Annotated in this window: 60 protein-coding genes, 1 pseudogene and 1 other annotated feature (2 of these 62 only partly in view); of the genes and pseudogenes, 10 read left to right on the forward strand and 51 right to left on the reverse strand. The window is 43.0% G+C overall.

All coding sequences use genetic code 11. The features are described 5' to 3' along the window. From V6D41_RS02015 to V6D41_RS02035, 5 genes are all read right to left on the reverse strand, one after another. On the reverse strand, positions 1-148 hold the 5' portion of the coding sequence (locus V6D41_RS02015) for a phosphate ABC transporter substrate-binding protein (protein ID WP_087990729.1). The gene continues 755 nt to the left of window position 1, outside the view; only the first 148 of its 903 coding nucleotides appear in the window; it begins with the start codon at positions 146-148; its stop codon lies off the left edge, out of view. Positions 149-301: 153 nt separating this feature from the next. Continuing rightward, on the reverse strand, positions 302-2,443 hold the full coding sequence (pbpA, locus tag V6D41_RS02020; protein ID WP_333517134.1) for a penicillin-binding protein 2A: 2,142 nt from the start codon (positions 2,441-2,443) through the stop codon (positions 302-304). A 113-nt stretch (positions 2,444-2,556) separates the two neighbouring features. Continuing rightward, positions 2,557-3,849, reverse strand: a complete 1,293-nt coding sequence (locus V6D41_RS02025) for an MFS transporter (protein ID WP_148962070.1) — start codon at positions 3,847-3,849, stop codon at positions 2,557-2,559. A gap of 107 nt (positions 3,850-3,956) precedes the next feature. Continuing rightward, the gene (sodA, locus tag V6D41_RS02030) at positions 3,957-4,565 is read right to left on the reverse strand and encodes a superoxide dismutase SodA (RefSeq protein WP_087990732.1); all 609 of its coding nucleotides are present in this window, start codon (positions 4,563-4,565) and stop codon (positions 3,957-3,959) included. 181 nt (positions 4,566-4,746) lie between these two features. Continuing rightward, entirely contained in the window at positions 4,747-5,229 is a 483-nt protein-coding gene (locus tag V6D41_RS02035) for a DUF456 domain-containing protein (protein ID WP_148962072.1), read from the reverse strand. A 109-nt stretch (positions 5,230-5,338) separates the two neighbouring features. Here V6D41_RS02035 and V6D41_RS02040 point away from each other — a divergent pair, with 109 nt between their 5' ends. The 3 genes from V6D41_RS02040 to ispG all read left to right on the forward strand — a co-directional run bounded on the left by V6D41_RS02040 (position 5,339) and on the right by ispG (position 7,749). Beyond that, the gene (locus V6D41_RS02040; RefSeq protein ID WP_148962073.1) at positions 5,339-6,100 is read left to right on the forward strand and encodes a DUF1189 domain-containing protein; all 762 of its coding nucleotides are present in this window, start codon (positions 5,339-5,341) and stop codon (positions 6,098-6,100) included. Between the two features lie 94 nt (positions 6,101-6,194). Then, positions 6,195-6,494 (forward strand): LysM peptidoglycan-binding domain-containing protein, encoded by a 300-nt coding sequence (locus V6D41_RS02045; RefSeq protein ID WP_333517135.1) that lies wholly within the window; start codon positions 6,195-6,197, stop codon positions 6,492-6,494. A 121-nt stretch (positions 6,495-6,615) separates the two neighbouring features. Next, positions 6,616-7,749, forward strand: coding sequence for a flavodoxin-dependent (E)-4-hydroxy-3-methylbut-2-enyl-diphosphate synthase (ispG, locus tag V6D41_RS02050; protein WP_148962075.1), 1,134 nt, complete (start codon positions 6,616-6,618; stop codon positions 7,747-7,749). A 24-nt stretch (positions 7,750-7,773) separates the two neighbouring features. Here the strand turns inward: ispG and V6D41_RS02055 are convergent, their stop codons facing one another. After that, positions 7,774-8,160: a hypothetical protein gene (locus tag V6D41_RS02055; protein ID WP_087990737.1), complete on the reverse strand. Its 387-nt coding sequence runs from the start codon at positions 8,158-8,160 to the stop codon at positions 7,774-7,776. A 132-nt stretch (positions 8,161-8,292) separates the two neighbouring features. Here V6D41_RS02055 and V6D41_RS02060 point away from each other — a divergent pair, with 132 nt between their 5' ends. Further along, the gene (locus V6D41_RS02060; protein WP_087990738.1) at positions 8,293-8,874 is read left to right on the forward strand and encodes a hypothetical protein; all 582 of its coding nucleotides are present in this window, start codon (positions 8,293-8,295) and stop codon (positions 8,872-8,874) included. Positions 8,875-8,911: 37 nt separating this feature from the next. On the opposite strand, the gene zur is transcribed toward V6D41_RS02060, so the two are convergent. Together zur and V6D41_RS02070 are read right to left on the reverse strand one after the other, a co-directional pair. Then, positions 8,912-9,349 carry a zinc uptake transcriptional repressor Zur gene (zur, locus tag V6D41_RS02065; protein ID WP_087990739.1) on the reverse strand — a complete coding sequence of 146 codons (438 nt, stop codon included), beginning with the start codon at positions 9,347-9,349 and terminating at the stop codon, positions 8,912-8,914. Between the two features lie 132 nt (positions 9,350-9,481). After that, positions 9,482-10,363, reverse strand: coding sequence for a YitT family protein (locus V6D41_RS02070; protein ID WP_087990740.1), 882 nt, complete (start codon positions 10,361-10,363; stop codon positions 9,482-9,484). Between the two features lie 115 nt (positions 10,364-10,478). Between V6D41_RS02070 and V6D41_RS02075 the strand changes: the two genes are divergently transcribed. Further along, on the forward strand, positions 10,479-10,733 hold the full coding sequence (locus V6D41_RS02075) for a DUF2624 domain-containing protein (protein ID WP_010330680.1): 255 nt from the start codon (positions 10,479-10,481) through the stop codon (positions 10,731-10,733). Between the two features lie 26 nt (positions 10,734-10,759). Here V6D41_RS02075 and V6D41_RS02080 read toward each other — a convergent pair whose 3' ends face one another. Together V6D41_RS02080 and cshB are read right to left on the reverse strand one after the other, a co-directional pair. Further along, the gene (locus tag V6D41_RS02080) at positions 10,760-11,653 is read right to left on the reverse strand and encodes a deoxyribonuclease IV (protein WP_148962077.1); all 894 of its coding nucleotides are present in this window, start codon (positions 11,651-11,653) and stop codon (positions 10,760-10,762) included. 9 nt (positions 11,654-11,662) lie between these two features. Further along, positions 11,663-12,979, reverse strand: coding sequence for a DEAD-box ATP-dependent RNA helicase CshB (gene cshB / locus V6D41_RS02085; RefSeq protein WP_333517136.1), 1,317 nt, complete (start codon positions 12,977-12,979; stop codon positions 11,663-11,665). Positions 12,980-13,147: 168 nt separating this feature from the next. Here cshB and vrrA point away from each other — a divergent pair, with 168 nt between their 5' ends. Further along, positions 13,148-13,870, forward strand: coding sequence for a VrrA/YqfQ family protein (vrrA, locus tag V6D41_RS02090; protein ID WP_148962079.1), 723 nt, complete (start codon positions 13,148-13,150; stop codon positions 13,868-13,870). A gap of 122 nt (positions 13,871-13,992) precedes the next feature. Continuing rightward, positions 13,993-14,937: a 4-hydroxy-3-methylbut-2-enyl diphosphate reductase gene (locus V6D41_RS02095; protein WP_333517137.1), complete on the forward strand. Its 945-nt coding sequence runs from the start codon at positions 13,993-13,995 to the stop codon at positions 14,935-14,937. Between the two features lie 23 nt (positions 14,938-14,960). Here V6D41_RS02095 and V6D41_RS02100 read toward each other — a convergent pair whose 3' ends face one another. From V6D41_RS02100 to rpsU, 25 genes are all read right to left on the reverse strand, one after another. After that, positions 14,961-16,082 carry a Nif3-like dinuclear metal center hexameric protein gene (locus V6D41_RS02100; protein ID WP_333517138.1) on the reverse strand — a complete coding sequence of 374 codons (1,122 nt, stop codon included), beginning with the start codon at positions 16,080-16,082 and terminating at the stop codon, positions 14,961-14,963. After that, a complete protein-coding gene (locus V6D41_RS02105; protein ID WP_333517420.1) occupies positions 16,075-16,725 on the reverse strand; it encodes a tRNA (adenine(22)-N(1))-methyltransferase TrmK in 651 nt (216 codons plus the stop codon). The genes V6D41_RS02100 and V6D41_RS02105 overlap by 8 nt, the downstream gene beginning before the upstream one ends. A 254-nt stretch (positions 16,726-16,979) precedes the next feature. Beyond that, positions 16,980-17,342: a cytochrome c550 gene (gene cccA, locus V6D41_RS02110; RefSeq protein ID WP_333517139.1), complete on the reverse strand. Its 363-nt coding sequence runs from the start codon at positions 17,340-17,342 to the stop codon at positions 16,980-16,982. Between the two features lie 328 nt (positions 17,343-17,670). Further along, positions 17,671-18,786 (reverse strand): RNA polymerase sigma factor RpoD, encoded by a 1,116-nt coding sequence (rpoD, locus tag V6D41_RS02115; protein ID WP_003226225.1) that lies wholly within the window; start codon positions 18,784-18,786, stop codon positions 17,671-17,673. Positions 18,787-18,985: 199 nt separating this feature from the next. Then, entirely contained in the window at positions 18,986-20,797 is a 1,812-nt protein-coding gene (gene dnaG, locus V6D41_RS02120; protein WP_333517140.1) for a DNA primase, read from the reverse strand. 33 nt (positions 20,798-20,830) lie between these two features. After that, entirely contained in the window at positions 20,831-21,325 is a 495-nt protein-coding gene (locus tag V6D41_RS02125; protein WP_087990748.1) for a YaiI/YqxD family protein, read from the reverse strand. A 255-nt stretch (positions 21,326-21,580) separates the two neighbouring features. Next, on the reverse strand, positions 21,581-22,393 hold the full coding sequence (locus tag V6D41_RS02130; RefSeq protein ID WP_148962082.1) for a pyruvate, water dikinase regulatory protein: 813 nt from the start codon (positions 22,391-22,393) through the stop codon (positions 21,581-21,583). 25 nt (positions 22,394-22,418) lie between these two features. Then, on the reverse strand, positions 22,419-23,057 hold the full coding sequence (ccpN, locus tag V6D41_RS02135) for a transcriptional regulator CcpN (RefSeq protein WP_162102381.1): 639 nt from the start codon (positions 23,055-23,057) through the stop codon (positions 22,419-22,421). Positions 23,058-23,190: 133 nt separating this feature from the next. After that, complete coding sequence (glyS, locus tag V6D41_RS02140) at positions 23,191-25,230, reverse strand: glycine--tRNA ligase subunit beta (protein ID WP_333517141.1); 2,040 nt, start codon at positions 25,228-25,230, stop codon at positions 23,191-23,193. Further along, positions 25,223-26,110, reverse strand: coding sequence for a glycine--tRNA ligase subunit alpha (glyQ, locus tag V6D41_RS02145; RefSeq protein WP_087990751.1), 888 nt, complete (start codon positions 26,108-26,110; stop codon positions 25,223-25,225). The genes glyS and glyQ overlap by 8 nt, the downstream gene beginning before the upstream one ends. An 87-nt stretch (positions 26,111-26,197) precedes the next feature. Next, positions 26,198-26,374 (reverse strand) — a binding site (T-box leader). A gap of 39 nt (positions 26,375-26,413) precedes the next feature. After that, entirely contained in the window at positions 26,414-27,181 is a 768-nt protein-coding gene (recO, locus tag V6D41_RS02150; RefSeq protein WP_087990752.1) for a DNA repair protein RecO, read from the reverse strand. A gap of 36 nt (positions 27,182-27,217) precedes the next feature. Then, entirely contained in the window at positions 27,218-27,361 is a 144-nt protein-coding gene (locus tag V6D41_RS02155; protein ID WP_087990753.1) for a YqzL family protein, read from the reverse strand. Between the two features lie 143 nt (positions 27,362-27,504). Further along, positions 27,505-28,410, reverse strand: a complete 906-nt coding sequence (era, locus tag V6D41_RS02160) for a GTPase Era (protein ID WP_087990754.1) — start codon at positions 28,408-28,410, stop codon at positions 27,505-27,507. After that, positions 28,391-28,801: a cytidine deaminase gene (locus tag V6D41_RS02165; RefSeq protein ID WP_148962084.1), complete on the reverse strand. Its 411-nt coding sequence runs from the start codon at positions 28,799-28,801 to the stop codon at positions 28,391-28,393. The genes era and V6D41_RS02165 overlap by 20 nt, the downstream gene beginning before the upstream one ends. 121 nt (positions 28,802-28,922) lie before the next feature. Then, a complete protein-coding gene (locus tag V6D41_RS02170) occupies positions 28,923-29,294 on the reverse strand; it encodes a diacylglycerol kinase family protein (protein ID WP_087990755.1) in 372 nt (123 codons plus the stop codon). Then, entirely contained in the window at positions 29,275-29,748 is a 474-nt protein-coding gene (gene ybeY / locus V6D41_RS02175) for an rRNA maturation RNase YbeY (RefSeq protein ID WP_148962085.1), read from the reverse strand. Before ybeY ends, V6D41_RS02170 begins: the two co-directional genes overlap by 20 nt. After that, positions 29,749-31,884, reverse strand: a complete 2,136-nt coding sequence (pgpH, locus tag V6D41_RS02180) for a cyclic-di-AMP phosphodiesterase PgpH (RefSeq protein WP_333517142.1) — start codon at positions 31,882-31,884, stop codon at positions 29,749-29,751. A gap of 78 nt (positions 31,885-31,962) precedes the next feature. Then, complete coding sequence (locus tag V6D41_RS02185; RefSeq protein ID WP_333517143.1) at positions 31,963-32,922, reverse strand: PhoH family protein; 960 nt, start codon at positions 32,920-32,922, stop codon at positions 31,963-31,965. Then, on the reverse strand, positions 32,919-34,115 hold the full coding sequence (gene yqfD, locus V6D41_RS02190; RefSeq protein WP_333517144.1) for a sporulation protein YqfD: 1,197 nt from the start codon (positions 34,113-34,115) through the stop codon (positions 32,919-32,921). Before yqfD ends, V6D41_RS02185 begins: the two co-directional genes overlap by 4 nt. A gap of 18 nt (positions 34,116-34,133) precedes the next feature. Then, on the reverse strand, positions 34,134-34,415 hold the full coding sequence (gene yqfC / locus V6D41_RS02195) for a sporulation protein YqfC (RefSeq protein WP_003237082.1): 282 nt from the start codon (positions 34,413-34,415) through the stop codon (positions 34,134-34,136). A 56-nt stretch (positions 34,416-34,471) separates the two neighbouring features. Beyond that, positions 34,472-34,888, reverse strand: a complete 417-nt coding sequence (locus V6D41_RS02200) for a hypothetical protein (protein ID WP_148962088.1) — start codon at positions 34,886-34,888, stop codon at positions 34,472-34,474. A 24-nt stretch (positions 34,889-34,912) separates the two neighbouring features. Continuing rightward, positions 34,913-35,908 (reverse strand): flotillin-like protein FloA, encoded by a 996-nt coding sequence (floA, locus tag V6D41_RS02205; protein WP_087990761.1) that lies wholly within the window; start codon positions 35,906-35,908, stop codon positions 34,913-34,915. A gap of 21 nt (positions 35,909-35,929) precedes the next feature. Continuing rightward, positions 35,930-37,243 carry an NfeD family protein gene (locus tag V6D41_RS02210; RefSeq protein WP_333517145.1) on the reverse strand — a complete coding sequence of 438 codons (1,314 nt, stop codon included), beginning with the start codon at positions 37,241-37,243 and terminating at the stop codon, positions 35,930-35,932. Positions 37,244-37,373: 130 nt separating this feature from the next. Beyond that, positions 37,374-37,820, reverse strand: coding sequence for a GatB/YqeY domain-containing protein (locus tag V6D41_RS02215; RefSeq protein ID WP_148962090.1), 447 nt, complete (start codon positions 37,818-37,820; stop codon positions 37,374-37,376). Positions 37,821-37,834: 14 nt separating this feature from the next. Then, positions 37,835-38,008 (reverse strand): 30S ribosomal protein S21, encoded by a 174-nt coding sequence (gene rpsU / locus V6D41_RS02220; RefSeq protein ID WP_003152957.1) that lies wholly within the window; start codon positions 38,006-38,008, stop codon positions 37,835-37,837. 172 nt (positions 38,009-38,180) lie between these two features. On the opposite strand from rpsU, the gene V6D41_RS02225 reads away from it, so the two are divergent. Next, positions 38,181-39,104 carry a Na/Pi symporter gene (locus V6D41_RS02225; RefSeq protein WP_333517421.1) on the forward strand — a complete coding sequence of 308 codons (924 nt, stop codon included), beginning with the start codon at positions 38,181-38,183 and terminating at the stop codon, positions 39,102-39,104. A gap of 35 nt (positions 39,105-39,139) precedes the next feature. On the opposite strand, the gene mtaB is transcribed toward V6D41_RS02225, so the two are convergent. The 12 genes from mtaB to gpr all read right to left on the reverse strand — a co-directional run bounded on the left by mtaB (position 39,140) and on the right by gpr (position 53,077). Beyond that, positions 39,140-40,495, reverse strand: coding sequence for a tRNA (N(6)-L-threonylcarbamoyladenosine(37)-C(2))-methylthiotransferase MtaB (gene mtaB, locus V6D41_RS02230; protein WP_333517146.1), 1,356 nt, complete (start codon positions 40,493-40,495; stop codon positions 39,140-39,142). After that, the gene (locus V6D41_RS02235) at positions 40,495-41,265 is read right to left on the reverse strand and encodes a 16S rRNA (uracil(1498)-N(3))-methyltransferase (protein ID WP_333517147.1); all 771 of its coding nucleotides are present in this window, start codon (positions 41,263-41,265) and stop codon (positions 40,495-40,497) included. Before V6D41_RS02235 ends, mtaB begins: the two co-directional genes overlap by 1 nt. Positions 41,266-41,287: 22 nt before the next feature. Beyond that, on the reverse strand, positions 41,288-42,223 hold the full coding sequence (prmA, locus tag V6D41_RS02240; protein WP_148962093.1) for a 50S ribosomal protein L11 methyltransferase: 936 nt from the start codon (positions 42,221-42,223) through the stop codon (positions 41,288-41,290). A 24-nt stretch (positions 42,224-42,247) separates the two neighbouring features. Next, positions 42,248-43,375 (reverse strand): molecular chaperone DnaJ, encoded by a 1,128-nt coding sequence (dnaJ, locus tag V6D41_RS02245; RefSeq protein ID WP_333517148.1) that lies wholly within the window; start codon positions 43,373-43,375, stop codon positions 42,248-42,250. Between the two features lie 200 nt (positions 43,376-43,575). Beyond that, positions 43,576-45,411 (reverse strand): molecular chaperone DnaK, encoded by a 1,836-nt coding sequence (gene dnaK, locus V6D41_RS02250; RefSeq protein ID WP_333517149.1) that lies wholly within the window; start codon positions 45,409-45,411, stop codon positions 43,576-43,578. Positions 45,412-45,434: 23 nt separating this feature from the next. Beyond that, complete coding sequence (gene grpE / locus V6D41_RS02255; RefSeq protein ID WP_333517150.1) at positions 45,435-45,998, reverse strand: nucleotide exchange factor GrpE; 564 nt, start codon at positions 45,996-45,998, stop codon at positions 45,435-45,437. Positions 45,999-46,069: 71 nt separating this feature from the next. Further along, a complete protein-coding gene (gene hrcA, locus V6D41_RS02260) occupies positions 46,070-47,101 on the reverse strand; it encodes a heat-inducible transcriptional repressor HrcA (RefSeq protein ID WP_148962096.1) in 1,032 nt (343 codons plus the stop codon). A gap of 80 nt (positions 47,102-47,181) precedes the next feature. Then, positions 47,182-48,321 (reverse strand): radical SAM family heme chaperone HemW, encoded by a 1,140-nt coding sequence (gene hemW, locus V6D41_RS02265; RefSeq protein WP_333517151.1) that lies wholly within the window; start codon positions 48,319-48,321, stop codon positions 47,182-47,184. Positions 48,322-48,377: 56 nt separating this feature from the next. Beyond that, positions 48,378-50,213 carry a translation elongation factor 4 gene (gene lepA / locus V6D41_RS02270; protein ID WP_087990772.1) on the reverse strand — a complete coding sequence of 612 codons (1,836 nt, stop codon included), beginning with the start codon at positions 50,211-50,213 and terminating at the stop codon, positions 48,378-48,380. A gap of 133 nt (positions 50,214-50,346) precedes the next feature. Continuing rightward, the gene (locus V6D41_RS02275; RefSeq protein ID WP_087990773.1) at positions 50,347-50,685 is read right to left on the reverse strand and encodes a YqxA family protein; all 339 of its coding nucleotides are present in this window, start codon (positions 50,683-50,685) and stop codon (positions 50,347-50,349) included. A 17-nt stretch (positions 50,686-50,702) separates the two neighbouring features. Beyond that, positions 50,703-51,908, reverse strand: coding sequence for a spore autolysin SpoIIP (gene spoIIP / locus V6D41_RS02280; protein ID WP_087990774.1), 1,206 nt, complete (start codon positions 51,906-51,908; stop codon positions 50,703-50,705). Between the two features lie 62 nt (positions 51,909-51,970). Beyond that, the gene (gene gpr / locus V6D41_RS02285) at positions 51,971-53,077 is read right to left on the reverse strand and encodes a GPR endopeptidase (RefSeq protein ID WP_333517152.1); all 1,107 of its coding nucleotides are present in this window, start codon (positions 53,075-53,077) and stop codon (positions 51,971-51,973) included. Between the two features lie 203 nt (positions 53,078-53,280). Here gpr and rpsT point away from each other — a divergent pair, with 203 nt between their 5' ends. After that, entirely contained in the window at positions 53,281-53,547 is a 267-nt protein-coding gene (gene rpsT, locus V6D41_RS02290) for a 30S ribosomal protein S20 (RefSeq protein ID WP_003229989.1), read from the forward strand. Between the two features lie 14 nt (positions 53,548-53,561). On the opposite strand, the gene holA is transcribed toward rpsT, so the two are convergent. After that, on the reverse strand, positions 53,562-54,605 hold the full coding sequence (holA, locus tag V6D41_RS02295) for a DNA polymerase III subunit delta (RefSeq protein WP_333517153.1): 1,044 nt from the start codon (positions 54,603-54,605) through the stop codon (positions 53,562-53,564). Positions 54,606-54,644: 39 nt separating this feature from the next. Further along, positions 54,645-54,794, reverse strand: coding sequence for a hypothetical protein (locus V6D41_RS02300; protein ID WP_202327128.1), 150 nt, complete (start codon positions 54,792-54,794; stop codon positions 54,645-54,647). Between the two features lie 40 nt (positions 54,795-54,834). Between V6D41_RS02300 and V6D41_RS02305 the strand changes: the two genes are divergently transcribed. Then, positions 54,835-54,969, forward strand: a complete 135-nt coding sequence (locus V6D41_RS02305) for a YqzM family protein (protein ID WP_003229983.1) — start codon at positions 54,835-54,837, stop codon at positions 54,967-54,969. Positions 54,970-55,009: 40 nt separating this feature from the next. Here V6D41_RS02305 and V6D41_RS02310 read toward each other — a convergent pair. Both V6D41_RS02310 and V6D41_RS02315 read right to left on the reverse strand, forming a co-directional pair. Beyond that, positions 55,010-57,339: pseudogene (locus V6D41_RS02310) on the reverse strand (DNA internalization-related competence protein ComEC/Rec2). A 3-nt stretch (positions 57,340-57,342) separates the two neighbouring features. Continuing rightward, on the reverse strand, positions 57,343-57,671 hold the 3' portion of the coding sequence (locus tag V6D41_RS02315) for a ComE operon protein 2 (RefSeq protein WP_003237106.1). Its footprint extends 241 nt past the window's final position; 329 of the gene's 570 nt are visible here — the last part of the coding sequence; its start codon lies off the right edge, out of view; the stop codon is at positions 57,343-57,345.

Consider the following 57,671-nt stretch of genomic DNA (forward strand, 5'->3'; position numbering starts at 1 on the left):
CAGAAATGGTTAAAGATCCTGATGCCTTTTCTTCTCCTTTTGCAGAATCGCTATTCGATTTTTCACTTTCTCCTGCATTTCCGCATGCAGCTGCAATCATCATAAAAGCAGCCATTAGAAGCATAAGCACCCATTTGTTTTTTTTCATTTCCTGAATTCCCCCTGCATATAATGTGTAATTTGTCCTACACGTATAGAATAAAGGTTCTGTGTAAAAAGGGTTTGAATCAAATGTTAAGGTTTTGTAAATCAATGCGTTTTTTTGTATAAAAAAACGCCCACATCATGTGAGCGTTGCATTTTAGTCATTAGAAGACGTTGCATTTTCTTCGATTTTGTCCTTATTCTTTTGCTGAGTATCTTCTTTGTCCTGCTTCGATTTCAGCTCAAAATATTTATCCAATACTTCTCTGCCGATTTCGTTTGTAATGGTATATTTAGCGCCATAATCAATATAAGCCCAAGGTACTACAACAGAGATCGCAATCTCAGGATTATCGGCCGGCGCATAAGCGACAAGTGTCGTATTATAAGCCGCTGTTCCTGTTTTTGATTTATCAGGCCCATCATAGAAAGACTGCGCTGTTCCTGTTTTACCGGCAGGCTGATAGGAAGCTGAAGCAAATTGGGTCGCGGCTGTCCCTTTTGTCATCACCCGTCTGAACCCGGCCTGTACCTCTTTAATGTACTCGCTTTTCATATCTATTTTATTCAGCACTTCAGGCTGAACGGATTGTACAACTGCTCCGATCCCTTTTTCAGCATTGGGTTCTCTGACTTCTTTGACAAGCTGAGGCTTCAAGCGATAGCCTCCGTTTGCAATCGTTGATACGTATTGCGCCAGTTCCAGCGGTGTATAAGTATCGTACTGACCGATCGCATAGTCAAGCAAAAATCCCGTCAATCTGTTTGTTCCTTTATAGCCTGTCATTTCATTCGGAAGATCAATTCCAGTTTTGACACCCAATCCAAATTGGCTAAAGTGATTACGGAATGTATCAAAGGCCGCAGTATCAATCGGTAAAGCTTGATGCGGTTTATACTCGCCTTTACCGATTGCGATCGCAGTTTTAAACATAAATACGTTGGAAGACTGTTCTAACGCTCTTTGAATATTAACCGAACCTAAATTCTTCCATGATTTTTTACCATTTTTATCTTGACCGATATATAACGGCTCATCTTGAAAAACCGTATTTAAGTTGATGGCGCCAGTTTGAAGACCCGTTAGTACGGTTGCACCTTTAACAGCTGATCCCATGGCATAGGATGAAGTCATATTTCCTAATGCATAATCATCAAACTTGTATGCTCCATTTTCTAGTTTAATCTGCTTGCCCGCCATTGTCAGCACTTCACCGTTTCTTGGATCCATCATGACAACAAATGCGCGGTCTAACAATTGAGTGCTTGCTCTTGCTTTAGCTGATTTTAAATTCTTCTCAATGATTTTTTCAACTGATTTTTGCAAATCAATATCAATCGTAAGCACGAGATCTTTACCGGCTTTGCCTTCAGAAACGGTTTTCGTTCCCGTGACATTGCCGTTTGAATCTGTAATGTTTTCTACCTTTGCTTTTTGTCCTTGAAGAAGGCTTTCGTATTGGTATTCCAAATAGCTTTTTCCGACCCTGTCATTTCGGCTGTAGCCAAGCGACAGGTAATGCTCGAGCAAATTGGACGGCAATCCTTCATCAGAGCTGGAAACACTTCCGAGCACTGAGCGGAGAAGGTTTTTATATGGATAGTCACGTTCCCAATCGGACGTGACATCAACACCCGGCAGTTCGTCTAAATGTTCACTTACCACTGCCATTTCCTTCGCTGATACATCTTCATTTTTGATATATTGAGGGGTCAATGCGTATCCTGAATCCATCTGTCTTTTGATGGCGAGGATCTGCATGTCTTTATCCGTCAGGTCATTCATCTGCTTATCAGTAATTCGTTTTAGCTGAAGCTGATATAAATCGTTATCGGATAGTTTTTTGTCTTCTGCCTGCTGTCTTTCTTTAGAGGTAATCAGCTTTTTGGCTTCTTTCGGCCTAGTCAAAATCCAATAATCCTTTTTATCCCGTTCTGTTACTTTTTTTGTATCGACTTTAATCATCTCAGACAGCTTTTTTGCGATCTTTAAACGCTGCTCTTGTGAGGTCGATTTAGATCTGGTGTATGTGATTGCGTTTAAAGCCTTATTTGTCACGATGGCATTAAAGTTTCGATCATAAATTTTACCACGCGGCACTGCGGAGCTGACTTCACTTTGTTCCTGCTTATTGGCTTGATTTTTGTAATCATCGCCTTGCACGATCTGCTTGATCCCCAGTTCCACAATGATCCAGGTAAATATAACAAAGGCGGCCAAGAATAAAATATTCAGCCGGATCGGCAGCGACTTCTTTTTCTCTTTATGATTTTGTTTTTTTGGTTTATTTCTCCTCATAACATCACCTTTTTCTATTTACAGAAAGAAAAGACACTCAAGTAAGAGTGCCAGTTTTCATTTTAAAGGTTTTTTCGACTTTTTTCTACAGATAACCCCTTTTTGACAAAAAATTATCTTTCGCCTTTTAAAAGATTCGGTTCAGTGACCCTTTTTTGGCCATCCTCTTCCATGGTTTGATTTTCCTCTTCTTTCTCCTTAAAACGGATATCCTTGACAAAGTAATAAATCAGCGGATGTCCTACACCCAAGATAGCAAGTGACAAAGGAATTCCCACATCTTCTTTGAGAAGAGCCACGATCAGGAGAAAGCCTAAAATGGAGACAATCCTGCCGGCGTTTAAAAACAATTCTCTCAGCACGATATATTCAATCCTTGCTTTTCTGGCATGTCTTGCCCGGCCTATCACATCATATGTAAGTGAAACATATGGCACGAGCAAAAGAGGATAGCCGATGGCAATAAAAACGCCGTACGTCAATAATGTCGCAAAGCTCATATGAAACAGAATCAAAAACAGCGCTCCATACAAAATAAGGCCGCCCAGCAAAATCGATTTTTTTCTGGCCTTTTTCTTAATCAGCCTGGATGCAAAGTAATAGGCAAAGAAAGAAACAGCTGAGTTGACAAGGCCGAATGTGCCGAGGGCCAGTTCGCTGTTTGTCTCAATAAATACAAAAACACTGATTAAAAAAACAAAAATCCCTTCTCTTAAGCCTTGAAAAAAATGCGCATTCGTAATTCTCCGCCAATTCATATTGCTATGGCGCTCTCCAAATACTTTGCTCAGCATAAAACGGCCCTTTGATTCTCTTCGTTTTAAAAAAAAGCTCATCACAACAGCCAATGCAAACAAACTGAGGGAGAGGCTGAAAATCACTGTGTAACCCGTATTATTTTCAAGCCTTGAGATAACAAATCCCGCTACAATCGGGCCGATCATTCCTGCCGAGGAAGACAGAATGCCCATAAATCCGTTGAAAAAGTCTCGCGTATCCGGCTCTGTGATTTCAAAGGTCAGAACGTTAAACGCAAGCCAATAAAAGCCATAGCCCACTCCGAGCACCGCACCGATCAGCACGAGCCGGTTGGCTGCCGTTTCTCCGGCTAAAAGCACACTTGAATAAAAGGCAGCTAAAAAAATGACGCCGAACCTTAAAATGAACACCCTGTCTATTTTTTTGGCTAACCGTCCAGCCAAATAAAAGGTTATCGGCTGCATTGTCACAATGGATAAATTATATATCGCCAAATCAATAAATTTCCCTGACTGCTTCCAAAGATACACATTAACAAATGTATTGGACAGTGCAATTCCCAGTGAGTAAAGCCCGCCAATAGTCAGCAGAAAGAGTAACCCTTTGTTTACGTCTACATCGCCAATCACTTTTTTTAGTTTGCTCATTACTGACTCCCCTTTACTATCCCTTAGTCTGTCTCACTCAAACCGAGATATGTAAAAAGAAGACATAAAAAAAGCAAGGCCCTGTATCGAGGACCTTGCTAGTGTCATTATTTTGCTTCGCTGTATAGACGAGCCACTTCGTCCCAGTTCACAACATTCCAGAACGCTGAAATGTAATCAGGGCGGCGGTTTTGATAGTTAAGGTAGTAAGCATGCTCCCAAACGTCAAGACCTAAGATAGGCGTTTTGCCTTCTGAAAGCGGAGAATCTTGGTTTGGCGTGCTTGTGATTTCAAGTTTGCCGTTGTTAACAACAAGCCATGCCCAGCCAGAACCGAAGCGTCCAGCTGCTGCAGCTGCGAATTGCTCTTTGAATTTGTCAAAGCTTCCAAATACACTGTTGATCTCATCAGCAAGCGCGCCAGTCGGCTCGCCGCCGCCGTTTGGAGATAAAAGTGTCCAGAATAATTTGTGGTTCGCGTGTCCGCCGCCGTTGTTGCGGACTGCAGTGCGGATGTTTTCAGGAACAGAATTAATATCTGCAACCAGCTCTTCAACTGATTTGGTTGCAAGAGCAGTGTTTCCTTCAACCGCTTTGTTTAAATTTGTAACGTATGTGTTGTGGTGTTTCGTATGATGAATAGTCATAGTTTCCTTGTCGATATGCGGTTCTAAAGCATCGTACGCATAAGGTAATTCTGGAAGTTCGTAAGCCATGATAATTCCTCCTTTAATATATATATGTACTGAAATGCCGCTTCACAGCGAGCCTTTCTTCATTCAATGTAACAAAAGTATGCTTTGTAAGCAATGAAAAAGCTCACATCTTGGCTCATTTCAGCGAACATATTTCACTTTAACCGATAATTCGCCCCATTAAACATGCCGTCCTCAATTCTTATAGGACCGTCCATAAAAAATATCCGATCATCAAAAGCTGTATCATGCCCTTTGCAATAACCCCTGTTAAAAAGCCAATGAGTGAGCCGAGACCGATTTTAAACGCTGACTTGACGTCCTTTTGGTGGACGATAAGTTCTGCACAAACAGCCCCGATAAACGGACCTAATATGATCCCCGCAACCGGAATGACAAAAGGCCCGATTAATAAACCGATCGTGCTTCCCCATATGGCGGCTTTGCTTCCGCCGAACCTTTTTACTCCAAGCAGATTAGACACGTAATCCGCGGCGAATAATACTGCGGCAAAAACAGCTTCGACGAGCCAGAACATATAAGAATACGGACTGAATGAAAACAAAAATCCATACAATACAAATCCGGCAACGATAAATATGACACTCGGAATAATGGGATACACCAGCCCAATAAAGGCGATGATAAATACCGCCGCAATCAACAGCCAATACAACATATCCATAGCATTCTTCCTCCCTTTTACATCTGTTTTCTTCATGTCTTCCTTGTATTCACACGCGGGCAACGATACAATAAGCAACATATATTAGTATAGCTAGGAAGTGAAGATAGTGAATATATTTCAGCTTTTCATCAAAAGTACATACTCTCCCCGCGATATCGCAAAAACACGATTTCAAGGAATCGGTAAAGCGATTCTTTATGTATTTTTGCTTTCTGTCCTTTTTGCAATTCCTACCGCTTATTATGTAAGCTCAGGGACCGTAAAATCAATGAACGGCTTTAAAACCGTGTTAAACAAAGATTTCCCTGATTTCACAATTTCAAACGGCAAACTTCAAACGGATGAGAAAAAAGCGACGGAATCACAGGCAAATGGTTTCGTTATCGTATTTGATCCGACGGACGCTTACGGTACCAAGCAAATTGAAGCAAAGCAAAATGCGATCGGCATCCTCCAGAACAAATTTGTTTTGGCCATTGACGGACAGGCTCAGGAAATGCCTTACTCAATGATACCGTCAGAGTTAAAGAAAAAAGATGTCATCGCAGGTTTAAACCAAAATAAAACGATGATCGTAACTGTTCTCTCAGCTCTCATTTTCCTCGTAACAGCCGCAGGAAAATTTATTGAAGTATCATTCTTGGCGCTTATCGGGTTAATCATTAAGAATTCACAAAGAAAGCATCTATCCTACCATCAGCTCTGGAAGCTTTCGGCCTATTCCATCACCCTTTCGACCGTATTCTTTACGATCATGCGCGCATTAGAAGCGGCAGTTCCAAGTGAATTTTTGCTGAACTGGTTTGTCAATATTGTCATCCTGTTTCTCGTGTTAAAAGAGATTCCGTCCAAAAAAGCTGCTGTATAATCCGAGACTGCATTCGCAGTCTCTTTTCTTTTGTCATGGATTAAAACGGACAAGCATACGATGGTATAAAATCTTGTATGCGGGAGGAAAAGCGATGAAGCGTCTCACCTTTGTATGCAGCATTGTTTTTATTCTTTTTATTCTTTTTTATGATCTTAAAATTGGAACAATACCCATTCAGGACCTCCCTGTCTATGAAGCATCAGCAAAAACGGCTGCACAAGGACCAGCGTATAAAACGGTGAAGGTTAAGCCGGGTGACACGGTTATGTCAATTGTCGGATCAGCAGGTTCTCCTGACGACATTGTAAAGGATTTTGAAACACTGAATCCGAATGTAAGGGCCAACGCCATTCAAGCGGGAACAGCGTACAAATTTCCGGTCTACCCTTAATTAACGTTAATTTCTTGTCAGTTTGGCGAAGACACTGTTACAATGTAATTTGTAAAATAAATTCACATAAACCATACTAGAATTGTTACATCTAGAAGCGGCAACTACAATTAAGGAGCGATTGCAAGTGAGTGAAATCACACATCGTACAAAAACGCGTCCCGTCAAAGTGGGACCTTTAACAATAGGCGGCAACAATGAAGTTGTCATCCAAAGCATGACAACAACAAAAACACATGATGTGGAAGCAACGGTTGCGGAAATTAACCGGCTGGCTGAAGCCGGATGCCAGGTCGTTCGGGTAGCATGTCCGGATGAACGGGCGGCAAACGCCATTGCAGATATTAAAAAACGGATTTCCATTCCGCTCGTTGTTGACATCCATTTCGATTATAAGCTTGCGTTAAAAGCCATTGAAGGCGGCGCTGATAAGATCCGAATCAACCCTGGCAACATCGGCCGCCGTGAAAAAGTCGAAGCGGTCGTTAAGGCGGCGAAAGAAAAAGGGATCCCGATCAGAATCGGAGTAAACGCCGGTTCACTTGAAAAACGGATTTTAGAAAAATACGGTTATCCGACAGCCGACGGAATGGTAGAAAGCGCACTTCACCACATTAAAATTCTTGAAGACCTTGACTTTCACGATATTATTGTCAGCATGAAGGCATCTGACGTCAACCTTGCGATCGAGGCTTATGAAAAAGCGTCGAAAGCATTTGATTACCCGCTGCACCTTGGGATCACCGAGTCAGGAACGCTGTTTGCCGGCACAGTTAAGAGCGCAGCAGGACTCGGCGCGATTTTAAGCAAGGGCATCGGAAACACCTTGCGTATTTCATTAAGCGCAGATCCTGTGGAAGAGGTAAAAGTAGCAAGGGAGCTTCTGAAATCTTTCGGCTTAGCCTCCAATGCTGCCACACTCATCTCATGTCCAACTTGCGGCCGTATTGAGATTGACCTCATCAGCATCGCTAACGAAGTGGAAGAGTATATTTCTAAGATAAAAGCGCCGATCAAAGTTGCTGTTCTTGGCTGTGCCGTAAACGGACCGGGTGAAGCTAGAGAAGCCGATATCGGGATCGCCGGCGCACGCGGTGAAGGACTGTTATTCCGGAAAGGAAAAATTGTCCGTAAAGTTCCAGAGGAAACAATGGTAGAGGAACTCAAGAAGGAAATCGACATTCTTGCTGAGGAACACTATGCAAAGCTTGAAGCTGAAAAAGCTAAATCAAAAGAAGAGACACAAAAAGCTTGACGGAAACCCGTCAAGCTTTTTATGTTAAAAAAACGGAATAATAAATATTCCAAGCACTAATGAAACGACACCGATACCCATCGCCCAAGCTCCCAAGCCCTGAGCACCTCTTCTTCTTGCGATATAGCCGACAATAATACCGGCAGCTCCCAATAAAACAGGCAGTACAAACAATGAAATAATGGACAAGGCTAACGCAATATATCCCATTCCCCGTCCTTCATTGACATTGCCGCCGCTGCGGTCATTGTCTCGATCATTGTTGCGATCAGCAGCACGGTAAGGCTCTGCGATTTCTGCAGCCGTTTCCTCAAAAAAACCATCATTGTCGCGGGTAATATTTGTTCCTTCAGAACCATGGTCAACATAGTAGCTGTTGTTGTCACGTTTTTCGTAATCTGCCACCTTCAATTCCCCCTTCTGTTTTATTAAAGGAGCTTTTATAGTTTGAACCATTTTACCCGTTTCATGTTTGCTAAACTTTTCTGGTAATGTTAATTGTTTATGTTACACTTGAAAGGATGAAACTGAAGGAGTGTGGGCATGTTACGCTTAGGAATAGATATTGACGGCACAATCACGGCTCAGGATACATTCGTCCCTTATTTGAACCGCTCGTTTAATCTTTCCATTTCATTAGAAGATATGACGGATTATGATTTGACAAAGCTGTTAAACATTACGCAGGAAGAATTTTGGGATTGGATGAATCAAAATGAAGCGATCATATATAAGGAAGCAATGCTTGCGCAGCACGCAAAACAATCACTTGACCTCCTCAAAGAGGAGCACAAGCTTATTTATATTACAGCGAGGCGAACTCATTTAACTGATATTACCTATGAATGGTTTGACAGACAAAACATTCATTTCGACCATATCGAACTCGTTGGCGGCCATCATAAAGTTGAGGCAGTCAAAAATCATAACATCGACTTGTTTTTCGAGGATCATCACGGAAACGCAATGATGATTGCGAAAGAAGCCGATATACCGGTGATTTTATTCAATTCCCCCTATAACCAGCTTCCAATTGATTCGAACATCATCAGAGTCAGCAACTGGCTGGAAGCCGTTCAATGGATGAACAAAAACAAACATCATTTGATACGTGTCAATAACTGAAAAAGGAGCCCAGGGCTCCTTTTTCTCATATATACAATTACGCAGTCGTGTTTTCTTGATTTTCCGCTGTACAATCAGGGCATGTGCCGTAAATCTCAAATTTATGCCCGCTGACCTCATAGCCATCTAAATCATCATAAAGCTTGTCCATTGGACATGACTCAATTTCCTTTGTTTTGCCGCAGGCAAGACAAATAAAGTGATGGTGATGATGAGTAAACGAACACTTAAATCGGAAGAGCTTTTCACCGGACAGCTCAGTTGTTTCCAAAATACCTAGTTCTTCATACAAAGAAAGGTTTCTGTAGATTGTATCAAAGCTTAAGCCGGGATAATCATCATTTAATGCAGACAGTACGTTTTTAGCGGTAAGATACCTGTCTGAATCAGCAAAAAGCTGCAGCATATCTTCCCGTTTATTTGTATATTTATACCCATTTTCTTTCAGTAGGTTCAACGCTTCTTGTACGTTCATGAAGGGTCCCCCTTTTCACTTTGCTTAAGAACACATGTATGAAAAAGAAAATGGCAGCTGTCTGACCAGCAAGCCATTTTCTTTACCGCAGATAAAATTATACCCATAAAATGAATAAAAGTAAATGAAAGCCTAGTGGATTGCGTTTTTGAATTTCCCGCCTCTCGTTTCATGGGTATTCATAATGGTAATGAAAGCGTTATGATCAACTTCAAACACGATCGTTTTAAGCTTTGTCACTTCCAGTCTAGTGACAACCGCGTAAATCACGTCCTTTTCTTCGTCAGTATATCCGCCTTTTCCCTTCAGCTTGGTTGTTCCTCGACCAAGACGGTGCAAAATCGCGTCGGAAATCTCATCATACTGATCTGACACAATAATGACAGCTTTTGTTTCATCAAGCCCTTGGATCACGGCATCAATGGTTTTCATCGCAATATAATAAGTCATGAAAGAGTACATCGCTTGCTCAGGACCGAACACAAAACCAGCCCAAATGAAAATGAATACATTGATAAGCATAACGAACTCACCTACTGAAAACGGCAGCTTTTTCGTCAGTAAAATCCCGAGAATTTCCGTACCATCCATTGAACCTCCGTTTCGAATAACGAGCCCGACGCCAAAGCCGAGTAAAAGACCGCCGAAAACAGTCGCCAAAATAGGTTGAGTTGTAATGGCTTCTACATGGTGAAGCGAGGATTCAATAACGGCAAGCCCGACAATCCCAATCATCGTAGAGACAAGGAAGGTCTTACCAATATATTTATAACCGAAGATCATAAAAGGAATATTTAAAATGACAACAAATATAGCGAAATTCAAAACGGGAGTTGACATGAAGAGATGGTCTAAAATAAGTGATACACCGATGATTCCGCCATCAATAAAATGATTGGGGATTAAAAATAATTCGATACTAACAGCCGCAGATGCAGCTCCTGCCAGAATCATGAAGACCCTGAACATAAAGTGGAAAAATGTTTCTCTCTTATGCTGTTTTGTTGGGGTCATAAAATCTCCTCTCCTGCAATAACTATTTTAAATATATTATAAATCTATTTTACCATTAAACACTGACACATTTTGATGATTTGCCCATACATTAAGTTTGGAGGTGGAATGGTCGATGATTTTATTTCAAAGAATTATTTTGCAGCGACTTAATCAGGCTACTGCTGACGATTTGCTGAAGTACTCAAAACAATACGGAATCAGCCTAACAAGACCGCAGGCCATTGAAGTAGCAAACCTGTTATACGGGAAAAATGTAAACATCTTTAATGAGAATGAACGAATGCGGCTGCTGAAACAAGTAGAGGCAATTACATCAAAAGAAACAGCGCAAACCGTTAATGAACTATTCAAACAATTCACAAGCTAAAAAATGGGGGAGCTATCCCCCATTTTTTATTGCTGTAAAATCTTTTCCAGCAATGTGTCATCAAATTGTTTTTCTTTCAGCATGTCAATCTCAAATCGGTATGGCGGTTTTTTATTCTTTTTATCTTCACCGACATACGGTGTTTCAAGGATTTTTGGAATGTCTTTTAACTGCTCATGATGAACAACATATTGCAGTGCGTCATATCCGATTTCACCAAAGCCGATGTTTTCATGTCGGTCTTTTCTTGCGCCTTTGACATTTTTGCTGTCATTAATATGGAGCACTTTAATACGGTCAATGCCAACAATTTTATCGAACTCATTCAGCACTCCGTCAAAGTCTTCGACAATCTGATATCCGGCATCATGTGTATGGCACGTGTCAAAGCATACTGACAAAAGCTCATTGTGTGTAACGCCATCAATAATCTGTGCAAGCTCCTCAAAGCTTCTGCCGCACTCTGATCCTTTTCCTGCCATTGTTTCTAATGCAATCTGGACATTTTGATTCGGATCAATTACTTCATTTAAGCCTTCAATAATTTTTTTGATGCCTGCTTCAGCTCCCGCTCCTACGTGAGCGCCCGGGTGAAGCACAATCTGCTTCGCTCCGATGGCCGCTGTCCGTTCAATTTCAGAACGAAGAAAGTCGACACCCAGCTCAAAAGTGGACGGGTTTGTCGTGTTGCCAATATTAATAATATAAGGCGCATGTACGATAATCTCGTCAATGCCGTTTTCTTGCATGTGTGTCCGGCCAGCTTCTATATTTAAATCTTCAATTTTCTTCCGGCGCGTATTTTGCGGTGCGCCTGTATAGATCATAAACGTGTTCGCCCCATAAGAGGCTGCTTCCTGGCTTGCAGCCAGAAGCATATGTTTCCCGCTCATAGAGACGTGTGAGCCTATTCTCAACAACAGGTTCCCCTACTTTCTTTTTTTAGATTGGTTTCTTCTCTGTTTTTTCTTGATTTTCTCCATCTCGTAGCTCATTTTCTTTTTATATCCAGGCTTAACCTTCTTCGGCTTTTTCACGAGACGATGCGCTATTTCATCCGCTTCGTTCTGCGTTTTTTTGCGTTTTTTGCGGCGCTGGCGGTCATCGCCTTTTTTCCACTCGCCCTTTTCAAGCTCTAAGTAATCAAACTCGATGCCCATTTTCTCAAGTCTGGCTAATGCATCCTCATCAGAAAGCTCGTAAATGGTCATCGCTTGTCCTGATGAGCCGGCGCGAGCTGTTCTGCCCACACGGTGAACATAGAAATCGAGATCATCCGGCAGCTCATAGTTGATCACATGGCTGACACCTTTAATATCAATGCCTCGCGCGGCAAGGTCAGTTGCAATGACATAAGTGAATTCCAAATCATTAATCTGCTTCATGACTTTTTTCCGCTCTCGAGGCGTTAATCCGCCGTGCAGCAGCCCGATTTTCATGCCCTTGCCAGTCAGATATTGAGCGATATGATCAGCAGCGTTTTTCGTATTGGCAAACACAATGCCCAAGTATGGATTCAGATGAGACATGATGTCAAAAAGGAGCTTGTCCTTGTCACGATGTTTCGAAGGAATGAGAATATGCTCGATTTTCGCAGCAGTCACCTGTTTTGGCTCCACGTGGGCGTATTTTGGATTTTCCATATATTTCTTCAAAAATGGTTTCAGCTTTTCCGGAATGGTCGCTGAGAACACAAGCATCTGCAGATCCTCAGGCATGCGTGAACCAATGTAATCTACATCCGCAATGAATCCCATGTCCAGCATTAAATCCGCTTCATCAATAACGAGGGATTCTGCTTTATGAACACTTAACGCCTGTTCTTTGATTAAATCGGCAATCCGACCGGGCGTACCAACGACAAGATGCGGCTGTGTCTTCAGTTTATCAATCGTTTTTTGTTTATCTGTGCCTCCGATAAAACATTTCGAGCGAATCTGACTGCCTTCTTCACCCTCGGTGATTTTAAGTGCTTCCTGATGAATCTGGTTGGCAAGCTCTCTTGTCGGAGCCGTAATGACAGCCTGAACGACATCCTTAGCAGGATCGATTTTGTTTAATAATGGCAGTAAATAAGCGTGAGTCTTTCCGGTTCCCGTCTGTGACTGGCCGATGACGCTTTCTTTTTTTAACACTGCAGGAATCAGCCTTTTCTGAATATCAGTCGGTTCGTAAAAACCAAGGCGGTGTACTGCATCTATAATAAACGGTTTCAATTCATATACTTCAAATTTAGTTTCTTTCATTTTTCCCAGCTCCTTAAAGCGGCACATTATGTATCCATCATTACATTATACCCGATCTTGCTTAAAAACACCACGTTTGCAAGGCTTTTGTTTTATTCGGTTATGTAAAGCAAATACCGAAGCACATGCATATTCTAATAGCAGAGAGAGCTGAAAGGAGGTACAAGTATGTTTTCACCACAGCAGCCGATGAGAAATTACCCGCAGCCTGGACCGCCCCGCCCCATGCCAAATCAGCAAATGATGGGCAGAAGACCGCCTAATATGCGAAGACCTTCATTTGGACCGCAGCAGCAAGGTTTTCAGCAATCCGGACAATTTCTTCCTCAGGCAAATGCCGGGGCGAGAAATGGTGCGGGCGGAGGCATAAAAGGAATGCTGTCAAGGTTCTTACCCGGAGGAGGAGGCGCTGGCGGCGCCGGAGTTCCTGGAGCTGGCGCCGCAGCGAGCGGAGGATCAAGTCTCCAAGGGATTCAAAATATCGCCAATCCTGCATCTTTATCCAGTATGCTCGGGAATGTGCAAAAAGTGCTCGGCATGGCGCAGCAAGTCACTCCCATGATCCAGCAGTACGGCCCGTTAGTCCGCAACCTGCCAGCAATGATGAAGCTGTACAGCCAATTAAGTAAAAGTGATGATACAGAGAGCAATGAGGAAAATGAAAAACAAACAGATTCGGAAGAAACCTCAGAAACAGAGAACGAAGCTGAAGTAAAGACCTCAGGCGGAAACAAAAAATCAAAACCAAAAAGTTCTTCTCTCCCCAAGAAATCAAAAAAACCTGACGGAGAAGAACACACATCAAAAACATCTGCCCCGAAGAAAAATGAAGCCGCCTCTCCTTCTTCAAAAAGAACATCAGGCAGTTCAAAGCCGAGATTATATATTTAACATTCTTTGATATCTGAAGTGAGATTGGCTATAATGAGATCAGAAGAATGCAAGAATAGAGCCGTTTGATTACGGCTTTTTATATTGCCTTTACTCACTTCAGTATTGGAGGACAACCGAAAATGGACGTAATTAAAATATCGCCGCGCGGCTATTGCTATGGCGTTGTTGATGCTATGGTTATTGCCAAGAACGCGTCACTTGATAAGAGCTTGCCAAGACCCATCTATATACTCGGGATGATTGTTCATAATAAACACGTCACTGATGCGTTTGAAGAGGAAGGAATCTTTACTTTAGACGGTGCTAATCGTCTGGATATCCTGAAGCAGGTTGACAAAGGAACTGTGATTTTTACTGCGCATGGTGTTTCTCCCGAGGTCAGAAAAATCGCCGACGAGAGAGGATTAGTCGCAATAGATGCTACATGTCCGGATGTGACGAAAACTCATACTTTAATTCTAGAAATGAAAGAAAAAGGATATCACGTAATCTACATCGGCAAAAAAGGGCATCCAGAGCCTGAAGGAGCCGTTGGCGTAGCCCCTGAGATCGTTCACTTAGTAGAAACAGAAGAAGATGTGAAAAACCTTGATATCCAAGCAGATAAATTAATCGTGACCAATCAAACAACGATGTCTCAATGGGATGTTCACGACATTATGGAGCTTGTACAAGAGAAATATCCTCATGTCGAATATCACCAAGAGATTTGCCTCGCTACTCAGGTACGGCAGGAAGCTGTATCAGAACAGGCGAAAAAAGCGGATCTAACAATCGTTGTCGGCGACCCGAAGAGCAACAATTCAAATAGGCTCGCTCAAGTGTCGGAGGAAATAGCAGGCACTAAAGCATACCGAATTGGCGACCTAAGCGAATTAAAGCTCGAATGGCTGAAAGGCGTTAATACCGTCGCTGTTACTGCGGGAGCTTCAACACCAACGCCGATCACAAAAGAAGTCATTCGCTTTTTGGAGCAGTATGATCATGAAGATCCATCAACTTGGACAACTGAACACAGTGTACCGCTCAAAAAAATACTCCCGAAAGTAAAAGCAAAAAACTGAGGCTGTAAAAAGCCTCAGTTTTTTTATAGAAATGCAAATGGATTTGTATCTGTTTCAGAAACAAAGATATTCACATCCAGCTTTTTATCATTGCACATGGATGTTAGTTTTCTCGTGACGCCTTCTTTCATAATTTTTTCCGCGTAATGGCCCGAATCAACAACATTCAGGCCAAGCATCATCGCATCATGGGCCACATGGAAGTATAAATCTCCTGTGACGTAAACATCGGCGCCCTTTCGTTTCGCATGATGAATATACTTGTTGCCATCCCCGCCAAGAACAGCCACCTTCTTCACCATGCTGTCAGCTTCACCCACCATTCTGACACCATTGACTTCAAGCTTGTCTTTCACAAATAAAGCGAATTCCTTGAGCGTCATCTCATTTTTAAGTGTTCCGACACGGCCAAGCCCTTTTTCAGCTGGAGACTGCTCGACAGGATAGATATCGTAAGCTACTTCTTCATATGGATGGCTTTTGATCATTGCATTTATAACAGCTTTTTCAATGCTTTTAGGAAACACAGTCTCCAGCCTAACTTCATGAACAAGCTCAAGCTCTCCCACTTCACCGATAAAAGGCTTAGCGCCGTCCAATGGCTTAAAGCTGCCGATTCCTTCAGACGAAAACGCACAATGGCTGTATTCGCCAATATGGCCGGCTCCCGCATTTCCGAGCGCCGCTCTGACCTGCTCTTCATATTCCTTCGGCACGTATACGGCCAGCTTTTTAAGAGGATCAGTATAAGTAGGCACCAGCACCTCCGTCTCACTCAGCTCTAATGCTTCAGCAAGCAAATCATTCACGCCGCCGTCCGCAACGTCTAAATTTGTATGAGCTGCATAAACAGCGATATCATGCTTCATACACTTTTCAATTAACCTTCCGGCTGGCTGATCTGTTGAAATATGCTTTAGGGGCCTGAAAATAGGAGGATGGTGTGCGATAACCAAATCAACCTCTTTTTCAATGGCTTCATCGATAACGCTCTCCAACACATCAAGCGTAACCATTACATTTTTAATCGGTTTGTTTAAGGTGCCGATTTGCAAGCCGATTTTATCGCCTTCGACCGCATAGGCTTTCGGAGAAAATTGTTCAAACAGCTGGATGATCTGCTGCCCATTTACCGTTTTAGTCACGATCGATAACCTCCTTTAGCAACTCCATCCGATCGGAGAGCTCCTTTAATTTTTGTTTGTTTTGTTCTGTACCTGAAGCTCGGCTGATCTGTTTATAAATGCTTTCTGTATGCTGAAGCTCTTGTGTCCATTTTTTCAAAAATACAGTATTCTTTTCTTTTGCCAAGAAAGGGCCGACGAGCATTCCGGCTGATAAGGAAATACCGGCATAAGCCGAATCTCTGTCTCCCGCTTCGGCGACAAGCACCTCATAACACTTTCCGTCCTCTTCAAGGATCACCTCATCTATCAGCGCATATCCTTCTTTATAAAGCCACTCCCTGATATGAACAGCATGAATATTCGGCTGTAAAATAAGCCGTTCCTTCCCTGTTAATTTTTCTTTACCCGCTTCTAAAATGTGCGCGATCAAAGATCCGCCCATTCCCGCAATCGTAATGGCATCGGCCTCACCTTTTTTAATGACTTCCAGGCCGTCTCCCTGCCTTACAGAAATGTGCGGGGCTAAGCCTGATTTTTCAACCTGCCGCTTGGCGGACAAAAACGGGCCGTCTGTTATTTCTCCGACAATTGCCCCGCTGGCTTTATGATTCAGCACCGCATAACAAGGAAGGTAAGCGTGGTCAGATCCGATATCGGCCATCACCGCTCCATTCGGTATGTACTCCGCTACTGTTTGCAATCGTTTCGATAATTTTAATTCGTTCACTTGTCATCACAACTTTTCTCAATCATTTTTTCCTTTTCTATCATATAAAAAATCAGCCCGGAATCCAAGCTGAGTGAATGATTTTCAGTGTTTTCTTTTGAGACGGCTCTGCACACGGCAGATAAAAATAAAAGGCTGTCGAGAATATCTCGGCGGCCTGAGAACGTATAAGGAGAAAGATAGATCTTTTATTTAATTTTTGACACCCACTCTGCCATATCATCCAGCTTATCGGGCGGAACAAGACCAGAAGGCATTCCGTTACCGCCTTTTTCGATCTTGGTTTTAATGTCAGCGACATCTTTCTTATCGCCTACACCTTTTAAGCTCGGACCTGAAACACCTTCATAATTTTCACCATGGCACGAGATACAGTTTGCCTTGTAAATATCCTCAGGTGAAGCGTTTGCATCTTCTTTTTCAGCAGATTTGCTTTCTCCGCCGCTTGCAATCTCTCGAGAATCATCAAGCCCCTTTACTGCTAAAAAGAAAGTCAGACCAATACCTAAAACAGCGATCAGTAAAAATGGAATAAGCGGATTCCATTTCATTTCCCTTCCCCCTTTTTAATCCTTCCCCTATGTAAACACTTCTAATTCTAACTTAATTTTACAAAAAGTAAATGGATTGCTATACAAAAGTTTTTTATTCACACTTTATACAAAATTGAATAGAAACATGCCTATTTCTCCGATATCTATTTTATTCTATTGTATAATGTATTGTATACGCTTACAATAGAAAATATGGATTCATATTTGAAATTTTTCACCACAATGTTCATTTGCAAATGACACCATTTTTCAGTAAAATAAAGGCATATTATCCATATATCTTTTTGATAAAAAAGAAGAACGGATCTACACGACCCGTTCCATCTTATTCCAGGAAATCTTTCAAACGTTTACTTCTGCTAGGATGTCTAAGTTTCCGCAACGCTTTAGCTTCGATTTGTCGAATACGCTCTCTCGTTACTCCAAATACCTTGCCGACCTCTTCTAGTGTTCTTGTACGGCCGTCATCAAGACCAAATCGAAGACGCAATACATTTTCTTCACGATCAGTTAACGTATCAAGTACATCTTCCAGCTGCTCTTTCAACAGCTCATATGCGGCATGGTCTGAAGGTGAAGTTGCTTCTTGGTCTTCAATAAAATCACCAAGATGCGAGTCATCCTCTTCACCGATCGGTGTTTCCAGCGATACCGGCTCTTGTGCGATCTTTAAGATTTCGCGTACTTTTTCAGGTGTTAAATCCATATCTTCCGCAATTTCTTCAGGTGTCGGTTCTCTGCCTAAATCTTGCAGTAATTGACGCTGCACACGGATCAATTTATTAATGGTTTCAACCATATGAACGGGAATCCGGATCGTTCTCGCCTGATCGGCAATGGCGCGAGTAATCGCCTGTCTGATCCACCACGTAGCATACGTACTGAATTTATAACCTTTGCGGTAATCAAATTTTTCAACGGCTTTCATCAGACCCATGTTGCCTTCTTGAATCAGGTCAAGGAACAGCATTCCGCGTCCGACATACCGTTTTGCGATACTGACAACAAGCCGCAGGTTCGCTTCAGCCAATCTGCGTTTAGATTCTTCATCACCTTCTTCAATCTTTTGAGCGTAGGCGATTTCTTCTTTTGCAGATAGAAGGTTAACCCGGCCGATTTCCTTTAGATACATCCGAACTGGGTCATTGATTTTGACACCCGGCGGTACACTTAGGTCATTAAGGTCAAATTCTTCTTCGGCTTTGGCAAGCTGCTGAATATTAGGATCTTCTGTTTCTTCATTCTCACTAATTAATTCAACACCTTGTTCACCTAAAAATTCATAATACTCATCCATTTGGTCTGATTCAATTTCAAAGCTGGACATACGCTCGGCAATTTCTTCATATGTCAAAACGCCACGTTTTTTACCAGACTCTGTTAATTGCTCTTTTACTTGATCGAATGTTAATTCTGTCTCGTGGGTTTGTTTATCAGCCATTATGGATCCCTCCTTCCAAAGCTTGCAACGAATTCTATAAGCGGTATGATTCTTATTCGGTCCATTCAGGCGTTTTCTATGTGAACTGCCTTTAATAATGTGCGAATAATGAAATGACAATTCATGATGAGGTCAAGCGATCTATTTGCTCCTCCGCAAGGAATCATTGCCAATAAACGCTTCTCACCAGTTTTTCCAGTTATTTTAAAGATCGGTTCAATGTAACGATTTCTTGAGCAAGAGCAGCAGCTCTTAAAAAATCTTTTTGCCTTTCGGCTTCGGCTCTTTCCGTCTCTTTTTCTTTTATCATTGACCAATTTCTGTGATTCAACACTTTTTTTACATAATCTGATAACTCGGCTTCACTGAGTTCTTGATTAATCTGAAGCATTAAAATATCAGACAAGAGCTGGCTTATATGATCATCCGTCACCCTGGCCATCAGATGCTGAGGCGTAAGCTCGGCTCCCTCCTCATAAAAAGCGTAAAGATAGGTGGCTAATGCGCGGTGCTCATCAATATTAAATTGAAAGCCTACCCGGTCAATCACTTTTTTAATGATGCTCCGATCTCGAAGCATGTGTGCGAGTAACAGCCTTTCTGCATTTTCATACGCCGGACGCAGACGTTTTTGCCTTGCCTTTGTCGTCAGATGCGCACGCCGTGTTTTCGTTTCACCGCCATTGTCAACAGGTTTGCTTTGCTTGCTGAAAACAGTCAGCTGCTCGGTTAAAGACTCCTGCGAAAGCGAAAACTCTGAAGCAAGCTGTTTTACATAGACTTCCTGCTCAAGCGATCCTTTAAGCGTGCTAATTTCTTTCAGTACAGCTTTAATGTAAGTCAGGCGATCGCCTTCATCGGACAGGTTCTTTCCTTTTCGGAAATATTGCATTTTGAACGCCATCACAGTGACACTGGCATCGATAATGTCGTTTTTAAATTTTTCCCCGCCGAACTTTTTGATATAATCATCAGGGTCCAATCCGTCAGGAATCATTGCAACTCTGACTTTGCAGCCTTTACTTTGGAGAAGCTCAGAAGCTTTTAAGGTGGCTTCATATCCGGCTTTATCAGAGTCGTAGCAAAGAATGATTTCTTCGACATTTCTTCTAAGGATCTTGACATGATCATCTGTCAGAGACGTTCCCATCGTGGCTATACTCTCTTTCACACCCGAGTTTACGGCCGATATGACATCGGCAAATCCCTCAAATAAGACCGCTCTTTCCTGCTTTCTGATATGAAGGCGGGCCTTATAAAAATTGTAAAGCAGTTTACTTTTATGAAAGAGCGGTGTTTCAGGACTGTTCATATACTTAGGCTGCTGGCTGCCAAGAGCCCTGCCTGAGAAAGCAACAACAGCCCCGTGATGATCATGGATCGGAAACATGACCCGGTTTCTGAAACGGTCAAAATATCCGCTCCCGTCTTCACGTCTGATCAGAAGACCCGCTCTTTCCATTTCCGCCTCACTATAGCCTCTCTTTACGAGAAACTTCGTGATGAAGTCCCAGGAATCAAGAGCATAGCCGATCTGAAATTCATCAATCAGCTCTTTCGTAAAGCCCCTTGAAAGCAGATAATCCAGTGCCTCTTGACCTTCTTTTGTATTTATTAACAAATGATGGTAAAATTTCTTCAAGAGCTCATGAGCCTCTGCCATTTTTTGTTCTCCAGAAGATTCTGGCCGGGCTCCCGAATGAACTGTTATATCATCTGGAAAATCAATTTGGTATTTGTCAGCAAGGTGAGAAACCGCCTCAGCAAAAGAATAACCTTCCATCTGCCTTAAAAAAGAGAAAACATTGCCGCCCGCTCCGCAGCCAAAGCAATGAAAAATCTGTTTGTCGGGCGATACGGAAAACGAAGGTGTGCTTTCTCCATGAAAAGGACAGAGTCCAAAGTAGTTTCGGCCTTGCTTCTTTAATTGAACATAATCACCTATGACTTCAACGATATCTGCCGACTTTTGCACCTGATCCACAATTTCATCTGGTATCCGATTTCCCATCTTATAACACTCCGTCGTACATTATTCGATGCTTTAGTGCAAAATCCCTTCATCGTTCGACAGGATTTTTTGCAGCAGTGTAATAAATCGTTCTCGATCTTCTTTATTTAATTTTTTAGGCCCTTTGGCGTATATGCCTTTTTTTCTTTGTTTACCGGAAAAATGACGGCTCTCAAGAGCAAAATCAATCGTATCTTCTTTGTAAAGACGCCCTCTTTCCGACATAACTGAAACATTTCTGTTCAGTAGCAGGGATGCTAATCCGATGTCCTGCGTCACAACAATATCTCCCGTTTTTACGTGATTTGCGATATATAAATCAGCAGCTTCTTTATGAGGATCAACATACTTCCATATTTCTTCCTTGCTTCTGGAAAGCTGATAATGTTCAAATGAAGCGACAAAAAGAACTTGAACGTCATAATCGGATGCTGTTTGTAAAATTTCATCTTTTACCGGACAAGCGTCAGCATCGACAAAAATCGTCTTTTCTTGTTCATTAAGAAGAGTAATTCTCCATCCCTCCATTAAACTCCTGCATAAAAGCAAGCAAAATCGCACATCCTTTAGATCATTGCGGATGTATATGAATTTGTCGAAAAATTTCCGGGAGAAATTCTTGACATCTTACCCATAATAGTTTATTCGTATCACACGAACCTTAAACCTAAAATTAATCATTTTATCACAATTTTTTATTATAATACAAACTTCCCAAAGATGCTATTGTTTTTCATTATTCCCTTTTGACATAGCCAAAAACCCAGGATAGAGCGTCCTGAGTTACATGTTTTTTGTTTTGAGATGATGAATAATATTCGCTGTTTCTTCAACCGCTTTATTTGAAACATCAACAACCTGGCATCCGATCCGGTCCACAATCTTTTCGAAATATTCCAGTTCCTCTTTGATTCTGTTGATATTTGCATAGATCGCTTTGTCATTAAGTCCGAGTGATTTTAACCGTTCTTTTCTGATATGATTCAGTTTATCCGGGCTGATCTTTAATCCGATGCATTTTTTCGGATCAACGTTAAAGAGTTCTTCCGGCGGGTCCACCTCAGGAACAATCGGAACATTGGCAACCTTCAGGCGCTTGTGGGCGAGATATTGAGACAGCGGTGTTTTAGACGTTCTCGATACGCCGATCAAAACGATATCAGCTTTTAAAATCCCTCTTGGATCCCGTCCATCATCGTATTTAACTGCAAACTCGATGGCCTCCACTTTTTTGAAATAGTCTTCATCAAGCTGGCGCACCCGTCCTGGTTCGTATTTCGCTGTTAAACCGTAGGCCGTTTCCATTTTATCAATTAACGGGCCGATAATATCATAATATAAAACATTTGCTTTTTCCGCTTCTGCAATCAAATATTCTCTTATTTCCGGCACCACGAGTGTAAAACAGATAATGCCGCCGTCTGCCGTGGCGAGTGAAATCACTTCATTGATCGTGCCTATATCTTCAACATAAGGAATTCTTCTGACATGTGTATCGTCCGCTGACCCGTTAAATTGGCTGAGTGCTGCTTTTACTACCAATTCAGCCGTTTCACCGACAGAATCCGATACGACATAGATGATGCGGTTATTCATATTATCCCCCCGTTAGTTTGCGATGTTATAGGATTTCATTTTCTGATAAACTGACAAGTATTTTTGTCATATTCGTTTTTGTCACTCTGCCGATCACTTCAAAACCTTTATCGGTATCTTTGATAACAGGCAGTGCATCAATTTGTTTTTCTATCAAGTGCTTTGCAATGTCCATCACATAATCCTCGCGTCTGCACACCGTAATGTTCGGCATCCTTGTCATGATGATATGAACAGGGACAGATGTAAGCTCCTGCTGGCCAATGCTCGCTCTCAGCAAGTCTTTTCGTGAAAGCACCCCGACTAAAACAGCATCGCCGTCCACCACAAACAGAGTACCTACATCTTCTAAAAACATGGTGCAAATCGCATCGTAAACAGAAACGTTTTCGTGAATCACAACGGGGATAGATTGAAAGTCTTTCACCTGAAGCTTTTTGAGTTTATCTGCCAAAAGCTGGGTACCGGTTTTCCCTGTGTAGAAATAACCGACTCTCGGGCGCGCCTCGAGGAATCCTGACATGGTGAGTATGGCTAAATCCGGACGCAATGTTGCCCTGGTTAGGTTCAGCTTTTCTGCAATATGCTCCCCTGTAATCGGCCCGTTTTCTTTTACAATCTGCAAAATATGTTCTTGCCGTTTATTTAGTTCGATCGTACTCACCACCTTTTCACTTCATATCTATGTAAAGAAATAATAATCCATATTATATCGTAAATATCTTGTAATCAAACAAAAAAACTTATAAATGGGGAAAAGACGATTACCGATCACACAGCAACCGCCTTTTCTATCTTTATTTTACAATAAGGGCATTCATATTCGCAAAGGACTTGATCTCATCCGCCAAGCTTATCATTTGCGCTAAACGGTTTGCCTTTAATGTCTCGTTATGTGCTATAACCATTGTATGATCGAAGTAAGCATCGATTGGTTCTTTTAAGGCTGCAAGTGAAGCAAGCGCCGCCTCGTAATCTTTTTTGCTGAAGTTTTCCTGCAGGTTTTGCTTCGCTGTTTGGTAGGCATCAAACAGGTTTGCTTCGTATTCATTTTCAAACAGATCAGGCTGAATGTCTCCGCGGACTCCTTTTTTGCTGATAGAGATGACTCGGCCTAATGCTTCCGCTGTTTCCTTAAAACCTGGTGCACCAAGCTTTTGTTCCAGCACTTGTGCTTTATGCAGCGCTGAGTACGGCTCAAGCTTAGAGCTTTCCAGCACGGCGTCGATGACATCGTGTCTGATTTGTTCAGCATTCAAGACATATTTCAGACGCTGAGTGAAGAAATCCAGCAGTTCATTTTCTTTTTCCGTTTGTACGAAAGTAAGCAGCTCTTCAAACGAAATTCCCCAGTTGCGGTCAAGAAGAATCGCAACAATACCGCTCGCTTGGCGGCGCAGGCCGTAAGGATCCTGTGAACCAGTCGGAATAACGCCGATAGAGAAGAATGAAGTGATTGTATCTAGCTTATCCGCCATTGCCACAACAGCTCCGGTGAAAGTAGAAGGCGTTTCTCCGCCTGCTGATCTAGGCATATAGTGTTCGTTTACTGCCGCAGCCACAGCTTCATCTTCTCCAAGCATTTTCGCATACTTTTCACCCATAATTCCTTGAAGCTCAGGGAATTCGTATATCATATGTGTGACAAGATCGAATTTAGAAATTTCAGCAGCCCGCTTCACATGTTTTAATGTATCTTCATCAGCCTGAAGACGGACGGCAAGCTTCTCTGCGATTGCAGTGACTCTTCTGACCTTATCAGCAAGAGAACCAAGCTCTTCATGGAAAACAATGTTTTCAAGCTTCTTCACATTTGCATCAATGTTTAATTTCTGATCTTCCTTGTAGAAGAATGAAGCATCAGATAAACGCGCGCGCAGCACTTTTTCATTGCCACGGGCTACATTTTCGATCGCGTGGCTGTTTCCGTTTCGGACTGTGATAAAGTGAGGCAGCAAATCACCGTTTTTGTCTTTGACAGGGAAGTAGCGCTGATGTTCTTTCATTGTCGTGACAAGCACTTCCTCAGGAATTGTCAGAAACTCAGATTCAAATGAACCGTAAAGAGCTGTCGGGTATTCTACTAAATGATTCACTTCATCAAGAAGGTCTTCGTCTACTGGAATGTTCCAATTGTTTTCTGCTGCCATCGCTTCCAGCTGAGATTGAATCATATGTTTCCGGATGTTAGGGTCAGCGATGACATGCTGTTCTTTCAGCTGCTCTTCATAGGAAGAAGGTGATTCAATTGACACTTCATGTCCGAGGAAACGGTGTCCCTGTGTTGTCCGGCCAGACTCAACGTTTGTGATCGAAAATGGAATGACATCCTGTCCAAATAAAGCGGCAATCCATTTGATTGGCCGGATATAACGCAAATCTTCATTTCCCCAACGCATGTTTTTCGGGAAGTGCAAGCTCGTAACCAAACCGCTCAGTTCCGGCAGAAGGGACTTCGTTTCTTGTCCGGCTTGGAATTTTTGCACAAATACATACTCTGTGCCTTTTACTTCTTTGATATACAGGTCTTTCACGTCTGCGCCTTGGCCTTTTGAAAAGCCGATTGCCGCTTTTGTCCAGTTCCCGTCTGCATCAAGAGCAATTTTTTTCGCTGGCCCTTTTGCTTCTTCTTTTATATCATCCTGCTTTTCTGCTACATCCTTTACGAATACAGCTAGACGTCTAGGCGTATTGAAGAGCTTCACTTCACCGTGAGTGATATTTTTTTCTTTCAGCCAGCCTGTCAGCTTCTCTCCAAGCTGAACCATGCCGTCATTTAAAAAGCGCGCCGGCATTTCCTCTAATCCAATCTCTAAAAATAAATCCTGTTTACTCATGAGAAGCACCCTCCCCTTTAAGCATTGGGAACCCTAGTTTTTCTCGTTCCTCATAATAGGTTTTTGCTACTTTTCTCGCTAAATTCCGCACTCTTGCAATATAGCCTGTCCGCTCGGTAACTGAGATCGCACCTTTGGCGTCAAGCAGGTTGAAGGTGTGCGAGCATTTTAGCACATAGTCATATGCTGGATGAACAAGCCCGTTATCCATTTGTTTAATCGCTTCTTTTTCATACGTGCTGAACAATTGGAACAGCATATCGACGTCTGACGTTTCAAACGTATAAACGGAATGCTCGTATTCCGCCATCATGAATAAATCTTTTACTGTGAACCCTGACGTCCATTCCAAGTCGAAAACATTCTCTTTATCCTGGATATAAGACGCGAGACGCTCAATTCCGTACGTAATCTCTACAGAAACTGGTTTACACTCTAGTCCTCCGACCTGCTGGAAATACGTAAATTGTGTAATTTCCATTCCGTCAAGCCATACTTCCCAGCCAAGACCCGCGCAGCCTAAAGACGGGTTCTCCCAGTTGTCTTCAACAAAGCGAATATCATGCTCAAGCGGATCAATTCCAAGAGCGCGCAAGGAATCTAAATACAGCTCTTGAATGTTATCAGGAGACGGTTTAATAATGACCTGGAACTGATGATGCTGATACAGTCTGTTCGGATTCTCCCCGTAGCGGCCGTCGGCAGGCCGTCTGGAAGGCTCTACATAAGCCACTTTCCACGGCTCAGGGCCGATACTGCGCAAAAATGTATACGGGCTCATCGTGCCGGCCCCTTTTTCTACATCGTAAGCCTGCATAAGCACACAGCCCTGACTGGACCAATGCTGCTGCAAGGTTAGAATCATGTCTTGAATATTCATTTCAAGCACCTCCACTTTACTTTTCCTTTATCAGATGACTGCGGCGGCAACCAAAAAACTCCCGTCTCTATGCTTGCCAGCCGCAAACATAGGGACGAGAGTTCTCCCGCGGTTCCACCCTAGTTGCTGAGATCAAAATCCCAGCCTCTTTTTTTGAAATTGCTCAAGAATGCCTTTCGTTGCGTGCTCATCCCTTAGCTTACACCGCCCTAAGGTCGCTTTCATGAGGTAAACGCAAGTACTTCTTTCTCTCACTGCAACATATTTTATAATAAATGATCATATAAAAAGATGGACCAGATGTCAACTTTTGTTTTCACCCATAAGATGTTTCATGCTCTCCATTTGATCTAAAAAGCGCTTTGATTTTAAATATAACCCTGAGTATTCTTCATAATATAAATCAATCACTTGCTTCAATTCAGCTTTTGTTTCCTGTTTTAAGGAGACATTGCCCAGCCTTGATAGATCGAAGTAATAAAACAGTCTCAACAGCCTTGCCGTTTGCGGTTTAATCGGAACCCTGTAAGGATCTTTTTCAAAACAACGGTGGCAAATAAAACCGTTATCACGGATAGAAAAATGAAAGCTCCCATCCTGGCTTTTACAATGCACACAGTGATTGAGCTCGGGATACAGCCCCATGACACCGAGCATTTTCATTTGAACGATAAAGATGATAACATCTGGGTCTGTTCCTTCGTTCAGCTGTTTAAGCGATTCTAAAATAAATTCAAACAAATAAGGGTTTGGCTTTTTTTCTTCAGTGCCTCTGTCGACTAACTCGGTAATATATGCAGCATATGCTGTTAAAAACAAATCTTCCCTGATGCCTCTCATGCTGAGGATCATTTCACCCTGCTGAAGTGTTCCGAGGCCGGTTGTTTTTTGCATTAAGAATGAACCATACAAAAAGGGCTGGCTGACTGCTGATAAACGGCTGTTCGTTTTTTTGGCGCCTCTTGCCATAACACCTACTTTTCCGTGTTCTCTTGTCAGTAAAGTAACGATTTTATTCGTCTCTCCGTAATCATTTGTGCGAAGAACGATTCCTTCACATTTTGTCAGCATTTCCGCACCTTCCTAAAGCAGGAGCGGCCAAGAGGTTTATAAAATTGGATAATCAAATCGGGCTAGCTCATCTTCTAGTTCTTCGGGTCTTTCTATGTTCTCTTTTTCCAGTTCTTTAAAAAGAAGATACGTATCAACATTTCCTGTTTGAGAAAATACGTTCCAGGTAAAATTCAACACAAGAAACCCACCTTTCTGTAGTTAAACTAGCTTACCTAAACTCCAAATTCTTACCTTTATCTTGACCAGATGTCCTCCATTTCATGTTAAACAAAATTTGTTAATGTATCCCTGATCCTGTGAGATAATGACACAGCGAGAGATTAATATTCATCCTCTTTGAAGCCAAAATCGCGCAGCTGGGACATTTTATTACGCCAGTCTTTCTGCACTTTGACCCATAATTCAAGGTAGACACGGGAGCCTAACAATGCTTCAATATCCGCTCTCGCTCTTTTTCCGACCTCTTTCAGCAGGCTTCCTTTTTTCCCGATCACAATGCCTTTCTGGGAATCCCGTTCGACCACAATCGTCGCCGCTACGTGTACAGAACCATTGTCCTGCCCTTTGATTGATTCGATGGCCACCGCAATGCTGTGTGGGATCTCTTCTCTTGTCAAATGCAGCACTTTTTCCCTGATGAGTTCGGAAATGATAAAGCGCTCCGGGTGGTCGGTTACCTGGTCACTCGGATAGAATTGCGGTCCTTCCGGCAAATACGCTTCAATCTGAGTGAGCAATGTTTCGATATTATTTCCTTCTAGAGCAGAAATCGGAACAACTTCCTTAAAAGGATAACGTCCGCGGTATTCGTCAATTAACAGTAGCAACTGATCGGGATGAATTTTGTCAATTTTGTTTACGATTAAAAATACAGGCGTGGACATATTCTGCAATTTCTCAATGATGAATTCGTCGCCCTTCCCGTAGCCTTCCTCGGCGTTGATCATAAACAAGACCAAATCGACTTCTTTTAATGTATTTTGCGCCACTTTCATCATAAAGTCCCCAAGCTTATGCTTAGGCTTATGAATCCCTGGTGTGTCAATAAAAATGGTTTGTGATGTACCTGTCGTCAGAACTCCTTGCACCTTGTTTCTCGTCGTTTGGGGCTTATCGCTCATGATAGCGATTTTTTGTCCAATGACTCTGTTCAAAAATGTAGACTTTCCAACGTTTGGTCTTCCAATAATAGATACAAATCCTGATTTAAAGCTTTCGTTCGTCATGTAAATCCTCCGATGAAAATGCGCCTGGCAATAATTTTTCCACAGTCATTTCTTTTATTTGTCCTTGTAAATTAGTCATCACGACAATAACGTCCTTTGTGCAAAGCTCAGAAATCACCTGGCGGCATGCTCCGCACGGAGATACCGGACCAGGGGTGTCAGCCGCAACGGCCAGCATCTGAAACTCTGTATCCCCTTCAGAAACAGCTTTAAATAAAGCGGTACGCTCAGCGCAATTGCACATGCTGTATGCCGCGTTCTCGATGTTGCAGCCTCTGTACACTTTTCCATCTTTGGTAAGAAGAGCGGCTCCGACTTGAAACTTGGAATACGGCACATACGCCATATCACGTGCTTTTAATGCTTCTGTTATCAATTCCTGTCTGTTCATGTGTACATGTTCCTCTCTTACCTATAAAATGGTACCGCTATCACTTTATATTTTACATAATCGCGCGCTTTTTTTCACGCCCATTTCTAAAAATGTAAAATAAATGTAAGAATTTTCAACCTTACAGCTTTGGCAAAAAAATAAGTAAACCAATGATACACGAAATGACGGCAAAAACGCAAACAGCCCCGGCGGCAGCGTCCTTAGCCGCTTTAGCAAGTGGATGATGTTTGTCTGTTATTAAATCAACCGTATGTTCAATGGCTGTATTTAAAAGCTCTAGCGAAAGCATTCCGCCGATCAAAAGGAAAATAATCGCCCACTCAATCAGACTGAGCCCCACGAGGAAGCCGCAAATGAGAACAGCACACACGGCTGCAGCATGAAACTGGAAATTACGCTCCGTCCGCGCTGTTTCCCGGATGCCTCGGCCTGCATGCACGAAGCTTTTGAAGAATCGCTGCAGCTCATTTCTATGATCTCTTGAGTCCATAGGCGTCCAGCAAATCCTTTTGCTTAGTAAACATCTCCTCTTCTTCCTCTTTCGTCATATGGTCATATCCTAAAAGATGCAGAAATCCATGCACGGCAAGAAATCCGAGCTCTCGCTTAAAAGAATGGTTATATTCTTCGGCCTGCTCCCTTGTGCGGTCCGCACTGATGATAATATCACCTAAAACCGGCGGCATTTCCGCGCCCAAAATTTCGACCTCGCCCTCACCCTCCTCTTCAAGAGCAAATGAGATGACATCTGTCGGGGCATCCTTTCCTCGGTACTCTTTATTAATCTGCTGTATGTCTTCATTGGTAACGATCGTGACAGAAACTTCAGCCTGATCCTGAACGCCTTCACGCTCAGCGGCAAATTGAAGCAGATGCTCTACTTCTGTGAGCATCTCTTCTGAGACACTCCCCGTTTCATCAACAATATCAATCAGTAAACTCATCTATTTCACCTTCTTAGTAGCCTCCGGATATTCGATCCGGGAGTGGAAAATTCCTTTTAATGTTGCACAGAGTGTTTTAGCGATTGTATCCAGCTCTTTAAATGTCAAATCGCATTCGCTGAACTGTCCGTCCTGCAGCTTATCGGATATGATACCCCGGACAAGCTTTTCAATTCGTTCTGGATTTGGATTATGCATGGATCTGACGGCCGCTTCAACACTATCAGCAACAGATATAATCGCAGCTTCCTTTGACTGCGGCTTCGGTCCCGGATAACGAAACTCTTCTTCTGTAATCTGGTCGCCTTTTTCCTTCGCTTTATAATAAAAGAACTTTAACAGCGAGGTTCCATGATGCTGCTCAGCAATGTCGACAAGCTCTTGCGGAAATTTATAGCTTCTCAGCATGTTCGCACCGTCAGTGGTATGCGAGATGATAATATTTTTACTCAGCTGAGGAGACAGCTTGTCATGCGGATTGTCAATATTCATTTGATTTTCAATAAAATATTGCGGGCGCTTTGTTTTTCCGAGATCGTGATAATACGCGCCAACTCTAGCAAGCAAACCATTAGCCCCCACCGCCTCACAGGCTGCCTCTGACAAATTGGCGACCATTACACTGTGATGATATGTACCTGGTGTTTCTGTTAATATTTTGCGCAGCAGCGGATGGTTAGGATTAGACAGCTCGAGCAGCCTCATAGTGGATAAAATGCCAAAGCCTGTCTCAAAAAACGGCATCAGGCCGATGATTAATACAGACGAAGCAAACCCTGAGACAACCCCCATCAGCATTAACGTCCCGATTTCAAGACCCGACAGCGCAGTGTTTTGAATCAATAATAAGGAAAGAACGACAATCATATTAATAAACGCCACGAAAAGCCCGGTCTGCAAAATCTTTGATCTGGCATTGTGTTTTCCTAAAAATAAAACACCTGAAATCCCGCTGATCAAATAATAAATTCCTATGACATAATTGAAAGTTCCCGTCACACCCTGATTAAACATCATACTTCCGCAAATCGCAAGAATGATACTTCCCAAAATGGCAATGCGTTCATTCATCAGCAGCTTGATTAAGATCGCGCCGGCCGCAATAGGAACAAGATAGCCGATATTATTATATTCCATCTTCTGAAATAAACTGACAACCTCCATGATAACAAGCAAAAGCGTTGTGATAATGGAGAACAGCAGGATAGATTGTTTTTTAAACTTCAGGTTTTGTTTTTGTTTTTCAAAGTAGTATACAAGCGTTGCGATAAAAAGTCCGATCATAATTAATAGGCCGCTGATCGGTTTAAAGAGATTTGAGTTATTTAATAACCCGGTCAGCTCGAGTTTTCTGTACACTTCCCGGTCAATGAGGTCATTTTCTTCCACAAGCACCTGGCCCTGTTTGATCTGAACCTGCTGGACATTGTCTGACGCTTCCTGCCTTTTTGCATCTGTCGCTTTCGGATTGAAGACGTAATTGGGAATAATAGCAAAACGCCCGATTTCTGTTGCAGCTGCCAAGTATTTAGACGGGATAGAATTGCTCTTTAGCTCTTTTTCTACACGATCCTTTGCATCAGATAGTTTATCCGACGAAATTTCACTGCTCATGACTGTATTCACTGCCGTAATGACTGTATCTCTGACAAAAGAAAAGTCTTCACTGTCCGCTTTCAGCAATGTTTTGATGGTATCCTCTGATATGGAATCATTCACATCTGACGTTAGTTTGTTCTTAACAGACTTCACCATTGATTTTTCCGATGGTGATTTGCTGTCTTCTTCTCCTGATTTTTTCACTTCGCTGATACTGTCGAATATAGATGACACAAGGTCAATCCGATTATCTGTGTATTCTTTTTTCAATGTATATTGATCTTCCACCGCGTCCTCAGCGGCTTGCTTTTTTTCTTCTGTGGCTTTTTGATCTTCGACGGTTGCCGGAGCATAAATGGTCTTGTCGCTGACTGAAAACAGGTCTAAATCAAGTGTTTCCGGCTTAACATGTACAAAGAGCAAAGCAAACATAATGGCAGCCAGCAGAAGATACAGCAGTACATGCATGGAGCGGGCATTTTTAAAGCGGCTCCATTTTTTTGAGCTGCTTTTGGTCTTCCCCTTCTTTTTCAACACAAGAACCTCCTCTTGAAACATCAAGCCCATAAGCAATCATAAAAATGACCCGATAACGCGCGATCGGGTCATTCAGCATTAATTTTGCTTATCGTATGCTTCAATAATTTTCGCAACAAGCGGATGTCTGACCACGTCTGTCTGGTCTAGCTCAATCATAGAAATGCCGTCTATTCCTTTCAGCATCTCCTTCGCTACTGCAAGTCCCGATTTGACGCCTTTCGGCAGATCAATTTGGCTAACGTCACCTGTAATGATCATTTTAGAGCCAAAACCCAGTCTCGTCAAAAACATTTTCATTTGAGCAGGTGTAGTATTCTGTGCTTCATCAAGTATAACATAAGCATCATCAAGCGTCCGTCCCCTCATATATGCAAGCGGAGCAATTTCAATGACGCCTCTTTCCATCAGACGTTCTGTATGATCTGCCCCAAGTACATCATGAAGAGAATCATACAGCGGGCGCAAATAAGGATCTACTTTCTCTTTGAGGTCACCTGGCAGAAAACCAAGGCTTTCACCGGCTTCCACGGCAGGTCTTGTTAAAATGATTTTTTTGATATGTCCGTTTTTTAAAGCATGGACTGCTTTTACGACAGCCAGGTACGTTTTCCCGGTCCCCGCCGGGCCGATGCCGAATACAAGGTCATTCCGCTTCATGGCAGCCACGTATTCCCGCTGTCCCATCGTTTTTACACGGATTGGTTTGCCTTTAGCGTTTTTAGTAATTTCTTCTTCATACATGCTTTCAAAGTAATCAAGTTCATTCTTTTTTGCCATTTTGACGGCGTAAATCACATCACGTTCAGAGATCTCTATCCCCTTGCGAATTAAAGCGAGGAGCGATCCCAGCAGCCTATCTGCAACCTTAAACGAATCTTCATCGCCTGAAACATAGATCGTTTCACCGCGCGTAATGATATTCACATTCAGATCTTTCTCTATCAATTTCAAAAAAGAATCTTGGTTCCCGAACAGTGAAAGCGCCTCGTCCGGGCTTTTCAGTTTTTGATTCATCGCAAGTAAATGTTCTGTCATTCTTCAGTCTCCCTGACAATAGGTGTGGTTTGAACGATATCTTCTATAACTTGGTAAAGAATAATCAACTTTACTTTACCATTCTCGACTGTATGGTGCAAAACTTTTTCACTTTTCACCTCGCCGTTTTCGCCTATTTTATTCTCTACATCCTGTTTACCCATTTTAATGCCTTCTTGAACTGCTTCTTCTTTCGTATATTTTCGCAAAGCCTCTTCACTTTCTCTCGTTTGCTCTTTGATATAGGATACAGGGAGCTTAAATCCGAGAAAATTAAGCGAATGCTTTTCTTGTTCTGTTTTTGGGTGCTTCAATTTCTCTTTTTTAAACGTTATGCCCCAGATCGGGATGGCCAAAGAGCCAAAAGAAAGCTTGTGCTTTGTCCTTACTTTGCCCGTGTAAACGTTAAATAATGTTTCAAGCGGAACCGTCACTTCAGATTTGTACCAGGTTTCTCCGTAAATTTCTGCTTTTGAGGCGACTTCCTGCTGATGCTCTTCACTGCCGATCAGTCCTGAAACAAGCAGCTGCCCCTTTTCTACATGATCGTGTATTGCGGCCATTGGCTGTCCTTTTTGCACAAACATTCTTGTAATGGTCGCTTTCTTTTTGGCGACAATATCGCGCGGGCTTACATACTTTTCTTTTTCAGGCTCATTTTTCTCCACGACTTTCATATGAATGGTCGTCCCCTTTAAATCAACACCGACCCAAGTGATATTGTCTATTCCGTTGGTTAACGATTTTTGTATTTTTTCTGGAGACATCATTAAAAACTGCAGACGACCCTTTTTAACGCCGATTTCATTCAGATGCTGCATCATTTGATGTTCCGTTTCAGGCTTAGCGCCTGTCACATCAATTTTCCACACCATATTGGAAAGCAAAAACAAAAGGATGAAAAACATTGCAAAACCGATCGTAAACCCTATATTCAGCTTTGATTTCAGCAATAAGAAAGGAAATCCCTTCCGATTAATAAATCGGGCTTTACATTTAAAATTTCTTCTCACCTGCCGAAAGGCATGTACATCCCGAAGCTGTATATATAACGATACGGCTTCTTTCTTTTTTTTGACATGAAAGACTGGAATCCCCTGTCTAGTGCATTCATTCAGGAGCCGTTCAATCCCTCTTCCCGTCAATTCAAGCTGGACCTTACCTGAAAAAAAAGACAGCCATTTATTTTTCACAACATTTCCCCCCCGGCTTTATGACTCAACATATCGAACGACATCAATCGTACCCTCCAAAAGAATTTCTTCCGGAAGAATCGCCTTGATGACAAAATTTTTTCCTGATATGATGCACTGGCCCTGCTTTAGCATCAGCCTCACTTCATTCTCACTGAAAAGCAAAAGGCCTCTGTGGTTTTCTATGTAGATATGAAGTCTGCCAACCATTGTAATCCGCGGCAGATCCATCATAACGTCCGGGGGAATTTCCAATGCTCTTGTCAGCCAAGCTTTCACACGATTCTTTCTTTGCCCCATACAAAAAGAACCCCCTTTCATCTCATATGTATGATTTGAAAGGCGGTTCTAACACTTTAATTTTTACGGGCCGTGCGCATCGTATGGTGAGGTTTTTTTGCCCTTGGAGGCCCGAATACCTCCCCTAAGACGATCCCCTGTACCACAGTGTCTTTATTAACTTGAAGCATTTTTTGTTTTGTGTATACTGCTTTTTGTTTAACTGCAGTAAGATCACGTTCCATCCCTTTCAGGTTTCTTTCTGTTTCCCTGCGTCTTTCTTCCGCTTCCCGTCTTGCCTGTTCTATGCGGTTAGGAATAGGTACAGGAGCTTCTTCAGACTGCTTCTTTTGAGGAGAAGCCGTTTGCATCTGCTGAGGTTTTTTCCTGTTTTGGCTGTTTTTATTTTCCTCTTTGCTCTTTTTACCGAAAATCATAGATATGATTCCGATAACCACTGCGATAATGAGCGGATTGGTCAGTATATCCTCCATCAGCGTTCTCCCTTCTTAGAGAGATTATGATTTACTGTCTTCATCAGACGAATCTTTCGTCAGCTTACCGAATGAATCACGCATGTCTGTGTCAGCATCAATATTTTTGATATTCATGTAGTCCATGACGCCAATATTCCCTTCACGCAAAGCTTCTGCCATCGCAAGCGGCACTTCCGCTTCGGCTTCTACCACTTTCGCGCGCATTTCTTCTACGCGGGCGCGCATTTCCTGTTCTTGAGCGACAGCCATCGCACGACGTTCTTCCGCTTTTGCCTGTGCGATATTTTTATCAGCCTCGGCCTGATCGGTTTGTAAAATCGCGCCGATGTTTTTGCCAATGTCAACATCAGCAATATCGATCGAGAGAATTTCAAACGCAGTTCCTGAGTCCAATCCTTTTCCAAGAACTGTTTGAGAAATCATGTCAGGGTTCTCAAGCACTTTTTTGTGACTTTCGGATGAACCAATTGTAGAGACAATCCCTTCTCCGACACGGGCCACAATGGTTTCTTCCCCTGCTCCCCCAACAAGACGGTCGATATTCGCTCTTACTGTAATTCTCGCTTTCGCTTTTACTTCAATCCCGTCCATAGCCACACCGGCAATGAACGGCGTTTCAATCACCTTAGGATTAACACTCATTTGAACGGCTTCCAATACGTCACGGCCGGCAAGATCGATAGCGGCACAGCGTTCGAATGATAGTTCAATGTTGGCTCGCTGAGCAGCGATCAGCGCGTTGACGACTCTGTCAACATTTCCTCCGGCGAGATAATGGCTTTCAAGCTGATTAGTGGCAACATCAAGCCCAGCCTTATGCGCTTTAATCAGCGGGTTCACCACTCGGTTTGGTATAACGCGGCGAAGCCTCATTCCTATCAGAGTGAAAATGCTGATTCTCACTCCAGCTGCTAATGCTGAAATCCAAAGCATAACAGGCACAAATGTAAAAAATACAGCTAAAACAATGATCCCTACTACGACAATAGCCAAAATCATTAGTGTTGATGGATCCATATCAATTCTCCTCGATTCTGTTTAAATTTCTCTGACGACTATGCGTGAGCCTTCCACTTTTACCACTTTTACTTTCTTATCTTTTTCTGTAAACGATCCCTCCGAAACGACGTCAAGGCGTTCATCCTCAATAATAACGGTACCAGCAGGACGCAGCTGTGTAAAAGTGACTCCCACTTTCCCTATTAAGTCCGTGCGCGTTTGATTTGATACGTAGCCGCTCTCCGTATTTGTAGAATCATTTAATACAAATTTTTTAAAGAATTTCATACGCTTTCCCAACACCCTTGTCAGTAAAATAAAAGCTGTAATAGAAACAGCTGAGGCGATCAAGAGAGAAATCGCCATGACAGTGAAGCTCCCCGCGGCTAAAAATAGGCTCGTAACAATCGCTCCTAAGCCCAGTAATCCAATGATTCCTCCGGGAAGGAAAATCTCAAGCAGGATGAGGATCACCCCTCCTACAAAGAGAAGAACTGTCTCGTATCCAGCAAGGCCGGCTGCGAGATGCCCGTAAAAGAACAGCAATAACGCGATGAATCCAACCGTTCCAGGGATGCCGACACCCGGGGAAAAAAGCTCCACCGTCAGACCTAAAAAAGCAATCGTCAGCAGAATAGGCACAATAACCGGGTTCGTCAGCCATCTTGCTGTCTTTTCTGTAAAGCTTTCCTTTGCATAACTGATATGCGCATTTTCGAACCCAAGCTTCTTTACGAGTGCGGATAAATTGTCAGCAGTCCCCTCTGAATAGCCTACATCAATCGCCTTACCAGGGTTAAGTGTAAGCAGATCTCCCTTCGGCGCACCGGCTTCCTTGGCATCTATATCCGGGTCAGCCATAGCGAGCGCATATTTAGGATCGCGATTATTTTTCACTGCGGCATCCTCCAGCTCTGCCAGCCAAAGCGATTCAGCTTTTTGGTCAGCGGCATTGCCTTTACCGTCAATAATCGCGGCTGCTCCTATTTTTCCGCCGGGCGCCATATAAATATTATCGGCTTGCAGGGCAATATATGCACCAGCTGACAACGCGCGTTTGTTTACATATGCAGTTATAGGGATCTCGCTTTCGGTTATCGAGTCCGCTATATCAATAGCCGATTTGACCAATCCTCCCGGCGTATTGATATCAAGAATAATATGATCTGCATGCGCTTCTTTTGCATCTTGTAACGAACGGGATAAAAACGAGGCGAGTCCCTGTTCGACATTTTTCTCAACCGGGATCACATAAACCGTTTGTTTTTCTGCTTTGGCGTTCAGCTGTACGCCTAATAAAGAAAGTAAAAATATGCTCAAAAGAGCAGCACGGAATCCTTTGGTTTGAAGCAAGGGCAGTGTATCCCTCCTTCCTTTTATAATAAGTGCCTTCTCTTTATACGTAACAATGTATCAAAGGTTTCATTTTTTTATGTATAAAAAAAAGACATCTCTCTTAGAAAGATGTCCTTTTTTACGCCATTTAAGACAATTGATTGCTAACAAGCTTATTAATTAAGCTTCCATCAGCTTTACCTTTTACTTTAGGCATAATTGCACCCATTACTTTCCCCATGTCCGCTTTTGAGCTCGCACCAACCTCAGTAATGGTTTCATTTACGATTGTAAGCAGTTCTTCTTCTGACAGCTGCTCGGGTAAATAAACTTCTAAAATGTCCAGCTCTTTTTGAACTTTATCTACTAAATCTAAACGATTAGCGTTTGAAAATTCCTGGAGGGAGTCTTTACGTTGCTTAAGTTCACGAGAAAGGACAGTGAGTTCCTCATCCTCGGTCAAACTGTCTTTCTTAAGCTTAATTGCTTCATTTTGAAGTGAAGCCTTAACCATTCGAACGACAGTCAGTTTGTCTTTCTCACGGTTTTTCATATATAGCTTCATATCCTGGTTAAGACGCTCAAGAAGACTCATAAATCCACCCTCTTTTAGAATTTGCGTTTTCTAGCAGCTTCAGACTTTTTCTTGCGCTTTACGCTAGGTTTTTCATAAAATTCGCGCTTTCTTGCTTCTTGCAAAGTACCTGTCTTTGATACACTGCGTTTGAAGCGACGAAGAGCATCTTCAAGCGATTCGTTTTTTCTAACGACCGTTTTTGACATTCTCTTTCCCTCCCTCCGAATACACCAATCGACTACCTTTAAGTTACACATATAAACATGTACTTTGACATTATAATATAAGCCATCAGTCAGGTCAACTAAGTGAGTTCACTTTTCCGTCATGAGTACGACTGCCTGTCTATATAATGGTGGAAAGGGGTTGGTGAATAAGATGTTGATTCTGATCGGTTTTACTGCTCTAATATTATTCTTTCTCGCAGGCATGAACATGCTTCGAAAAGGCTTAATTTCAATGGCGTACTCAAAAATTGAAGATCGTTTGCTATTTTTTACGGACCATCCATTAAAAGCGTTCCTGATCAGTATTGTATTTACAGGGATTCTTCAGAGCAGTTCAGCCTTTATGGTCATTGTCATCGGTTTTGTAAGCGCGGGCGTCCTTCCTTTTAAACGGACGATACCGATGATTCTCGGAACAAATGTCGGATCTACCTTTACAACTGAATTTATCGCCATCAAAATGGATGTTTTGATTTGGATTCTTTTGATTGGCGGTTTATTGTTTTTTCTGACTGGCAGGTATCCCTTAAAACAGTTGGGAACAAGCCTCCTCGGACTCGGCATCATCTTTTTTTGCATCAGCGGGTTCAGCCACCTTGCAGGACCGCTTACAAAACTGAAAACGGGAGCCGACATTTTATACCACGTTAACGATTCAAACTGGTCCGCTTTGCTCATCGGTATGGTGTTAACCGCCATTATTCACTCAAGCTCCGTATGTATCGGCATTTTGATGAGTTTTATGAATGAAGGGATGATCGAACTGACACAGGCGATGAGCATCGTGCTCGGGTCAAATATCGGCACTTGCATTACCGCTGTGATGGCTGCTGTATCCGGCGGCTATGCGGCGAAACAGACAGCTTATGCTCATGTGGTGTTTAACGTGCTTGGCGTGGCTCTTGTATTTCCTTTTCTGATGGCTGCGACCGGCTTTGTAGAACAGCTATCACCTGATCCCGCACAAAAAATTGCGCATTTCAGCCTATTATTTAATGTGGTGACAGCTTTTTTATTTCTTCCGCTTACAAACTTGTTTTACCGCTTGATTCACTTTCTTATCCCAGCAAAATAAAAAACCGGTACATTTAAATGCACCGGTTTTTTAGATTAAGAAGACAAACGCATGTGTTCAGTTATTTCGTCCTCAACAACACGGACGAATTGCCCTTCGTTGTAAGGATAGCCCGCTTTAAGGATTTTGACTTTCACGATTTTGCCGATCATCTCTTCCGTACCTTTGAAAACAACCTTCATATAGTTGTCTGTGTAACCGACAAACATGTTCTCTTCTTCTGTTTCTTTATACGCTTCCTCAGGGATAATCTCAAGCACTTCATTTTCATACTGAGAAGCGTATTCCTTCGCAAGCTGGTCGGACAGAGAAATCAGGCGGTGCACACGCTCATTTTTGACGTTTTCATCCACTTGGTCTTCCATTCGCGCAGCCGGCGTTCCTGTGCGTTTACTGTAAGGGAAAACATGCAGTTCAGAGAATTTATGTTCTTTAATAAAGTTATAGGTTTCCATAAATTCTTCTTCTGTTTCGCCAGGGAACCCTACAATAACATCAGAAGTGACAGCTAAGCCAGGCAATGCTTTTTTCAGTTTGCTTAGACGGTCTGCAAAAAATTCCATCGTATATTTACGTCTCATCCGTTTAAGCACAGTGTTTGATCCGGATTGGATAGGAATATGCAAATGATTCACTATCTTATCCGAGCGGTCTAAGACCTCGATCACTTCATCTGTGATTTGGCTGGCTTCGATTGAAGAAATTCTAATCCGTTTAACACCTTCAACACGAGTGTCTAATTCTCTCAAGAGCTTAGCGAAGCTGTAATCTTTCATATCTTCGCCATAGCCGCCTGTATGAATACCGGTAAGAACAATTTCTTTATATCCGGCATCGACAAGCTGCTGCGCTTGTTTAATGACTTCTTCAGGATCGCGGGAGCGGAGCAGGCCGCGCGCCCACGGAATAATACAGAATGTGCAGAAATTGTTGCAGCCTTCCTGTATTTTCAATGACGCTCTTGTCCGGTCCGTGAAAGCAGGCACATCAAGCTCCTCATACACTCTTGCTTTCATGATGTTACTGACACCGTTAATCGGCTGGCGTTCTTCACGGTATTGGTCGATGTAGCCGAGCATTTTTTCCCGGTCCTGCGTTCCAACTACAATATCGACACCAGGGATCGCCATAATCTCAGCAGGTGAGGTTTGCGCATAGCAGCCTGTGACACAGATGACACCGTCAGGATTTTGACGAATGGCACGTCTGATCACTTGGCGGCTTTTTTTATCTCCCGTATTGGTTACCGTACATGTATTAATGACATATACATCAGCTGTTTGTTCAAAGTCTCTTCTATCGTAGCCCGCTTCTTTGAAAAGCTGCCAGATTGCTTCTGTTTCATAATGGTTGACTTTACAGCCAAGCGTATGGAAAGCAACAGTTGCCATTATTGATCACCTCTTAATAACTCTGTTTGATAAGAAATCGCACTCAACGCGTATAGCGGTGCGGTTTCTGTCCTTAAAATTCTCGGTCCAAGTCCGCCCGGCACACCGTCTTTCTCTGTGAGCCGTTCAACTTCCGCTTCTGTTAAACCGCCTTCAGGACCAAATACGATCAAAAGGGATGATCCTTTCGGAAGGCTGCTTACAATCGCGCTGAATGCGCTTATTTCTCCTTGCTTTGATGACTCCTCGTATGCAACGACACATTTATCGAAATCCTGCATCCTTTGAAGAAGCTGCTGAAAAGAATGAACATCCATCACTTGCGGCACTTCGTTACGGTACGATTGTTCAGCCGCTTCCTTCGCAATTTTCGTCCACCTTTCCCGCTTTTTCTTTGCCTTTTTGTCATCCAGCTTGACAACAGAACGAGCGGCTTGGAAAGGAATGAAGGCATGGGCTCCGAGCTCAGTCCCTTTTTGGATAATCCATTCAAGCTTATCTCCTTTCGGGAGGCCGCTTGCAATATAAACCTTTATCGGAAGCTCTCTGTTTTCATTCGTCCATTCTATCACAAGACAGGACACATGGTCCTTGGAAACAGATTGAAGTTCACACTTTGCCTCAAAGCCGTCCTGAGAGCAGCAGATGATCTGATCACCCTCATTCATTCTCATCACGTTCACAATATGATGAACATCTTCGCCGGTTATCGAAAAAGCCGGCGCTTCCTCCATTTGCTGCTTCGTGAGCTCGATAAAATATCGTTGCATACGCTGTGACACCTACTAACTGTTATTTTTTCGCAATTATGCTGACCCAATCTTCCATTGAAAGGATTTCTACAATGGTAAAGCCGGCTTGTTCCAGTGCTTCTTTTACTTCTTGTTTTTTATGAGCGATGATACCTGACGTAATAAAATGACCGTCTTCTTTTAACAGGCTGTACGCTTGTGAAGTAAAGCGAAGAATGACTTCAGCCAAAATGTTGGCAACAATCACATCATGTTTCCCTTCAATTCCGTCTAACAAATTGTTTTGCTTCACTTGAGCAATATCGCTCACTTTGTTCAGCTTGAGATTGAGACGTGCACTTTCTACAGCTACGGGATCAAGATCATAGGCATGAACCGATTCAGCCTCAAGCATTGCAGCCGCAATACTTAAAATTCCGGAACCTGTACCGACATCAATCACCTTATCACCCTTTTGCACAAAGCGTTCAAGCGCCTGAATACAGAGTACGGTTGTCGGGTGTGTGCCTGTGCCGAACGCCATTCCCGGGTCCATTTCAATAATCAGTTCATCAGTATGGACCGGCGTATATTCCTCCCACGTCGGAACAATTGTAAACTTTTCAGAAATTTTCACAGGGTGATAATACTTTTTCCAGGCAGTCGCCCACTCTTCTTCATTCACTTCAGAAATCGTGATATGATTTCTGCCCAAATCAATATTATAAAGAAGCAAATTATTAATCGTTTCTTTAATGCCATCCACCGTTTCGCCAAGAAAGCTGTTGACCGGCAGGTATGCTTTGACAATGACACCCTCGTCTGGATAATCATTGGGGTCGAGCTGGTAGATTTCCCCGTACACATTCTCACGCTCTTTAATTAAATCAAGCGGGTCCTCTATCACAACCCCACTTGCACCAGCTTCATGCAATATATTTGAGATAGGTTCGACCGCTTCATGTGTTGTGTGAATGCTTAATTCGGACCATTTCAAAACTACCAACTCCTCATCCAATAATTAATCGCCTTTAAACGCGCGTTTTACCTTGTCGAAGAAACTCATTTCCTGTTCGTCAGGCAAGTTTCCGCTGACCTCGGCAAATTCGCGGATAATGTCTTTTTGTTTATCTGTCAGGTTTGTCGGCGTGACGACACGTACGACGATATGCTGGTCACCCTGTCCATAGCCTCTGACATTTTGAACGCCTTTGCCTCTTAATCTGAATTTTGTTCCTGTTTGTGTACCGGCTGGAATTTTTAATTTCACTTTTCCATGCAGCGTCGGAACTTCCACTTCATCCCCAAGAGCAGCCTGAGCGAACGTTAACGGCATTTCACAGTAAATATCATCGCCGTCACGCTCGAAGAACTCGTGAGCGCGTACGTGGAACACGACAAATAAATCCCCGGCAGGGCCGCCATTTACTCCTGGTTCCCCCTGTCCCGAAAGACGAAGCTGCTGCCCATCATCTACACCGGCTGGAATTGTGACGTTGATTTTTTTGCGTTTTTTAACTTTTCCTTTACCGCCGCAATCCGCACATTTATTTTTAATGAATTTGCCCGTACCTTCGCAGTGGTGGCAGACCCGTCTGTTAACAACTTTTCCAAATGGCGTATTTTGCTCCACGTTTAACTGGCCGGAGCCTCCGCAGTGCGAGCATGTTTCCGGATTTGTTCCAGGCTTCGCACCAGAGCCTTTACACGTATCGCATGTTTCCTCACGCGGAATTTCGATGGACGTCTCTTTACCAAATACAGCATCCTCAAACGACAAAGTCATCGTATACTGCAAATCGGCACCTTGGCGCGGAGCGTTTGGATCTCTTCGTCTTGTGCCTCCGCCGAAAATACTTGAGAAAATATCATCGAAACCAAAACCGCCGAAATCTCCGCCGCCAAAACCGCCTCCGCCGAAGCCTTGGTTAGGATCAGCATGGCCAAATTGATCGTAATGAGACCGTTTTTGGTCATCAGACAGTGTTTCGTACGCTTCTTTTACCTCTTTAAATTTTTCATCTGATCCGGCTTCTTTGTTAATATCTGGATGGTATTTTTTTGACAGCTTCCGATAAGCTTTTTTAATTTCATCCTTAGAAGCGCTCTTACTTACTCCCAGCACTTCATAGTAATCACGCTTACTCATCTCGCTTCACTCTCCCGAATTTATCACATAAATTAGATTGTATCATTTCGAATTATGATTTTTCAATTCCTTTTATCCCGGGCAAGAAAAAAAGTCAAAGCCAAGAGATGCCTGACTTTGACTTTCTAATCATTGAATCAGATTATGAAATGTGTTCTTTTCGGTCAGCCCCGGAAGCGGGACTGACTCGGAAAAGCACTTTATTTTTTGTTTTGGTCGTCGTTTACTTCTTCATATTCAGCGTCAACAACGTTGTCATCCGCTTTGCCTTCAGCGTTTGCATCGCCTTGAGCTTGCTGTTGTTTGGCAGCTTCTTCATAAAGTTTCATAGAAAGCTCTTGAACGATTGTTTGAAGCTCATCTTTTTTCGCTTTGATCTCTTCAAACTCGTTTTTCTCAATCGCCGCTTTTAAAGCTTCTTTGGCATCATTGGCTTTTTTCACTTGGTCTTCATCCACTTTGCCTTCAAGATCTTTTAATGTTTTCTCAGTTTGGAAAACAAGCTGATCTGCTTCGTTGCGGACTTCGATTTCTTCTTTTTTCTTCGCATCAGAGTCAGCATTTTCTTCCGCTTCTTTTACCATGCGTTCGATCTCATCATCAGAAAGACCTGAAGAAGATTTGATTGTGATGTTTTGCTCTTTTCCTGTGCCTAAGTCTTTAGCTCTTACGTTTACGATACCGTTTTTGTCAATATCGAAAGAAACTTCGATTTGAGGCACGCCGCGCGGTGCTGGCGGAATATCTGTAAGCTGGAAGCGGCCAAGTGTTTTGTTATCAGCAGACATTGGGCGCTCACCTTGAAGAACATGGATATCAACAGCTGTTTGGTTATCAGCAGCAGTTGAGAACACTTGAGATTTGCTTGTCGGAATCGTAGTGTTGCGGTCGATCAGCTTTGTGAACACGCCGCCCATTGTTTCGATACCGAGAGAAAGCGGTGTTACGTCAAGAAGAACCACGTCTTTTACGTCACCAGTGATAACACCGCCCTGAATCGCAGCACCAAGCGCTACAACTTCATCTGGGTTTACGCCTTTATGCGCTTCTTTTCCAGTTTCTTTTTTGATTGCTTCTTGTACGGCAGGGATACGAGTTGATCCGCCAACAAGGATGATTTTGTCGATTTCGCTTGCAGAAAGTCCTGCATCTTGAAGCGCTTGACGGACAGGGCCCATTGTACGCTCTACCAAATGAGAAGAAAGCTCTTCGAATTTAGCGCGAGTTAATGTCAGTTCAAGGTGAAGCGGTCCTGCTTCCCCAGCTGTGATGAACGGTAAAGAAATTTGCGTAGAAGATACGCCAGAAAGATCTTTTTTCGCTTTTTCAGCTGCGTCTTTCAAACGCTGAAGCGCCATTTTGTCTTTTGACAGATCAATTCCGTTTTCTTTTTTGAATTCAGACACAAGATGATCGATGATCACTTGGTCAAAATCGTCACCGCCAAGACGGTTGTCACCGGCAGTTGAACGAACTTCGAATACACCGTCGCCAAGCTCAAGGATTGAAACGTCGAATGTACCGCCGCCAAGGTCGTATACTAGGATCGTTTGATCTTCATCTGTTTTATCAAGTCCGTATGCAAGCGCTGCTGCAGTCGGCTCGTTAATGATACGTTCTACTTCAAGACCTGCGATTTTACCAGCGTCTTTTGTCGCTTGACGTTCAGCATCGTTAAAGTATGCAGGAACTGTGATTACTGCTTTTGAAACTGTTTCGCCAAGATAGCTTTCAGCGTATGATTTAAGGTGTTGAAGGATGATAGCAGACACTTCTTGAGGAGTGTAATCCTTTCCTTCAACTTCAACTTTATAATCAGTGCCCATATGGCGTTTGACAGACATGATTGTGTTAGGGTTTGTGATAGATTGGCGTTTAGCCACTTCCCCTACTTGGCGTTCACCGTTTTTGAATGCAACAACTGATGGCGTTGTGCGGTTTCCTTCAGCGTTAGCAATAACTTTAGGCTCGCCGCCTTCAAGCACTGCCACACATGAGTTTGTTGTTCCTAAGTCGATTCCGATAACTTTACTCACTTGAATAACCTCCTGCTATGTAATTATTGATTCACTTTGACCATGGAAGGGCGAATGACGCGATCCTTCAGCTTATAACCTTTTTGCATTTCTTCAACAACAATGTTGGAGCCGTAATTTTCATCTTCAGCCTGCATAACGGCTTGGTGCAGATTAGGATCAAATTCCTGCCCTACAGCTTCGATGGCTTCCACGCCTTCTTTTTTCAAGGCTTCTACGAGCTGACGGTGGACCATTTCCATTCCCTGAAGCAAACTTTTCGTCTGTTCATTGTCGGCTTCAACCTGCAGCGCTCTTTCAAAGCTGTCAAGAGCCGGCAGCAAATCAGCGACGATATTTTGAGAACGGTATTTTTGGGACGCTTCCATTTCTAAACGGCTGCGTCGTTTATAATTTTCAAAGTCTGCTTGAACACGCAAAAGTTTGTTTTCTTTTTCCTCAAGCAAACCTTGCAATTCGTTCATTTGATCTTGAAGAAGTTCGCTTTCATTTGTTTCTTTCTGCTGTTCTTCAGCAGCAGCTTGTTCCTCAATGACTTCTTGCTCTTCTATTTCGTTTTGTTCAATGGTTTGTTTTTCTTCTGACATTGTGTTCACCTCCCTCAAAGTGTAAGAAGAAGGGCGGGTGCTGCCCTTCGATAAAATTTGCCAAAATTCCCTTATTCATCATACAAACTTGTCAATGCTTTTGACAAGTCCGAAGTCACATGCTGAAGCAGACTGACAACCCTGGAATAATTCATGCGGGTCGGACCGATGATCGCAATTGAGCCGATCTGCTTCTGATCAACAGAATAAGAAGCCGTAATCAGACTGCAGTTTTCCATCTCTTCATAGTCGTTTTCTTTCCCGATTTTAATCGAAATTCCCGTGTGCGGGGATTGAACCAGCTTTAAAACATCCTGTTCTTTTTCGATTAATGTGAGCAACGATCGCACTCTGGTGATATCATGGAACTCCGGCTGGTTCAGCATATTGATTTTTCCGCCAAAAAACAATTTTTCAACGTGGCTCGTAGAATGAAATGTTGAACGAAGCGCGTCAAGTATATTGTCATAGTTCTTAATGTGTTGTCTTAAATACATGACGACTTCCTTAAATATGTGCTCATTCAGTTCATCCATTGGAACGCCGCTTAAACGGCTGTTCAGTATATTTACCAGTTTTTCAATATCAGACAGATCCATTTTAGCTGGAAAATTAATCGTTTTGTTTTCCACGTGCCCTGTATTGGTAACAAGAATTGCTACCGCCTTATCAGGCTGAATCGGTATGATTTGAATCTGTTTAAGGTAATTCTCACTCAGCTTCGGCCCGAGCACGATGGATGTATAATTCGTTAAATCGGACAAAATTTGCGCTGATTTTTGAACTGTCTTTTCCAGCTCGAAAATTTTCTCTTTAAAGATCGAGTGGATTTGGTCCATGTCGCTTTTTGTCAATTTGACGGGTGACAGCAAATGGTCAACATAGTACCGGTACCCTTTTTCTGACGGAACACGTCCTGAGGATGAATGGGTTTTTTCTATGAAGCCCAATTCTTCCAAGTCAGCCATCTCGTTTCTTATTGTTGCAGAGCTAAATGTGATTTCATCTTTTTTCGAAAGAGTTCTTGACCCTACCGGCTGCGCCGATTTAATAAAATCATTTATAATGACCTGAAGGATCAGCAGCTGACGATTTGTTAACATCATCATCACCTCTGTTAGCACTCTCAATAAGTGAGTGCTAATTCTATAACAAAAGTATCAAACCACAAGAAAAATGTCAATTATAACTCACCCAAAAAAGCGCCAAAAACTTCATTACCTAATAATTTCCCCTGATGAGTCAAGTAAACGGCAGACTCCGAATGATGAATCAGCCCTTTTTCTACGAGGTCTGTTAATACGCTTGGGAACAGTTCATCAAGGGAACGGCCGTATTTTTCTGCAAATCGTTTTTTGCTGACTCCGGCTGTTTTTCTCAAGCCCAAAAACATTTCTTCTTCAATTTGCTCTTCTGTTGTCACTACATGAATATCTCTGTATGGAAAGCCTTTTTCAGCTATCAGGTCAATGTAATGTTTGACAGGTCCGACGTTTACATTGCGTGTGCCGCCGATATATCCGTGGGCCCCGGCTCCAAATCCGAAATATTCCTCGTTGCTCCAATACGTCAGATTGTGCTTTGATTCCATGCCTTGCTTGGCAAAGTTGCTGATTTCATACTGATGAATGCCGTGAGCTTCCATCCGGCCCATCACCATTTCATACATTTCGGCTTCCTGCTCCTGCGGCGGAAGATGAAGCCGCCCTTTTTGCATGAGATTATAAAATACCGTTTTCGGTTCTACAATGAGGGAGTACACCGAATAATGCTCAGCATCCAGCGATAAAGCAGTGTCTAAGGAATGATCCAGATGCTTGAGGGCTTGTCCCGGGAGTCCGAACATTAAATCAAGACTGATATTGTCAAAACCGATTTCCCGCGCCCTTTCAAAAGAGGCAAATACATCTTTTTGTTTGTGCACTCGGCCGATTTTTTCTAACAAGTCGTCTTCGAACGTTTGGACACCGAAGCTGAGGCGATTCACGCCTGCTTCTTTTAATATTTTTAATTTCGCTGCGGACAGGTCGTCCGGATTCGCTTCAACTGCAAATTCCGATAATGCGCTTGAGGGCTTCAGCACTCGGATGATGATGTCCATCAGCTTTTTGAGCTGTTCCTCAGACAGAGAGGTCGGCGTGCCTCCTCCGATAAAGATGGTTTTGAGGTCAGGCTGCCCTGTTTTTACAATTGTATTTATCATTTCCTGTTCGAGCGCGTTTAAATACTCGTCTACAGGCTGGCTTTGAATAAAATATTTATTGAAATCGCAGTAGTGGCAAATGTGCTCACAGAATGGGATATGGATATAGGCTGATTTCAATGAATTCACCTTCTTTACAGAAAGAAGCCGCAGTACAGGACTGCGGCGGCTTCTATTTATTTTTTCGGGCTGTCGTCCATTTTCAGGACCGCCATAAATGCTTCTTGCGGCACTTCAACTGAGCCGACCTGCTTCATTCGGCGTTTTCCTTCTTTTTGTTTTTCAAGAAGCTTCCGTTTTCGCGAGATGTCTCCGCCGTAACACTTAGCCAATACGTTTTTACGCATCGCTTTAATCGTAGAACGCGCTACGATTTTCTGGCCGATCGCCGCTTGAATCGGTACTTCAAAGTGCTGACGCGGAATGAGCTCTTTCAGCTTCTCAACGATCACTTTTCCTCGTTCATACGCGTAATCCCGGTGCACGATAAAGGAAAGGGCGTCGATTTTTTCTCCGTTCAGCATAATGTCCATTTTGACGAGCTGAGACGGTTTGTAGCCGATCAGCTCATAGTCAAAGGACGCGTAGCCTTTTGTACTTGATTTAAGCTGGTCAAAAAACTCATAGACGATTTCCGCTAAAGGCATATCATAGACAATGCTGACACGGTTTGCGTCTAAATATTGCATATCAATAAAATTGCCCCGTTTTCCTTGGCAAAGTTCCATAACAGCGCCGACAAAATCATTCGGCACCATCATTGTCGCTTTAACATACGGTTCCTCGATCCTTTCGATCTTTTGAGGATCAGGCATGTTGGACGGGTTGTCAACAACAACCTTTTCGCCGTCTGTCATATATACATCGTAGATAACACTCGGCGCTGTTGTAATCAAGTCGATTTTGAACTCACGCTCTATCCGTTCCTGAATGATTTCCATGTGAAGCATGCCTAAAAATCCGCAGCGGAATCCGAATCCAAGCGCCTGTGACGTTTCCGCTTCATACTGAAGGGAGGAATCATTCAGCTCAAGCTTTTCAAGGGCTTCCCTTAAATCATTGTATTTGGCCGTATCAATCGGATAAAGGCCGCAGTACACCATCGGGTTGAGCTTGCGGTATCCCGGCAGCGCTTCGTCTGCAGGATTGGCAGCGCTTGTTATCGTGTCACCGACACGTGTGTCACCGACATTTTTGATCGCAGCAGTTAAAAAGCCTACATCTCCGACCGTCAGTTCATCTGTCGGAGTAGCTTTTGGCGTAAATACACCAACTTCTGTCACTTCAAATTCTTTGCCGGTTGCCATCATTTTGATTTTTTGCCCCGGCTTTACCGTTCCTTCAACGACTCTGATATAAGCCACGACACCGCGATAAGCGTCATAAAGCGAGTCGAAGATCAGCGCTTTAAGCGGCGCCTCCGGATCCCCAGTCGGTGCCGGCACCTTTTCTACGATCTGTTCTAAAATCTCCTCAATCCCGATACCGGCTTTTGCTGAAGCAAGCACGGCTTCTGATGCGTCAAGACCAATAACGTCCTCTACCTCTTGGCGCACACGTTCAGGCTCTGCGCTCGGGAGATCGATTTTGTTAATGACCGGCAGAATTTCAAGGTCATTGTCAAGCGCTAAGTAAACGTTGGCAAGCGTCTGCGCTTCAATTCCCTGCGCCGCATCCACCACAAGAATCGCTCCTTCGCAAGCAGCAAGACTTCGGGATACTTCGTATGTGAAATCGACGTGTCCCGGCGTATCAATCAGATGGAAAATATATTCTTCTCCGTCTTTTGCTTTGTATTTAAGCTGAACAGAGTTTAACTTAATGGTTATGCCCCGTTCACGTTCAAGATCCATAGAATCGAGCAATTGTTCTTTCATTTCTCGTTGAGTGATTGCCGACGTTTTTTCTAAAATACGATCCGCTAAGGTCGATTTTCCGTGGTCAATATGGGCAATGATAGAGAAATTCCGTATTCTCGACTGCCTCTCTAAACGCTTTTCTTTATCTGTCACAATCTATCACTCCTACTATTAAACGCAAAATACACTAGCTTAGATTATATCAATAGGATTGTTAAGATTCAATGTAAAACAAGAAAGAGAAAAGTTCCCTGTTAATCATGGGCTGCTTTTCTCTTTCACACATCTATTGATTCATATCACGTATCCATTCATACATCGACTGGGCAGTGTTGGTTACGGTGTTCGAAAGCGCTTTTCCGGCTTTAGAGAACATATTGAACGTTTCCACCTGTTCCAGCTCTTTTTGTTTTTCTTCTAAATCTTTCGCCGTGACTGTTTCTCCTAAGATTGAAGCTTCTTTTTCATTATTTTTTCCGTCGGTGAGCGTAAACGCGCCCTTAAGTGAAGGGTCTTGATAGCCTTTCATACTCAGCATTCCGTTATTCGCCTGCTGCATGCCGAACAGCACGCCTAAAAACATGATCGTGACAAGCAGCAAGCATTTGCCAAAGTAAGCAATCAAATCAAACCACCTATTTCTTATTGTTTTTTCGTCTCGCCGCTCTCCGCGTTGACCTTTTCAGCATCCCAGTACATTTCGCTGAATACGTCTGCGGCGGCATCAGCCGCACGCTGCAGCTCCTCGAGATTATTATCTACTCCGCCGAATTCGAGCAAAAGCGCTCTGTCGGTTAAATCCTGATTATATACACCATTATCGCCTGGCGAGCCTTTCGAAAAGACACCTGTGCTGAGTCCAGGGTATTTTTTCTCCATCAGCTTATGGAGCTCGCTTGCAATTTTATAGTTTTCTTCGAAATTTTTGCTTTTTTTGCCGACGACAAAGGCCACCCGGGCATAGCTTTTCCCTTTAATCGTTGCCGTCGTATCTTTCTTTCGCCGTGAATCTCTATGGATATCAATGATATATTGCAGATTTTTGTTTGACCCGAGCGCCTCTTTGACGACCGGCCTTGATTCATCATACGATCTGGCATAGTTTAAGCCTTTTTTGTTCAGTTTTGCCTGTATATCGGTTTTATTCACTGTGGCTCCAATGCCTTGGGATTCAAGCGCCTTTCCGAACATAGCTCCTACGAGCGTGACGTTGGCTTTAGAATGGCGCGCCATATCAGGATCAGTCTCGCCTTTTAATAGAGGGAGATATGATTCCGTGTTGTGCGTGTGATAGATAAAAACGACCTTTTTATCACCGGTTGTTTGTTTCGGCGGATCTTTTTTCGCACGATCTGATTGTGTTTGCTGTTTTTCAATCTCTGCCAAGTTCGCTTCTCTTTCTTCCTCCATCACCTTAGACGGCGGGGGCGATTCCGCCGGCATATTCGTATAATCCGTGCCTTGTCCAGCTAACAGAATCTCGGTATCAAATTGTGCAAACCCCGGCAGCTCCCGACCGAGAAAGCTCCGCGGATCTTCGAGGTTGATGCTTGTCGCCAGCTTTAAAGAAAGACGCGAAAGATGAAATGAGCTGTCGGTTTGAGAAAGGTCAGAAGCGAAATAATGGTTTTCCATCCGCAGCAAGTGTGCAAACACGTCACCCGGCATTTCTTCAGTAATCCCGTAAAAAGAGTCAGACGACGGCCTGAGTTCAGGTCGGAGAGACGTCAGCACACCGGATAGAACAAAAATCACGATAAGGCTTACGATAAATAGAAAGATGGCTTTTACCGCTTTCCCGCCATTTACCGCAACAACAATTTGTCTGTTTCTGCGTTTATTTCTCATTGAATCCCTCCAGCGCTTGTCTAGTAATAACTCTATGAACAAGCTAGAGGAAGTAGAACAGTTTAGTGATTGTAGGAGCCTTTGTTTTCTTGTGACACTTTTTCATGAAGCGCTGTGTTTAATCCGTTCGCCAGCACATTTGCCATATCGTCGATGAATGAATCAACTTCCTTCGGCGTAACCATTAAGTTGTGCCCTAAAGGCGAAAGCACCTCGTGAATGAGCTGCCGTTTTTCATCCTCTCCAAGGGTACCAATAATTCCGAGAAATGATTGACGCTGTTTTTGATCGGGAAGATCTTCTTCAGTGAGCACTTTCTTTTTCCCAAACGTCATCCCTGCCGGAACAAGAGATCTTGACGGCCTGTCATCTTTCATTTCTCTTCCAAAGTGTTTTAATATGTAGTCCACCGTGTCGCTGGCAATCGTCACCGCGTCAACGACTGTCGGCACTCCGATTGCAATCACCGGTACGCCAAGCGTGTCTTTGCTTAAATCTTTTCGTTTATTCCCCACACCAGATCCCGGGTGAATGCCTGTGTCCGATATTTGAATGGTTGTGTTAACCCTTTCCACCGCCCGTGCCGCCAATGCATCAATGGCAATGACAAAATCAGGCTTCGATTGCTCAATCACACCTTTAATAATGTCGCTTGTTTCGATTCCCGTAATCCCCATAACACCAGGCGCAAAGGCGCTGACAGGTCTGTAGCCATCCTGCACGTTTTCCGGCTGAAGCTTAAACAAGTGCCTTGTTACCAATAGATTTTCTACAGCCATCGGACCCAGCGCGTCAGGGGTCACGTTCCAGTTGCCGAGCCCGACGATCAAACAGCTCGCATCTTTTGAGATATTAAGGCTTTCAAGGAAAGCCGAAAATTCCTCCGCGAAGACAGCAGAGACCTTTTCCTGCATTTCCGAATCATTCTCTCTGATTCCTTGCGCCTCAAGCGTTAAATAGCGACCTTCTTTTTTTCCTGAGAGCTCCGCGCCTTCCTTGGTAATATCAACAGTGCGGATTTTAATGCCGCCGCGATCGCGTTCTTTTTCAATAAAACCTTTAATTTCTTTTGCCGGCACAGCCTGCTGATTGGCCATAGCTTCCTTCGTTTCAACTGCTAAATCGGTACGTATCAAATACTGATTAACATCAAGTTCACTCTTTTTCATACAGGGGCCTCCTTCACATTCAGTACCTATATTGTTGCCATTTGCTGAATGAATCATGCTAAAAAGAGATCCTTCAATGAAAAATACTTTACATTTATATTGCAATCTAAAGGTGTGTTTGATAGAATACAATTTGTTCTATTGTGAAGAAGATTTAACCTTAAGACACTGTGCTACAGGTTGTATCTTAGGAGGTGAAACACATGCCAAACATTAAATCAGCGATTAAACGTACAAAAACAAACAACGAACGCCGCGTTCATAACGCGACAATCAAATCTGCTATGCGTACTGCAATCAAACAAGTTGAAGCTTCTGTTGCTAACAACGAAGCTGACAAAGCGAAAACTGCTCTTACTGAAGCAGCTAAACGTATTGATAAAGCAGTGAAAACAGGTCTTGTACACAAAAATACCGCAGCTCGTTACAAATCAAGACTAGCGAAAAAAGTGAACGGACTTTCTGCATAATATAAAAACGATCCTCAATAATGGGGATCGTTTTTTTCATTTCTTTTTAACAGCTGTAAAAGAAACAGTTCGAGCAGGAGCTGCTTGTCCTTTTTCCCTGTTTTCATCTCGTAGTCCATGACAGCAAGCTGTTCAATAATGAACCGGAGCTCGGTCTCTGAAAAAAGCCTTGCTTGATCCATCGCCAGCTTTACCCGGAATGGATGGACTTTTAAATTAGAAGCGATTTGCTTTTGTCCGTAGCCTTGTTCCGCGAAATACTTTGTTTGGAGAATCAGCCGGAACTGATTCGAAATAAGCGCCATGATTTTGATCGGTTCTTCATTTTGTTTGAGCAAATCATAAAAAATTTGCAGGCTTTCTGTTCGTTTCCGGTTGACGATTTTATTGATCAGCTCAAATATATTTTGTTCAAGGCTTCTCGCTACAAGCATTTTCACATCATCCAGCGTAATTTCTTCACGATCTCCAATAAACGTGCAGAGCTTCTGAATCTCCTGAAAAATCGATGACAGATGTCCATTCACAAGCAGAACCAAATGCTCCGCCGCTTCTGTGCCGATTGTTTTCTGCTCAGTTTTTGCAAGGTTGACAGTAAAATCTGTCGTCTCCTTTGCGTTTAATTCCTTCGCCTCCATCATAAACGCATGCTTCTTTAATGCTTTCGTCAGTTTTTTCCGCTCATCCAGCTTTTCATACGGGGCAAGCAGGACAAAGACCGTATAAGGCGCAGGCGATTGTAAATATGATTCAAGCGCGCTGACGTTATGCTCAATTTTTTCTTTTTTCTTTTCACCTGTTAAAAAATATGGATTTTTCACAATAACAAGACGCCGCTCCCCCATAAACGGAAACGTTTCAGCATCTGCAATTGCTTTGTCCAGCGGTTCCTCTTCCAGATCAAAAACGGATAGATTGAAATCCTTTGTTTCCTGATCAATGACCGCCTGTCTGATCCTGCTAACGGTTTCCTGCAGCAGATACGTCTCTTTTCCGTATAAACAATAAACCGGATGGACATCTCCTTTGCTCAGGCTTTTCCACACATCAAATACCATTGTTGTACGACTTCCTCTCTTTCATCATCCCCTTCTATCCTAAATTGAGTTTACAAAATAGTAAAGAGGAAGCCTGACTGCTGCTTCCCCATTTATATTAAACGCCTGATCGCAAGCCCCCGGGACAGCTTGTAAAAAGGCGATAATCACCAGAACAGAAAACGTTACCTTAGCTTCTAGATTTTTCAAAACAATTCCATTATACTTAAATCAGTCAGGAGGGATTAAATTGAATGATTTTGAAAAAAACGTTCAAAGCAAACGAAATGATGCTGTAGATTCAGCTGTTGGTTTTGTTGTGTCCTTCGGATTTTTCGCCTTCTTGTTTGTCATGGCAACGGTTATTCACCTGGTTGGTTCATAACAGCGACTGCCCGGGCTGCTGATTTCTCGGCAGTCTTTTTTTAGTTCGTCTCTGTTATTCTGATGTATCATATGGGGGATAGACAGAAAAGGTTCCAACTCTGTTTTTATATCTATATTGGATCGTTCCGCTTTGGTCGGTGCGCAGCACGCGGATGGAATGTCTCTGTAATATTTGCAGAACTTCTTGATGGGGATGATGGTACCGATTGTTTTCCCCTGCTGAGATAATGGCCGTTTCCGGCTGAATCTGTTTGATGAAATCTTCACCGGTAGAGCCTTTGCTTCCATGGTGCCCCACCTTTAACACGTCTGCTTTTAGATTCGGAAACACGCTCATAACTTCCTGTTCCCCTTCTTTCTCCAGATCACCTGTCAATATCCAGCTCATACCGCCTGTTTTCATCCACAGAACGAGAGAAGAATTATTTTTGCTTGCCGGATCAGGTCCGTCCGGTGACAGTACATAGAACTGTAAATCCTTTATTTGCAATACATCACCTCGCTTCACCTCTTCAATTGGCACTCCCTCCCCTCTGGCTGCCTGCAGCACTTTCTCATCCTTAGGTTCAGAAACGAACCCTTTCGGAATCACGAGGCGCTTCACTTTATGATGCTTCAGCAGAGTCTCCGCCTCTCCAATATGATCTTGGTCAGCGTGCGTGAGAATTAACGCATCAAGCTGTTTGACCCCCTTAACGGTTAAAAACGGAATCAGCACCTTTTCCCCGAGTGAAAACGGATGCTGTTTTTCCCGCCAAGGCTCTGACGAATAAGACAAAGTGCCGCCAGTATCAATTAAAACATGACCCCGCTGATGCGGAGCACCTACATACATGCTGTCACCCTGCCCAATATCAATCATATCGACCTCTCCTTCAGAACTAAGACGAGGATATATAAAGAGAAGACAGAACATCGCGCAGCAAATGCCGCCAGTTACCATCAGCTGAGAAAAAGAGCGTTTTTCAATCGCCATAAACATTAGAATGATTGTGACCGTGAATAAAAAGAGCAGAATAGGTGCGGGACGTGCAATGATAATTGTGAATACATCAATATCTGCGATTCTTGTGATCAGCCTGTTGGTCCAGCTCATCAAGAAATCAAACCAGCTGAAGAACCATCGGCCAGCCGAAGCAGAAAGGATTAATAAAAAAACACCTGCTATAGTCCCCGGCAAAACACAGAATGTATAAATAGGAACAAGCACCATGTTCATCAGGACGCTGATCATAGAAAACTGCTGGAAATGATGCAGGAGAATGGGGAGTGAACCCAGCTGAGCGATCAGTGATACCATTGTCAGCTGACCTAAAGAGGTTTTAACATGCTGAAAAATAGAAGAAGAAAGAATTAAAGAAAAACTCACGGCGAATGACAGCTGAAAACCTGCTTCAAAGAGATGGTAAGGATTGAAGAGCAAGAGGACGATGTATGAAGTGCAGATTGCCCCCGCAGCATGTACACGCCATTTAACGAGACTTCCAGCTAAGTAAATACCCGACACCAGAGCGGCGCGTAGCACTGAAGGAGCAGCGCCTGTCAACATCACATAGAGCGGCAGAAATAACAGCAACAGGATTGACGCCTTTTCTCTTGTTATTCCAATACGGATCATGATATAAAACAAGCCGGCTGTCAAAATGCCGACGTGGAGTCCTGAAATCGCCAAGAGATGGACGACACCAAGCTTTTGATACGCGTTAAGCACCTCGGCTTCCACGTAAAATCTGTCTCCTACTATAAGAGCTTGTACGATTCCTGCCGAATCAGGAGGCAGCAGGCTGTTTGTGAATGACACGATGTCTTTTCTTAAACTGAGCATTTTATAACTGACATTTACAGGTTCGCTGCACTTTTGAATAGATGTAACAGAATAGTTCCAGTGAATATGCTGCCGGTAAAGATATTCGTTATAATCAAATGCGCCCGGCACGGTTGCGTGTTTAGGTTCTTCCAAGGCACCAGTCCATTCACATGCCATTCCTGGCTCTAGATATGACAGCTGATCTTTTTCTTCAGCAGACTGAATGCGGTACGAAGCGGCCCATTTTTCGCCATCAGGCGTCTTAACTACCATAGACATACGGTCGCCGTCAATTTTTGGAATGCTGTAAATTACTGCCTTGGCTTGATAGGTGCCCCGCTGATATACAGAGACATTCTTGGAATCTGCGACTGCATACAGTGCAAAAAACAATATAAAAGAGAAGAAACTAACCAAAATGAGAACAGCGTGTCTCGTTTTGATTAAAATGATGAGGAGAAAGAGGAAGAAAAGAAAAACAGCGGAGAAATAAGCGGCGGCAGTAATTCCAGCCGTTGCTGAAGCTGCCGCCAAAGGCAATAACAAACGCGAATTACGCATTCATCACACGTAGCTCGTGAAGAGTGTATTCGCCTGTTCATGTATCTTTTTCAAATCTTCCTCTGCAAGACCCGCATCCGCCAGTTTCTCTAAAAGACCCGCTACAAATGAAAGCTTTTCCCTGTTTTTCAGATCAACAATCATTTCATCGAGTTCAACCTGTTCAACAGTTACACCCGCCTGTTCAAATAATTCCTGTGCGTACGGATTCGTTTTGTAATCCTCAGCATAATAAACCGTTTTGATACCCGCTTGAATGATAGATTTACAGCATTGTATGCACGGATAATGCGTCACATAAATCTCAGCTCCATCAGTCGGCACCCCAAACT

The sequence above is a fragment of the Bacillus sp. 0102A genome (assembly GCF_036765155.1).
GTDB lineage: Bacteria > Bacillota > Bacilli > Bacillales > Bacillaceae > Bacillus > Bacillus subtilis_G.

Bases quoted from the DNA above. Each gene is read 5' to 3' on its own strand.
- pbpA (WP_333517134.1), bottom strand. From the start codon at position 2,443: ATGAGGAGAAATAAACCAAAAAAACAAAATCATAAAGAGAAAAAGAAG.
- V6D41_RS02025 (WP_148962070.1), bottom strand. From the start codon at position 3,849: ATGAGCAAACTAAAAAAAGTGATTGGCGATGTAGACGTAAACAAAGGG.
- sodA (WP_087990732.1), bottom strand. From the start codon at position 4,565: ATGGCTTACGAACTTCCAGAATTACCTTATGCGTACGATGCTTTAGAA.
- V6D41_RS02035 (WP_148962072.1), bottom strand. From the start codon at position 5,229: ATGGATATGTTGTATTGGCTGTTGATTGCGGCGGTATTTATCATCGCC.
- V6D41_RS02045 (WP_333517135.1), top strand. From the start codon at position 6,195: ATGAAGCGTCTCACCTTTGTATGCAGCATTGTTTTTATTCTTTTTATT.
- V6D41_RS02060 (WP_087990738.1), top strand. From the start codon at position 8,293: ATGTTACGCTTAGGAATAGATATTGACGGCACAATCACGGCTCAGGAT.
- zur (WP_087990739.1), bottom strand. From the start codon at position 9,349: ATGAACGTACAAGAAGCGTTGAACCTACTGAAAGAAAATGGGTATAAA.
- V6D41_RS02070 (WP_087990740.1), bottom strand. From the start codon at position 10,363: ATGACCCCAACAAAACAGCATAAGAGAGAAACATTTTTCCACTTTATG.
- V6D41_RS02075 (WP_010330680.1), top strand. From the start codon at position 10,479: ATGATTTTATTTCAAAGAATTATTTTGCAGCGACTTAATCAGGCTACT.
- cshB (WP_333517136.1), bottom strand. From the start codon at position 12,979: ATGAAAGAAACTAAATTTGAAGTATATGAATTGAAACCGTTTATTATA.
- vrrA (WP_148962079.1), top strand. From the start codon at position 13,148: ATGTTTTCACCACAGCAGCCGATGAGAAATTACCCGCAGCCTGGACCG.
- V6D41_RS02095 (WP_333517137.1), top strand. From the start codon at position 13,993: ATGGACGTAATTAAAATATCGCCGCGCGGCTATTGCTATGGCGTTGTT.
- V6D41_RS02105 (WP_333517420.1), bottom strand. From the start codon at position 16,725: ATGGCCGATATCGGATCTGACCACGCTTACCTTCCTTGTTATGCGGTG.
- cccA (WP_333517139.1), bottom strand. From the start codon at position 17,342: ATGAAATGGAATCCGCTTATTCCATTTTTACTGATCGCTGTTTTAGGT.
- rpoD (WP_003226225.1), bottom strand. From the start codon at position 18,786: ATGGCTGATAAACAAACCCACGAGACAGAATTAACATTCGATCAAGTA.
- dnaG (WP_333517140.1), bottom strand. From the start codon at position 20,797: ATGGGAAATCGGATACCAGATGAAATTGTGGATCAGGTGCAAAAGTCG.
- V6D41_RS02125 (WP_087990748.1), bottom strand. From the start codon at position 21,325: ATGGAGGGATGGAGAATTACTCTTCTTAATGAACAAGAAAAGACGATT.
- V6D41_RS02130 (WP_148962082.1), bottom strand. From the start codon at position 22,393: ATGAATAACCGCATCATCTATGTCGTATCGGATTCTGTCGGTGAAACG.
- glyS (WP_333517141.1), bottom strand. From the start codon at position 25,230: ATGAGTAAACAGGATTTATTTTTAGAGATTGGATTAGAGGAAATGCCG.
- glyQ (WP_087990751.1), bottom strand. From the start codon at position 26,110: ATGAATATTCAAGACATGATTCTAACCTTGCAGCAGCATTGGTCCAGT.
- recO (WP_087990752.1), bottom strand. From the start codon at position 27,181: ATGCTGACAAAATGTGAAGGAATCGTTCTTCGCACAAATGATTACGGA.
- era (WP_087990754.1), bottom strand. From the start codon at position 28,410: ATGACGAACGAAAGCTTTAAATCAGGATTTGTATCTATTATTGGAAGA.
- V6D41_RS02165 (WP_148962084.1), bottom strand. From the start codon at position 28,801: ATGAACAGACAGGAATTGATAACAGAAGCATTAAAAGCACGTGATATG.
- V6D41_RS02170 (WP_087990755.1), bottom strand. From the start codon at position 29,294: ATGGACTCAAGAGATCATAGAAATGAGCTGCAGCGATTCTTCAAAAGC.
- ybeY (WP_148962085.1), bottom strand. From the start codon at position 29,748: ATGAGTTTACTGATTGATATTGTTGATGAAACGGGGAGTGTCTCAGAA.
- V6D41_RS02185 (WP_333517143.1), bottom strand. From the start codon at position 32,922: ATGACAGAACATTTACTTGCGATGAATCAAAAACTGAAAAGCCCGGAC.
- yqfC (WP_003237082.1), bottom strand. From the start codon at position 34,415: ATGGGGCAAAGAAAGAATCGTGTGAAAGCTTGGCTGACAAGAGCATTG.
- V6D41_RS02200 (WP_148962088.1), bottom strand. From the start codon at position 34,888: ATGGAGGATATACTGACCAATCCGCTCATTATCGCAGTGGTTATCGGA.
- floA (WP_087990761.1), bottom strand. From the start codon at position 35,908: ATGGATCCATCAACACTAATGATTTTGGCTATTGTCGTAGTAGGGATC.
- V6D41_RS02215 (WP_148962090.1), bottom strand. From the start codon at position 37,820: ATGAGTCTTCTTGAGCGTCTTAACCAGGATATGAAGCTATATATGAAA.
- rpsU (WP_003152957.1), bottom strand. From the start codon at position 38,008: ATGTCAAAAACGGTCGTTAGAAAAAACGAATCGCTTGAAGATGCTCTT.
- V6D41_RS02225 (WP_333517421.1), top strand. From the start codon at position 38,181: ATGTTGATTCTGATCGGTTTTACTGCTCTAATATTATTCTTTCTCGCA.
- mtaB (WP_333517146.1), bottom strand. From the start codon at position 40,495: ATGGCAACTGTTGCTTTCCATACGCTTGGCTGTAAAGTCAACCATTAT.
- V6D41_RS02235 (WP_333517147.1), bottom strand. From the start codon at position 41,265: ATGCAACGATATTTTATCGAGCTCACGAAGCAGCAAATGGAGGAAGCG.
- dnaJ (WP_333517148.1), bottom strand. From the start codon at position 43,375: ATGAGTAAGCGTGATTACTATGAAGTGCTGGGAGTAAGTAAGAGCGCT.
- grpE (WP_333517150.1), bottom strand. From the start codon at position 45,998: ATGTCAGAAGAAAAACAAACCATTGAACAAAACGAAATAGAAGAGCAA.
- hrcA (WP_148962096.1), bottom strand. From the start codon at position 47,101: ATGTTAACAAATCGTCAGCTGCTGATCCTTCAGGTCATTATAAATGAT.
- spoIIP (WP_087990774.1), bottom strand. From the start codon at position 51,908: ATGAGAAATAAACGCAGAAACAGACAAATTGTTGTTGCGGTAAATGGC.
- gpr (WP_333517152.1), bottom strand. From the start codon at position 53,077: ATGAAAAAGAGTGAACTTGATGTTAATCAGTATTTGATACGTACCGAT.
- rpsT (WP_003229989.1), top strand. From the start codon at position 53,281: ATGCCAAACATTAAATCAGCGATTAAACGTACAAAAACAAACAACGAA.
- holA (WP_333517153.1), bottom strand. From the start codon at position 54,605: ATGGTATTTGATGTGTGGAAAAGCCTGAGCAAAGGAGATGTCCATCCG.